This window comes from Paraburkholderia sp. GAS33 (genome assembly GCF_050436645.1).
In the GTDB taxonomy this organism is placed as follows: domain Bacteria; phylum Pseudomonadota; class Gammaproteobacteria; order Burkholderiales; family Burkholderiaceae; genus Paraburkholderia; species Paraburkholderia phenazinium_B.
Window position 1 is genome coordinate 56,566 of record NZ_JBNDMP010000005.1, and the last position, 57,671, is coordinate 114,236.

The 57,671-nt window shown below is 61.2% G+C and carries 44 protein-coding genes, 1 tRNA gene and 2 riboswitches (2 of these 47 only partly in view); of the genes, 22 read left to right on the top strand and 23 right to left on the bottom strand.

Features of this window, described 5'->3' with window-relative positions; all coding sequences use genetic code 11:
* The 4 genes from P3T24_RS16790 to P3T24_RS16805 form a co-directional block, all read left to right on the top strand.
* Window positions 1-1,973: the 3' portion of a tetratricopeptide repeat protein gene (locus tag P3T24_RS16790; RefSeq protein WP_429436225.1), read on the top strand. The gene continues 928 nt to the left of window position 1, outside the view; the window shows 1,973 of its 2,901 coding nt (coding positions 929-2,901); the start codon falls outside the window, past its left edge; it ends in the stop codon at window positions 1,971-1,973.
* An 87-nt stretch (window positions 1,974-2,060) separates the two neighbouring features.
* Window positions 2,061-2,909 carry a hypothetical protein gene (locus P3T24_RS16795; protein ID WP_429436228.1) on the top strand — a complete coding sequence of 283 codons (849 nt, stop codon included), beginning with the start codon at window positions 2,061-2,063 and terminating at the stop codon, window positions 2,907-2,909.
* A gap of 23 nt (window positions 2,910-2,932) precedes the next feature.
* Window positions 2,933-3,688: a class I SAM-dependent methyltransferase gene (locus tag P3T24_RS16800; RefSeq protein WP_429436230.1), complete on the top strand. Its 756-nt coding sequence runs from the start codon at window positions 2,933-2,935 to the stop codon at window positions 3,686-3,688.
* Window positions 3,689-3,701: 13 nt separating this feature from the next.
* Entirely contained in the window at window positions 3,702-4,511 is an 810-nt protein-coding gene (locus tag P3T24_RS16805; RefSeq protein WP_429436233.1) for a hypothetical protein, read from the top strand.
* Between the two features lie 10 nt (window positions 4,512-4,521).
* On the opposite strand, the gene P3T24_RS16810 is transcribed toward P3T24_RS16805, so the two are convergent.
* The 5 genes from P3T24_RS16810 to P3T24_RS16830 form a co-directional block, all read right to left on the bottom strand.
* On the bottom strand, window positions 4,522-5,499 hold the full coding sequence (locus P3T24_RS16810; protein ID WP_429436235.1) for a SphA family protein: 978 nt from the start codon (window positions 5,497-5,499) through the stop codon (window positions 4,522-4,524).
* Between the two features lie 108 nt (window positions 5,500-5,607).
* Window positions 5,608-7,083, bottom strand: a complete 1,476-nt coding sequence (locus tag P3T24_RS16815; RefSeq protein ID WP_429436238.1) for a DUF1254 domain-containing protein — start codon at window positions 7,081-7,083, stop codon at window positions 5,608-5,610.
* Between the two features lie 27 nt (window positions 7,084-7,110).
* Window positions 7,111-8,472 carry a DUF1254 domain-containing protein gene (locus P3T24_RS16820; protein WP_429436239.1) on the bottom strand — a complete coding sequence of 454 codons (1,362 nt, stop codon included), beginning with the start codon at window positions 8,470-8,472 and terminating at the stop codon, window positions 7,111-7,113.
* A gap of 81 nt (window positions 8,473-8,553) precedes the next feature.
* Entirely contained in the window at window positions 8,554-9,348 is a 795-nt protein-coding gene (locus P3T24_RS16825) for a hypothetical protein (RefSeq protein WP_429436242.1), read from the bottom strand.
* 576 nt (window positions 9,349-9,924) lie between these two features.
* Window positions 9,925-10,068, bottom strand: coding sequence for a hypothetical protein (locus P3T24_RS16830; RefSeq protein WP_429287738.1), 144 nt, complete (start codon window positions 10,066-10,068; stop codon window positions 9,925-9,927).
* Here P3T24_RS16830 and P3T24_RS16835 point away from each other — a divergent pair.
* On the top strand, window positions 10,067-10,999 hold the full coding sequence (locus P3T24_RS16835) for an HAD family hydrolase (protein WP_429436244.1): 933 nt from the start codon (window positions 10,067-10,069) through the stop codon (window positions 10,997-10,999). The genes P3T24_RS16830 and P3T24_RS16835 overlap by 2 nt on opposite strands.
* Window positions 11,000-11,123: 124 nt before the next feature.
* Here the strand turns inward: P3T24_RS16835 and P3T24_RS16840 are convergent, their stop codons facing one another.
* From P3T24_RS16840 to P3T24_RS16855, 4 genes are all read right to left on the bottom strand, one after another.
* Window positions 11,124-11,795, bottom strand: coding sequence for an RraA family protein (locus tag P3T24_RS16840; protein WP_429436247.1), 672 nt, complete (start codon window positions 11,793-11,795; stop codon window positions 11,124-11,126).
* Between the two features lie 12 nt (window positions 11,796-11,807).
* Window positions 11,808-12,830 (bottom strand): amidohydrolase family protein, encoded by a 1,023-nt coding sequence (locus P3T24_RS16845; protein ID WP_429436249.1) that lies wholly within the window; start codon window positions 12,828-12,830, stop codon window positions 11,808-11,810.
* Window positions 12,831-12,837: 7 nt separating this feature from the next.
* Window positions 12,838-14,181 carry an MFS transporter gene (locus P3T24_RS16850; protein WP_429287820.1) on the bottom strand — a complete coding sequence of 448 codons (1,344 nt, stop codon included), beginning with the start codon at window positions 14,179-14,181 and terminating at the stop codon, window positions 12,838-12,840.
* Window positions 14,182-14,327: 146 nt separating this feature from the next.
* Complete coding sequence (locus P3T24_RS16855; protein ID WP_074262903.1) at window positions 14,328-15,233, bottom strand: LysR family transcriptional regulator; 906 nt, start codon at window positions 15,231-15,233, stop codon at window positions 14,328-14,330.
* A gap of 233 nt (window positions 15,234-15,466) precedes the next feature.
* Here P3T24_RS16855 and P3T24_RS16860 point away from each other — a divergent pair, with 233 nt between their 5' ends.
* The 5 genes from P3T24_RS16860 to P3T24_RS16880 all read left to right on the top strand — a co-directional run bounded on the left by P3T24_RS16860 (window position 15,467) and on the right by P3T24_RS16880 (window position 21,073).
* Complete coding sequence (locus P3T24_RS16860) at window positions 15,467-16,357, top strand: LysR family transcriptional regulator (protein ID WP_429436252.1); 891 nt, start codon at window positions 15,467-15,469, stop codon at window positions 16,355-16,357.
* 268 nt (window positions 16,358-16,625) lie between these two features.
* Entirely contained in the window at window positions 16,626-17,792 is a 1,167-nt protein-coding gene (locus P3T24_RS16865; protein WP_429406539.1) for a CaiB/BaiF CoA transferase family protein, read from the top strand.
* Window positions 17,789-18,550, top strand: a complete 762-nt coding sequence (locus P3T24_RS16870) for an enoyl-CoA hydratase (protein WP_429436255.1) — start codon at window positions 17,789-17,791, stop codon at window positions 18,548-18,550. Before P3T24_RS16865 ends, P3T24_RS16870 begins: the two co-directional genes overlap by 4 nt.
* Window positions 18,551-18,576: 26 nt before the next feature.
* The gene (locus P3T24_RS16875) at window positions 18,577-19,881 is read left to right on the top strand and encodes an MFS transporter (protein ID WP_429436257.1); all 1,305 of its coding nucleotides are present in this window, start codon (window positions 18,577-18,579) and stop codon (window positions 19,879-19,881) included.
* Window positions 19,882-20,332: 451 nt separating this feature from the next.
* The gene (locus tag P3T24_RS16880) at window positions 20,333-21,073 is read left to right on the top strand and encodes an SDR family NAD(P)-dependent oxidoreductase (RefSeq protein ID WP_429436259.1); all 741 of its coding nucleotides are present in this window, start codon (window positions 20,333-20,335) and stop codon (window positions 21,071-21,073) included.
* Between the two features lie 303 nt (window positions 21,074-21,376).
* Here P3T24_RS16880 and P3T24_RS16885 read toward each other — a convergent pair whose 3' ends face one another.
* The 3 genes from P3T24_RS16885 to P3T24_RS16895 all read right to left on the bottom strand — a co-directional run bounded on the left by P3T24_RS16885 (window position 21,377) and on the right by P3T24_RS16895 (window position 23,818).
* Complete coding sequence (locus P3T24_RS16885; protein ID WP_429436262.1) at window positions 21,377-21,901, bottom strand: response regulator; 525 nt, start codon at window positions 21,899-21,901, stop codon at window positions 21,377-21,379.
* Window positions 21,902-21,985: 84 nt separating this feature from the next.
* On the bottom strand, window positions 21,986-22,336 hold the full coding sequence (locus P3T24_RS16890) for a response regulator (protein ID WP_074262914.1): 351 nt from the start codon (window positions 22,334-22,336) through the stop codon (window positions 21,986-21,988).
* 6 nt (window positions 22,337-22,342) lie between these two features.
* Complete coding sequence (locus tag P3T24_RS16895; protein WP_429436264.1) at window positions 22,343-23,818, bottom strand: RAD55 family ATPase; 1,476 nt, start codon at window positions 23,816-23,818, stop codon at window positions 22,343-22,345.
* 329 nt (window positions 23,819-24,147) lie between these two features.
* Here P3T24_RS16895 and P3T24_RS16900 point away from each other — a divergent pair, with 329 nt between their 5' ends.
* Window positions 24,148-24,429: a BrnA antitoxin family protein gene (locus tag P3T24_RS16900; protein ID WP_429436935.1), complete on the top strand. Its 282-nt coding sequence runs from the start codon at window positions 24,148-24,150 to the stop codon at window positions 24,427-24,429.
* 95 nt (window positions 24,430-24,524) lie between these two features.
* Here the strand turns inward: P3T24_RS16900 and P3T24_RS16905 are convergent.
* Window positions 24,525-24,600: transfer RNA gene (locus P3T24_RS16905), tRNA-Arg, on the bottom strand.
* Between the two features lie 285 nt (window positions 24,601-24,885).
* On the opposite strand from P3T24_RS16905, the gene P3T24_RS16910 reads away from it, so the two are divergent.
* Window positions 24,886-25,797 carry a c-type cytochrome gene (locus P3T24_RS16910; protein ID WP_429436265.1) on the top strand — a complete coding sequence of 304 codons (912 nt, stop codon included), beginning with the start codon at window positions 24,886-24,888 and terminating at the stop codon, window positions 25,795-25,797.
* 148 nt (window positions 25,798-25,945) lie between these two features.
* On the opposite strand, the gene P3T24_RS16915 is transcribed toward P3T24_RS16910, so the two are convergent.
* The gene (locus P3T24_RS16915) at window positions 25,946-28,030 is read right to left on the bottom strand and encodes a UvrD-helicase domain-containing protein (protein ID WP_074262917.1); all 2,085 of its coding nucleotides are present in this window, start codon (window positions 28,028-28,030) and stop codon (window positions 25,946-25,948) included.
* Window positions 28,031-28,175: 145 nt separating this feature from the next.
* On the opposite strand from P3T24_RS16915, the gene P3T24_RS16920 reads away from it, so the two are divergent.
* The 8 genes from P3T24_RS16920 to P3T24_RS16955 all read left to right on the top strand — a co-directional run bounded on the left by P3T24_RS16920 (window position 28,176) and on the right by P3T24_RS16955 (window position 39,592).
* On the top strand, window positions 28,176-29,228 hold the full coding sequence (locus P3T24_RS16920) for an oxidoreductase (protein ID WP_429436268.1): 1,053 nt from the start codon (window positions 28,176-28,178) through the stop codon (window positions 29,226-29,228).
* A gap of 229 nt (window positions 29,229-29,457) precedes the next feature.
* On the top strand, window positions 29,458-29,805 hold the full coding sequence (locus P3T24_RS16925) for a hypothetical protein (protein WP_074262919.1): 348 nt from the start codon (window positions 29,458-29,460) through the stop codon (window positions 29,803-29,805).
* Between the two features lie 155 nt (window positions 29,806-29,960).
* Window positions 29,961-30,064: riboswitch (glycine riboswitch) on the top strand.
* Between the two features lie 46 nt (window positions 30,065-30,110).
* Window positions 30,111-30,272, top strand: a riboswitch (glycine riboswitch).
* 85 nt (window positions 30,273-30,357) lie between these two features.
* The gene (gene gcvT / locus P3T24_RS16930; protein WP_429436270.1) at window positions 30,358-31,476 is read left to right on the top strand and encodes a glycine cleavage system aminomethyltransferase GcvT; all 1,119 of its coding nucleotides are present in this window, start codon (window positions 30,358-30,360) and stop codon (window positions 31,474-31,476) included.
* Between the two features lie 64 nt (window positions 31,477-31,540).
* The gene (gcvH, locus tag P3T24_RS16935) at window positions 31,541-31,921 is read left to right on the top strand and encodes a glycine cleavage system protein GcvH (RefSeq protein ID WP_429436273.1); all 381 of its coding nucleotides are present in this window, start codon (window positions 31,541-31,543) and stop codon (window positions 31,919-31,921) included.
* Window positions 31,922-31,996: 75 nt separating this feature from the next.
* On the top strand, window positions 31,997-34,927 hold the full coding sequence (gcvP, locus tag P3T24_RS16940; RefSeq protein ID WP_429436275.1) for an aminomethyl-transferring glycine dehydrogenase: 2,931 nt from the start codon (window positions 31,997-31,999) through the stop codon (window positions 34,925-34,927).
* Between the two features lie 165 nt (window positions 34,928-35,092).
* Window positions 35,093-36,187: an alginate lyase family protein gene (locus P3T24_RS16945; RefSeq protein WP_429407184.1), complete on the top strand. Its 1,095-nt coding sequence runs from the start codon at window positions 35,093-35,095 to the stop codon at window positions 36,185-36,187.
* Window positions 36,188-36,214: 27 nt separating this feature from the next.
* Entirely contained in the window at window positions 36,215-37,603 is a 1,389-nt protein-coding gene (locus P3T24_RS16950; protein WP_429436278.1) for an L-serine ammonia-lyase, read from the top strand.
* Window positions 37,604-37,879: 276 nt separating this feature from the next.
* The gene (locus P3T24_RS16955; protein WP_429436280.1) at window positions 37,880-39,592 is read left to right on the top strand and encodes a thiamine pyrophosphate-binding protein; all 1,713 of its coding nucleotides are present in this window, start codon (window positions 37,880-37,882) and stop codon (window positions 39,590-39,592) included.
* A gap of 57 nt (window positions 39,593-39,649) precedes the next feature.
* Here P3T24_RS16955 and P3T24_RS16960 read toward each other — a convergent pair whose 3' ends face one another.
* The 3 genes from P3T24_RS16960 to putA form a co-directional block, all read right to left on the bottom strand.
* Window positions 39,650-40,270, bottom strand: coding sequence for a hypothetical protein (locus P3T24_RS16960; protein WP_429436283.1), 621 nt, complete (start codon window positions 40,268-40,270; stop codon window positions 39,650-39,652).
* A 931-nt stretch (window positions 40,271-41,201) separates the two neighbouring features.
* A complete protein-coding gene (locus P3T24_RS16965) occupies window positions 41,202-42,350 on the bottom strand; it encodes a branched-chain amino acid ABC transporter substrate-binding protein (RefSeq protein ID WP_074262928.1) in 1,149 nt (382 codons plus the stop codon).
* Between the two features lie 88 nt (window positions 42,351-42,438).
* Window positions 42,439-46,368, bottom strand: a complete 3,930-nt coding sequence (gene putA / locus P3T24_RS16970) for a trifunctional transcriptional regulator/proline dehydrogenase/L-glutamate gamma-semialdehyde dehydrogenase (RefSeq protein WP_429436285.1) — start codon at window positions 46,366-46,368, stop codon at window positions 42,439-42,441.
* Window positions 46,369-46,661: 293 nt separating this feature from the next.
* Between putA and P3T24_RS16975 the strand changes: the two genes are divergently transcribed.
* Window positions 46,662-46,811, top strand: coding sequence for a hypothetical protein (locus tag P3T24_RS16975; protein WP_166660776.1), 150 nt, complete (start codon window positions 46,662-46,664; stop codon window positions 46,809-46,811).
* 248 nt (window positions 46,812-47,059) lie between these two features.
* On the opposite strand, the gene P3T24_RS16980 is transcribed toward P3T24_RS16975, so the two are convergent.
* The 3 genes from P3T24_RS16980 to hemE all read right to left on the bottom strand — a co-directional run bounded on the left by P3T24_RS16980 (window position 47,060) and on the right by hemE (window position 52,521).
* Complete coding sequence (locus tag P3T24_RS16980; RefSeq protein ID WP_429436288.1) at window positions 47,060-48,505, bottom strand: YeiH family protein; 1,446 nt, start codon at window positions 48,503-48,505, stop codon at window positions 47,060-47,062.
* A 183-nt stretch (window positions 48,506-48,688) separates the two neighbouring features.
* Window positions 48,689-50,953 (bottom strand): primosomal protein N', encoded by a 2,265-nt coding sequence (locus P3T24_RS16985; RefSeq protein ID WP_429436290.1) that lies wholly within the window; start codon window positions 50,951-50,953, stop codon window positions 48,689-48,691.
* 455 nt (window positions 50,954-51,408) lie between these two features.
* Window positions 51,409-52,521, bottom strand: a complete 1,113-nt coding sequence (gene hemE / locus P3T24_RS16990; protein ID WP_429287709.1) for a uroporphyrinogen decarboxylase — start codon at window positions 52,519-52,521, stop codon at window positions 51,409-51,411.
* 193 nt (window positions 52,522-52,714) lie between these two features.
* Here hemE and P3T24_RS16995 point away from each other — a divergent pair, with 193 nt between their 5' ends.
* Window positions 52,715-53,536 (top strand): transporter substrate-binding domain-containing protein, encoded by an 822-nt coding sequence (locus tag P3T24_RS16995; RefSeq protein WP_429436293.1) that lies wholly within the window; start codon window positions 52,715-52,717, stop codon window positions 53,534-53,536.
* An 800-nt stretch (window positions 53,537-54,336) separates the two neighbouring features.
* Here P3T24_RS16995 and P3T24_RS17000 read toward each other — a convergent pair.
* The 3 genes from P3T24_RS17000 to atpD all read right to left on the bottom strand — a co-directional run.
* Window positions 54,337-56,067 carry an AMP-binding protein gene (locus P3T24_RS17000; RefSeq protein ID WP_429406590.1) on the bottom strand — a complete coding sequence of 577 codons (1,731 nt, stop codon included), beginning with the start codon at window positions 56,065-56,067 and terminating at the stop codon, window positions 54,337-54,339.
* A gap of 296 nt (window positions 56,068-56,363) precedes the next feature.
* A complete protein-coding gene (locus P3T24_RS17005; protein WP_074262935.1) occupies window positions 56,364-56,789 on the bottom strand; it encodes a F0F1 ATP synthase subunit epsilon in 426 nt (141 codons plus the stop codon).
* A 200-nt stretch (window positions 56,790-56,989) separates the two neighbouring features.
* Window positions 56,990-57,671, bottom strand: partial view of a F0F1 ATP synthase subunit beta gene (gene atpD, locus P3T24_RS17010; protein ID WP_074262936.1) — the 3' end only. Its footprint extends 713 nt past the window's final position; the window shows 682 of its 1,395 coding nt (coding positions 714-1,395); the start codon falls outside the window, past its right edge; its stop codon occupies window positions 56,990-56,992.

Consider the following 57,671-nt stretch of genomic DNA (forward strand, 5'->3'; position numbering starts at 1 on the left):
ACCTCATCGCAATTATGACAGCGATGTCCAGCGCAGGTACCTACAAGATCCTGCAGAATCAATCCTCGCCCAATGCCGCCAACAAGGAAGCCGCCCTAGTCGCGGACGCAGCGATCGCATCCGAATCCACGCATGAAGCCATGCATCCGTCCAAAATCGAGATCGAAGCAGCACCGGATGACCGGGAACTCGAACGCTATCGGAACCTCTACAATGCCGGCCGCACCGCGGAAGCGATCGTCGCGGCACGCGGACTCGTCAAGCGCTATCCGGGCCACGGATTTGGCTGGAAATTGCTGACCCTCCTGCTATATCGCAGCGGGCGATACGACGAATCGTCCGAACACATGATCACGGCTCTCAAGCGTTGGCCAGATGACATCGACCTGCTGCAGGCAGCGGCCGCCATGCATGAGTCGAATGGCCGTCACCTGGAAGCCGAAGCGGCGTGCCGTAGCCTGTTGAAGCTCGACCCCAATCATGTGGAGGGACTCCGAATCCTTGGTATCACGCTCATGTCCATGCAACGTATGCGGGAAGCGGAAGAAGTCTGCCTCAAGGCGACGCAAGTCACACCTGACTCCGCCATCACCCACTGCACGCTTGGCGTTCTTTATATCAAGCAGGGGCGGCTCGTTGAAGCATCGAACTGCTTTACTCGAGCAATCGAACTCGATCCCGACCACGACCTCTCGTACAATAATCTAGCTTTTTGCTACACCGCTCGCGAGGACGTCACGCCAGCCGAAGTATTTGCAAAACACGCCAGTTTCGGCGAACACTTCGAACAACCCCTTAAGCCGCTTTGGCCTAAACACACTAATTCGAAAGACCCGAATCGACAGATCCGAGTCGGCATTATCTCCGGCGACTTCTGTCACCACGCAGTCGCCAATTTCATCGAACCTCTCTTACCATACCTTTCCACCGACAGCAGTCTGTCGTTGTATGCCTATTCGAATACGCCAATGCGAGACCATGTTACCGAACGCATTCGCAAACAGTTCAGTACCTGGCACCATATCTTTGGCCAGAAGGACGATGAGGTGGCGGAGCTTATCCGCAGCGATCGCATTGACATCCTGATCGAACTGTCTGGACACACAGCTCATAACCGCCTGCTCACGTTGGCACGCAAACCCGCTCCCATCCAGGCGAGCTGGATCGGCTATCCGGGCACGTCTGGTTTGAGCGCGATGGACTACTTCATCGCTGATCGCTTCTGGGTGCCATCCGAGCAGTTCAGAAGCCAGTTCACTGAGAAAATCGTCTACCTGCCCGCCGTCGCGCCTTTCGTGGCGGACCAGATGAGCCCACCGGTCAATCTGCTGCCGGCGCTACACAAAGGTTACGTCACGTTCGGCAGTTTCAACCGTGTAGACAAACTGCGTCGCGACGTTATCGCCTTGTGGTCCAAATTGCTTCATGCGATGCCCGACTCGAAACTGCTGATCGGCGGGATGCCGAGCGACGGTAGTCGCGGCCAATTCACTGAATGGTTCGCCGAGGACGGGATAACGCCCGAGCGTATCGAGTTCCGGGCGCGCGCCAGTGTACCCGTCTATCTGCAGCAGCATCATCACGTCGACATCTGTCTCGACAGCTTCCCGTACTCGGGCCTTACCACGGGACTCCACTCGCTATGGATGGGCGTGCCGACCATTACGCTGCCCGGCGACACTGTGCCGGGGCGTAGCGGACTAACAGCCATGTCTCACGTCGGACTTGAGAGCTTCATTGCGACCGACAGGCAGGATTATGTGCGCCGCGCCGCTGCGTTAGCGTCGGATCTGCCGAGGCTCGCCGCGCTGCGAGCCGGCATGCGCGCCCGCTGTAAGCAATCGTCGATGTTCCAGCCTCAAGTAATTGCCGAAGCTGCTACGTCTGCGCTCCGTGTCATGTGGCGACGGTGGTGTGAGGGTCTTACGCCCGAGTCATTCGATGTATTGGACACTGTTCCGCTACAAAAATAGCGGGCGTCGCGCAGCATCGTTTCAGTGATCTTGCTGCGATCAGGTTAGTGGGCTTTTAGAACGTCGGTCAGATTACCGGATCCGGACATGATAATAGAGATAAAGCATTCAGGCGAACTCGGGGATATCATTTATTCGATCCCCACAATGTTGTTCCTCATGAGACGGCAAAACGCCGAGAGGATCCGTCTGTACGTCACGAAGAACAAACTTGCGAGCCGGCCGCCTGGACTGAAACATGTTGGCGGTAGATTTATGGTCAGCGCCGCGATGTTCGATTACGTGAAGCCGTTGCTGGAACATCAGTCATGCTTTGACGAGATCCATTTTGTCGAAGAGGACAAAATCCCCGCCTCCGCGGTCGATTTCGACCTCATCCGCACTGGTGGACTGAACGTGGCCGCCGGCAATATTAAGGACTATTATTCGAAGGCATTTGGCTCTCTTTCCGACGGACCCGCACGGTGGATAGAGCCACGCCTCTCGCGGAAGAAACCGGATCACGACATTGTCTTCGGCCGGTCAACTCGGTATCTGAACAACGCGATCGACTACAGAATAGTGGACCAACTCTCACTCAAGGTCGGATTCCTAGGACTTGAACACGAATTTTTCGAATTTTGCCTACGCAATATAGGCATTAAGGTTGAGCATATCGCAACGTCCAGCGCGCTGGATGCTTGCGACGTCATTGCGAACGCGCCGCTGTACATCGGCAATCAGTCGTTCTTCTTTGCGGTTGCCGAAGCGCTTCAGACCAGTCGCTTCCTTGAAGTGTTCGAGCCGGTTCCGAACGTTGTGCCCACAGGCGGAAAGACCGGGCAGTTCATTACAACCCGCGGACTTGCCACGCTGCTGGAGTCGTTCTTTAACAAGAGTTTGATCTTGAGCAACGATGCGTCGGTCTTTAACAGAAGCTTTGTGTTAAGCGCCTGACGGCACGGAATATGGCAGACACTATGAAAACGCTCGACGAGCAAGCACGTCAACAGACCATCAGCTGCAAGATCTGCGACTCCGTCAGCCACTTATATGGCGTAGTAGATTTCAACAAGAGCTGCGAGGAAAGCAAAGGGAAGTTTTTACCGCTCACCGGCATACCGGTTTACTACCATCAATGCAGCGACTGTGGACTGATCTTCACCGCCGCATTCGATCAATGGTCGAAGCAGGATTTCCTGGATTATATCTACAACGATAGCTACACAAGTATCGATCCAGACTATATCTCCGTTCGCCCCGAGGAAAACCGTCTGGTTATCGGGCAGTTCTGCCGAAGCAACAAGGCCGTCAAGATCCTCGACTACGGCGGCGGCAATGGGCATCTTTCCGAGATTTTTTCCCGTGACGGCTACGAAGCGCGCACATGGGACCCCATGGAAACAAATGCGGAAAGCTCAAAGCCACACGGTATGAAATTCGATCTGGTGACGGCGTTCGAGGTCATGGAGCACTCGCCGACGCCCTTCGAGACACTCTCAGAGTCAACCTCATTCCTGAAAGACGACGGTGTAATGTTTTTCTCGACGTTCGTGGTCGACACCTTGCCGCCGCGTTCGGCGCACTTCTGGTATATCGCGCCGCGCAATGGCCACGTGACCATTTACACGCAACGATCCCTCGACATCCTTGCAGAGAGATGCCGGATGAGGATGCACCACATCAACGCATCGCACCATCTTGCCTATCGCTCGATACCGACTTGGTTGAGATAGTCCAAGCGCCATCATGAAGAACAACGTCTACCAGATTTACTACTCGGATGAGACATGCGAAGCCCTCGATTCGGGTTTTCTACCGCTCGACAACACTGGGCAAAGACCCGATTGGCGTGAATATTGGGCAATCCGCGAGTTTTTCATTGGTAATACTGCGAACCCAGTAGAGAGATACGGCTTCCTGTCTCCGAAATTCGGTCAGAAGGCGCAACTGACCTCTGCGCAGGTCATGGAGTTTATGGACAGTACGCCGGACGACATAGACGTCGTTACATTCTCGCCGTTTTACGATATGGCCGCGTTCTGTACGAACGTTTTCGAGCATGCCGCATGGGCTCATCCGGGGATTTTGCCCGCGATCGAAGGCGCTATGGAGTTGATCGCCCCAGGAGTCGATGTCAACCGGCTGATCATGACTTCTCGACAAACCGTCTTCTGCAATTACCTGATTGCCAAGCCAACGTTCTGGAAGCAATGGCTTGAGATGTGCGACCTAATTTTCAAGGTCGCCGAGTCGGGGACTGGAAGACTGGCCGGTTTACTCAATGCCAATGTGCAATACGCGGGGCAGCTCGCGCCGGCCAAGGTGTTTATTATCGAACGCATCGCCTCGCTCATACTTAGCACGCAACCGGCGTGGAGTATCCGCAATTTCAATTCGATGACGCTTCCCGCGTCTGCCAGTCCGCTAAGCCGGTTCGGGGCGGACCTTCTCGCACTCGACGGCTTGAAGTACGCCGCGGCGCAAACCGGCATTAGCGAATATATGACGGTGTTCCATCAACTCCGGGAGGGTCTAAAAGACCGCGCGTTCAAGTAGCAACGCCCCCCTACTGGAACGTCGCATTCAACGACAATTCCACGGAATTCCCCTTCGGCCGGTTGCTCACATTGAATTCATTCACCCAGCGCAGCGTCGCGCCGACCGGGGTTTTGCTGATCTTGCCGTTCCACGTGACCATCGGCCCGATGCCCACCGAATGCCCTTCGGCCCCGCCCACGAAGTCCGCGATCCCGCCGCTGTCGTGACCGAACTGCTGGATATAGCCGCCCACCACGCCGACACCCCAGCCCGAACCGAAGCGCTTGAGCGCCAGCAGATCGAGCACGCTGATCGGCGCGTTGTGATATTGCGTCTGGTCATTGACGGTGTAGAACTCGACCCCGTAATTCAACGACAGTTCGATGTTCTCTTTCGGCAGCAACTTGGTGTACGCGAAGGTCGGCGTGAACGTCCAAGTATTCTGCCCGGCGTTGGCGAGCCGGCTGGTGTTGTACGCCCCGGTGGGCGCATAGATCTGCACGCTCAGTGCGATGTGGTCGGTCTTGGTCAGGTGATAACCAGCCACCACCGGAGTAAAGAAGATATCGGCAAACTGCGTGGCGTGGTCATCGGGCAAGCGGCCGTGAAAGGAAGAAACATCGGTGTACTGCAGCGGCACGCCAAACGACGACGCAAAATTCCACCCCCCTGCGGTGATCCCCCAGGTCTTGATCGCGTTCACGATGTTGTACGAGATGTGGTAGTCGAGGCCGGCCGTGACCTTCCCGGCGATCGGCAACGTCTTGCTCGCGCCAAGCGAGCCCTCGTAGTAGATCGAGGTGACCGAGATGATCCAGTCGTCCGTGGGCGGCACGATACCGGCATACGGCGCGATCTGCATGCCGGTGATGGGGCGCCCGATACCGCCTTCAGTCGCCAGCGCCCGCGGTGAAAACGCCAGGCCGGCGGCGGCAACAGCAAACGCGCCAGCAGAAAACCGCGCGACAAGATAACCACCGCGAAACACGAGACGACGCTTATTCATGGCGATCCTCACAAATTTCGCCTGACCTCTCGTGGCCAGGACAGTTGCCCGCATCGTTGTTATTTACTTCGTATCCCTTATGTCATTCCCAACTTAAAACCCGATCTACTACTGTGCTTCGTGCACAACGCCGGGTGGCGTCCACGTGCCATCCAGCGCCGCCGGTTCCGGCCAATAGGCCCGCACGTAAAGCGAAAAATCTTCGTTGGCTGGCGCTGGCAGCCAGTTGCCTTCCTTGCCGGCGCCCGGCGTCGAACTCTGCACGTAGATCGTCAGCGAGCCGTCGTCGTTGTATTGCAGGGTCTTGTTCTTGGTGCCCAGTGAATAGCGCTTCTGATCGTTCGGCGAGAAGAAGTGATGCGCGTTGTACAGCGTCAAGGACCAGAAGCCCTTGACCGGCGGCAGTTGCCCCTTCGGGAAAGTGACCGTATAGCGCTGCGCGCCGTTGAGGCGCGCGCCGGATGCGTCGGAGTCGGCATAGAAGTATTTCGTCTCGTTGGGCTTGTTGACGAAAATGTTCGACTTCGCCACCGCCGTGCGCGTGAAATAGTCCGTACCGAATTCCGCGCCGTTGCTGATGGTGTTCCAGTGCGCAGGCAAAGGCTTGCCGAACGTGTTGAAGTTGAAGAGCGGCGCGACCAGCCTGGCGTCCGTCTGCGCAGCCTCATCCACGATCGCGGACTTGATGGCAGGATCTTTCTGCGCGGCAGCCAGCAGCGCTTTCGCCTGGGCGTACAACGCCTCCTCGCCAGGTTGTGGCGGGGTCTGCTCGAGCACCGTCGGCAGTTCGTCCCAGAACTTTGCAGGGTCGACCCATTTGATCTCTTCGGCACTCGCGTCACCCGAGCCGAAGCTCGGCAGCTTCGACCAGTCGGTCACCTTCATCTTGCCGTCGTACTCGCTCAGCGGGTACAGACCCACCTTGCTGATGACCGCCTGAACGGCCACCCGGTCTTCCGGTGTGTCGTCCATGAATACGCGCGGAATGAAGCTGCCCACCGCCGTGCCGGAGCGGAACACCTGGCGGATGCCCTTGGGCACCTGTCCATGCCAGTCAGGTCCGACGAACAGATAGAAGCCTGGCTTCGTACCGTACAGCTTGCCGAGACTGGCGAAGCCATCGGTACGCAAGTCAACGGCCTGATATACCCAGAAGCGCTCGCCGAAATCCGGCACCTGCACCACCACGGGCGTCTGGTTCAGATCGAAGATGGCCGAGCCGTACACCACATCCTGATTCGGACACGCGACGAAGCGTTCCTGCGGCTCGATATAGTCGTGCAGCATCGACAGGTGGTTAGGCGGCGCAACCGGCACGATTCCGCCATTCAGGCCCGACTGCGGCACCTTCTGCATGGCCAGCAGGCGGTTGTAGACGTTGACCATCGGCCACGCCCAGAAATAGGTCTGGCGCGCCACCAGCCGGGCGTAGGCCTCCGAGATGGCATAGCCTGGAACCGGGCCCGGAACTGAGAGCGCGGTTGCAGCCTGCGCCTGCGAACCGCTCGGCGCTCGCGCCAGGATCGGGCTGGCGAGCGACGCCAGCACCGCCGCGGTGACCCACGTTGCAGCTTTCTTATTCATGTCGGGCTCCGACTCGTCCATTTGAGTTCATCGCTTTTGCGGTGCCGGGAATTTCCAGGTACCGTCGAATACCGACGCGTCCGGTCCATAGATGCGCGCAATCACGTTGTAGGCACCCTCGGGAGCGGGCAACCAGTTGGACTCCTTATCAGCACCGGGCGTGGTGTGCTGGACGTAGATATCGAGCGAGCCGTCGGGGTTGTATCTGATGCCCTTGGTACGGTCGCCGATCGAATAGCGGTTGATCGGGTTCGCCACCAGATGGCGCCCCGGCAGGTCGTACATCGTCATCGACCAGAAGAACTTCGCCGGCGGCAGGTCTTTCTTGTCGAAGTGGATAAGGTAAGGTCGCGAGCCCAGCAATTGCTCGTGATCGGCATTAACACGCGTACCGACGTACACCGCTTCTTCTTTCGTGTTGCCGTAAATGCCCATCCCGGCGGCTACCGCGCGTTTCATGTAATCGCCGTTCAGATCCTGCCGGCTGCCGAAGAGATCGTAAGAGCTGGTCGTGTGTTTCTCGGCGTCGGCCAGCGCCGCTTTGCCGTCGGCGACGCCCTGTTCGATGGCCTCGCGCGTCGCGGCAGGCAGCGCGGCCGGATCGAACGGCTGACCCGGTGCGATGCCGATCTTCGCGAAGCGCTGCATCAGATCCACTTCAGATGGTGCCGTCGGCTGCGTGAACTGCAGCATGAAATTCAGGTACGAGATGAAATCGATCGAGGTCGCTTTCGCCTCATCCCACTTCGGGAACGTGACCTTCGGCGCGGGCGGCGGTGCGCTCGTATGTTCGAACGCGGAAAGCGGCGTGAGCTGGTATTGCTTCTGGATCGCCTGGACGTTCTTCACATCGGCCGGGCCATTCAAGGCAGTGCGGCCCAGGGTGAGGATGATGTCTGTCTCCGAGCGGAACACCTTGTCGATGCCCTTCGGGGTATCGCCGTGCCAGTCAGGACCGGCAAACAGGTAATGACCAGCGCCGTTGCCCGTAGCCCGCGAGCCGACATAGGCAAAGTTATACGTGAACAGGTCGATCCACTGGAACACGTAGTAGCGGTCGTCCTTCACCGCCGGCACCGTCAACACCCAGGGCTCGCGACGCAGATCGAGCCACGCCCACGAGTACGGCGTGTCGTTGTTCGGCGTGACGATCTCCTTGTTCTCGGGACCGTACGGACGCGAATAATTGCGAAATTTGCCGAAGCCACCTACGTAGGACTTCGAGCCGGCATCGAGTACCTGCTCGTACAGCGTCTTGTAGTTGAACAGCATCGGGTAGGCGTAGATGTACGCATCTTTGGCGATGCCGCGCGCCTCCTCGGGTGATGCGGTTATCGTCGCTGCAGCGGTGCTCGCCTGAGCACCGGCGTACTGGTGCGGGAGCGTCATGAGCGTCATCCCTGCCGATATCGCGCCAAGGCGCAGGAGCCTGGATATTTTCATGGATAGGCATCTCCCGGAGGGGGTTGGCTACTTGCCGAACGTCAGGTTGATTCCGGCAAAAATCGTCACTTGCGGCAGGCCCGCACCGGAATGGGCGACGGAATACTGCGGTTCGATGAACGCGTTGTAGATGGTCGAACCGCTCTTCCATGCCTTGCCCGCGCCAAGGCCGACGGGGATGTAGTACGTGCCGTGCTGCAGGTCGAAGCTCCAGATACCGGTGGAACGGATGTACCAGCCGCCGGGCAGGTTGAAGATGGCGAACGGCTGCGTGGTAAGCGACTGGGTAGTCGGCCGGCCGCTTTGACCGGCAAACGAGTGTTGCCACTGAACCAGTGCGCCGAGCAGATGCGCGGGGGTCGCATTGACGGCGACGGCTGCCAGACCGCCCTGCCATTTGCCGGTGCCGAGACTTGGGTCGGTGGCCGTGGGCGCGGTGATCAGTGGACCGACGCCGATCTGCACGTCCGATTGCGACAGCAGAAAGATGTCGAACAGGTTAATGTCGCCGAGGCCGGTGTTGTAGCCGCCGGTCGGGTCCGGGCGCGTGCTGATCGGCACCGTCGCGCGGAAAATCTCTGGCACTCCGATCGGTCCGAGCGGCCCCACCGGAACGGTCGGCCGCAGCAGCAGGTCGTTGGTGTGACCGCCGACGCCGAACAGGCTCGGGGTGTAGTAGTCCTGGATGTTGAATGAGGGCGCCAGATTCAGCGGGTTATTGCTCTTGTTGGCGTCGTCTGCCGAAGCCTGCGCATAAGCGCCTGACGAGAATGCCGCCGCCCACAACATCGTACTCGCTGCAAGACATCGCTTCGTGGTCATTGGATTTTCCGGCTTTACGGCAATGGACAAACGAGCGTATCCATTTGCATGACGCAAATAGAAGTCTGACTATTAAATCGGGTATTCGGTTAATACTGGATCAAGCGCTAATGGCCCCTTCTCACTTGCGCGTGGGGGAATGGCCTGAAAGCCAAAGCACGCCCCGGACGAGTCTCGCGGGGGCCCAAAATAGATGCCAGGAGTTTTAGTCGATCACTGTCATCGCCTGAAAATACTAGCAAACGTTTTCAAAAAATATGGAAATAAATTTGTAACACGAACGAAAGCCTGTCTTTCCAGTTTTTATTATGCTTAAAAACGGCCAAAACAAATCTCCTTTTGAAATAGCGACATCAATTTCAAGGAATTGATTCGAATATAAAAACAATTTGTCCCGGCGCGTGTGGCAACCCGGCCAGGGCAGGCGAACCAGGGTCTGAACTCGACGTGCAGGTGTCCACCGCCACCCGGCGTCGGCAAAATACGTGGCAAACCGTTAAATAAACGCGCCGGATGTGCTATCTAGTAGGCGCGAAAAGACTAGCGGCGCACCGAGCGCCGCACGACATCACATACTCACGAGGCTTTCATGATTGGCTTGATGCGCAGATCCTGGATCGGCTTGACCGTCGTCGTTCTCTGCGCGTGCACGACCACGCCCCACCCGAGCGGGACGCAAGGGTCGCGTCCCGCCCGCGCGCCTTCCAGCAATTCGACCATGGCATCGTGGAACGACACCCCGGCGGAGCGTTCGATCATCGATTTCGTCACGCGCGTGACGACGCCCGAATCGAAGGACTTCGTGCCGCGCGCCGAGCGGATTGCAGTGTTCAATCTGGACGGCACGCTCTGGGTCGAACAACCCGCCTCCGTGCAACTCGTCTTCACCTTGCAACAGGTGAAGACGCTTGCGCCGCATCATCCTGAGTGGAAACGCCAGGAGCCGTTCCGGTCGATCCTGCGCGGTAATCTGAAACCGGTAGCAAGCAGCGGCAACGCCGGAGCGATGAAGCTGCTGGCTGCTACCCACGCGGGTATGACGACGGACAGTTTCGCCTCGATGGTGCACGACTGGTTCGACACCGCGAGCGACCCGCGCTTCAACCGGCCCTATACGGCGCTCGCGTATCAGCCGATGGTCGAGTTGCTCGCTTACCTGCGAGCCAACGGCTTCCGAACGTACATCGTCTCGGCCGACAGTGTCGAATTCGTTCGCACGATCTCGCAGAGCATGTACGGCGTGCCGCCTGAAGACGTGATCGGCAGCACGGTTCGTTATCAGTACGGGCTGACGAACGGCACGGCGACACTGACCCGGCTCGCGCAGGTCGACACGCTCAACGACGGTGCGATGAAAGCGCAGACCATTCAGGCCGTGATCGGGCGCCGGCCGCTAATGGCGTTCGGCAATGCCGACGGCGACCTGCCGATGCTCGAATGGACCACCTCGGGCAACGGTCCGCGTTTTGCGGCCCTGCTGCATCACACAGACGCGCAGCGCGAATATGCCTACGATCAGACGGCACGCAGCGGGAAGCTGGATAAGGGACTGCGGGAAGCGAATGTGAAGGGCTGGCTGCTGATCGATATGAAGGACGACTGGCGGACCGTGTTCAAGGGCGATACGGACGCGGCGGCAACGGGTAAATGAAGGGACTGTGATGAGCGGCGCCGCGCGCCGTACCCTACGCGGTGCCGTACGCAGTGACGCACCGGCGCGCACGCGGCCTGACCTGCCCGCCGCCGCGCCGCGTGCCGGGCGGTTTTTCCAAGGCTCAGCCGCCCATCATCCGCGTTTCATGCGGAACGACCCACGCGCGGTCGAACTCACCTCTCGCGATAGATTGCAGGGCCACCGCCTCCTTCTCCCCCTGCTTCTTCGCCCCAGCAATCACCGCCTCGACTTCGGCGACCGGGATCGCCAGCACACCGTCTTCATCGCCGACGATGATGTCGCCGGGATGCACGACCATGCCCCCCACCGACACCGGCACATTGATCTCACCAGGCCCGTTCTTGTACGGACCGCGGTGTGTCACGCCACGCGCATACACGGGGAAATCGCCCTGCCGAAGCGCGCCCACGTCGCGAATGGCGCCGTCGATCACCAGACCTTGAACCCCCAGGCTCTCGGCAAAGCTAGACATGATCTCGCCCATCAGCGCCTGCGAGAGGTCACCGCCGCCGTCGATCACCAGCACATCGCCCGGCCGGCAAAAATCGAAAGCGCGATGGATCGCGAGGTTGTCGCCACCGCGCGTGCGGACCGTCACTGCGGTTCCAGCCATCGGCCTGGGCCGGTGATAGGGCTGCAGCCCGACCGTGCCGCTCGCGCGCGCCATGTTGTCGCTCAGCAGCGAAACGGCCAGGCCGCGCAACGTCTCGAGAATCTGCGGACTGGCTTGCGGCGCGGATTCGTTGTGGTGCCATCCAATGGGGTTCGTCACAGTAGTCTCCTTTCAGGAAAGCTGGCGTTCGAGTTGACTGGACAGGCGCCCATACACCGCGCGCGCGTTGTCCTCGAAGATACGTTGCCGGTCCGCGGACGTGAGCCACGGAATCGCGTCGATATAGCGCCGCGTGTCGTCGTAATAGTGACCGGTCTCGGGATCGATGCCCTGCACTGCCCCGATCGTCTCCGAGGCAAACAGGATGTTCCCGACCGGAATCACCTTGGCGAGAAGCTCGGCGCCTGGCTGGTGATAGACACACGTGTCGAAGAACACGTTTTTCATCAGGTATTCGGTGAGAAGCGGCCGCTTCATGTCCTGAGCAAGGCCGCGATAGCGTCCCCAGTGATACGGAACCGCGCCGCCGCCGTGCGGGATGATGAAGCGCAGCGTCGGGAAATCGGCGAACAGATCGGCGCTCAGCAACTGCATGAAGACGGAGGTATCGCCATTGATGTAGTGCGCGCCCGTAGCGTGAAAATTCGGGTTGCACGATGACGACACGTGAATCATCGCCGGCACGTCGAGCTCAACCATCGCTTCATACAGCGGGTACCACGAGCGGTCGGTCATCGGCAAGCCGTTCCAGTGACCACCGGATGGATCGGGGTTGAGATTGCAGCCGATAAAGCCCAGTTCCTCCACGCACCGACGCAACTCGGCGATGCAATTCGCCGGCGCTGCACCGACCGCTTGCGGCAACTGGCAGACACCGACAAAGTTGCGCGGAAACAATCCGCACACGCGATGGATCAGGTCGTTGCATTCCTGCGACCAGCGCGCATTCGCGTCTTCCGTGCCCAGATGGTGGCCCATCCCGGCTGCGCGCGGCGAGAAGATGGTGAGGTCCGTGCCGCGTTCGCGCTGAACGCGCAGCTGTCCGCGCTCGATGCTCTCGCGAATCTGTTCATCCGTGATGACCGGACGGGGCGGCACCGGCGTGCCGTCCTTCAAGGCTGCGATCTGTTTGGCGCGCCATGCTTCGTGCTCGGGCGGCGAGGTGGTGTAATGGCCGTGGCAATCGATGATCATTGCGGTTTTAAGTGTTGCGGCTGATGGGGAGATTTTCGGGGTGCGTGTCGCTGGGCGGCACCGAATCCAGATCGCTTTCACGCGGCGTCACGCGCATCACCAACGCGATGATCGTGGCGATCACGAGAAACGCGGCAATCGTCAGGAGTGCGAGATCGAATTTGCCCGTCGCGTTTCGCACGAGCCCAATGCTCCACGGACCGACCAGGCCGCCGACCTGCGCTACGGTGTTGATCAGCGCGATCGTCGCGGCGCCCGCAGCGCCGGAGCGGAACGACGAGGCGAGACTCCAGAACAGCGGATTACCCGCGTAAATGAAGAGTCCGGTTACGCAAAGCAGCACGTAGGCAATCACCGGATTCGGCGCATAGGCACTGCCGGCGATGGCGAGCGCGCTCATTCCATACACGAAAGCCAGATGCTTCTTCCGGTCGCCGGTGCGATCGGAGCTACGGCTAATGAGGAAGGTGCCCAGTACGCCAAGGAGCGGCGGGACGGCAGACAGAAAGCCGACTTCGATATTGCTCAGGTGTCCGAGGCTTTTGACGATCTGCGGCAACCACAGGAACAGGCCGTAAATTCCGACGAGCGCGCAGCCGAACAGGCATGCGAGACTCCAGACGCGGATATCCCCGGCCACGCGCAGAAAGGAAAAATGCGTCTGTCCGCCAAGCGCTTCGCGCTCCGCTTCCAGCGTGGATTCGAGCCACTGTTTCTGTTCAGGTCTGAGCCACGCCGCCTCCGCCGGGCGCTCGGTCATGATGCGCAGCGTCAGCAGACCGAGCAGCATGGCAGGCACGCCCTCGAGAATGAACATCCACTGCCAGCCGTTGAGCCCTAGGATGCCGTTGCCGTAGGTCATCAGCGTGGTGGAGATGGGACCGCCCAGCACGGCAGAGAACGAGCCGGCAATGATGTATCCGCCCACCGCCCGGGCCCGGTAGCGCACCGGAAACCACTTGGTCAGATACACCGCCACGCCGGGCAGAAAGCCCGCTTCCATCACGCCCAGCAGGAAGCGCAGGATGTAAAAGCTGGAGTCGTTGAAAACAAATGCGGTGGCGGCCGCTACGGCGCCCCAGGTCAGCAGAATGCGCGCTATCCAGCGACGGGCGCCGACGCGATGCAGCAGCAGGTTGCTCGGAACCTCGAGCAGCATGTAGCCGAAGAAAAAGATGCTTCCGGCGAAACCGAACACGGCCGGGCTAAAGCCCAACTGCTTGTTCATGTCGAGCGCGGCGAAGCCGATATTGATCCGGTCCAGGTAGTTGAAGAACATCATCGCAAACAATAGGGGCATCAGCCGCCTATAGACTTTGCGCATGGTCTCCGCTTCGATCGCATCGGTCATCATCGTCTCCATCATGTTTCTGCGCGCCTGTTTATTCAGGCGTCGGTCGAACAACAGTACTACCTTGACGCGAGTCCAATCCCATCATAAGGAACCGGGCCAACGGGCGTCCAAGACGTGTTCCTTATTCTTGTATAAGTTTTTTCTTATAGTGCGACGTTTTCCTTGCTGTCGCACTCGGGCAGGCAATCGAGGAAAGCGCGCAGATGCGGCGAGGTGTCGTCCGTGCGAAAGCGTGCGGTGAGCGTGGTGATCTGCGACGAGACCGGCCCGTCAAGGTGACGATAGACCACGTCGGAGCGGCCATGCCGCGCGACGGATTCACCGATAAAGGTCACGCCGAGTCCTGCGGCAACGAGCGCGATGGCCGTCTGAATCTCGTACGCCCGATAGCCAACAGGCGGCGTAATGCCGGCGTCGCGGTACAACGATTCGACGAATCGCGAGAACTGCGCGTGCGGGTACTTCGGATACAGGATCAGCGGGGTGTCGGCGAGATCGGCGATGCGCACGGTTTCTGACGCGGCCAGCGGATGCTCGGGCGCAAGCGCGACCACTACGCGCTCATGCAGTAGCGGCAACGTTGTACATCCGGGGAGCACGGTGGCCTGTCTGCCGATTCCGATGTGAATCCTCTGATCGCGCAGCGCGTCGCCTTGCTCCTCGGTCAGCATTTCGAAGAGCTTGAGCTCGACCTGGGGATAGGCCTGGTGAAACGCTTTCAGCGCAGGCGGAAGCACGCTGTACATCGTCGAACGCGTGAAGCCGATGCTGAGCCAGCCACGCGATCCAAGGCCAATTTCGCGAGTGCCAAGCGCGACCTGCTCACAGGATGCGAGGATCTGCCGCGCCTCGGTGCATAGATAGCTGCCGGCTTCGGTCAGACGTAACGGCCGGCTGCCCCGGTCGACGAGCTGCGCGCCCAGCCGCTCTTCGAGGCTGCGAATCTGCTGGCTCAGCGCGGGCTGTGCCACATGCAGTCGCTCCGCCGCCCGGCTGAAATTCAACTCCTCCGCGAGGACAACAAAGTATTGCAGGGCTCGGAGATTCATGGCGTAGGTATTCCTGTCCGGTTGGTCCGGCCCACGAACGCGGGTGAATGGTGCACCGCGCAACAGGCGGATGATTCTGGCCCAGTTTGGCATAGCGGCTCCTGAACGGTTTGGGCCGCACCGCCCAGAGCGGAGTTCAAATCACCGCCCTCTTGCAAAATGCTACTCTGCGACGTCCTATACCTGCGGCCACGGCTGAACAGGGCTGAACCGCTTCAGCAACTTTGACTACAGTGAAATTCGACACGACGACAGTCCGGCTGATCCTGGCCATCGCGGATGAAGGCAGCATTTCCCGGGCCGCCGACAAACTCAGCCTTGCGGTGGCTGCTGCGTCCCGGCGCGTGTCGGATCTCGAGGCGCAACTGGGGATCAAACTGTTCCAGCGCGTGCCGCATGGCGTTGAGATCACCGAGTCCGGTATCAAGCTGCTGGACTACATCCGGCAGATCGACAACCTCATCGACCGACTTGAAGGCGATGCAGGGGCGCTCAACGAAGGGCTCGACGGGCGCATTATCATCGGCGCGCCCAAGGCGGTCGTCATCCAGTTTCTTGCTCGTGAGATTGCTGCGATTCAGCGCAAATTCCCGCGCATCTCGCTGAAGGTTGTCGAAGAGAACAGCAAGATCGTGCAACAGCTGCTGCGCGACAAGGTGATCGACGTGGGGATCTACGAGAACAAAAGCGGGTTCCTGGATCTGCCGAAGTTTCCGTACCGGGAGGACCGGCTGGTTCTGGTCTATAGCCGCGCGCATTTCCGGTTTCCTGACGCGCCGGTTGGCATCGACGAGTTTCTCGATTTGCCCGTTGTAAGCCTCGGCAAGGGGTCCGCTGTGTTGTCCGCCGTGCAGCGCGCGTATCGCAGCCGCGGGCGCGAGTTTCCCAACAATTTCACCGTCACCGGCTTCGATACGATGCTGGCGCTTGTGCGCAACGGGCTCGGTGTGGGATTGATGCCGCCTGACGTATTGCGCGGTTTTCATCCTGAAGAGGCGCTGGCGTCGGTGGAACTTGTCGGCGACTGGCATCAGCGCAACTACGTTCTGTCGTGTCTCGAAGGGCATGCGCAACAGCAAACCCTGCACAACGTCGTGGACGAGCTTCTTCGCAAACCGGCGTAGTTCGACCTCCCCGGTTTCGCGAGGCGCGAAACCAGACATGATTCCCTCATCCTTGCGGCGGCTCCCCCGGTAGGCGACAGTGATCGCATAACGACTACCTGGAGACGAGATGCCATTGCGCGTCCTCATTGCGGCTATCGCCGCTGCCCAAACCTCTTTCTGATCCCTTATTGCAGCTGTGGCTGGCGCTATGCGTGCCGCCGGGTTGCTGCTTCGCGCGGCTTTAACGCCGTGCCTCCACTGAACATTTTTTCCGAGGAAACATGAGATGACGCAATCGACGCATCTACCGCTGCAGGGCATCCGCGTGCTGGACGTCAGCCAGGTCATGGCGGGACCGTTTTCCTGCATGCTGCTCGCGGACATGGGCGCTGACGTGATCAAGGTGGAACCCCTCGAAGGCGACCAGACGCGCGGCGCGATGGGCTTCAAGATGAAGGGGCCAGACAGCATGGGCTTCCTGAACATGAACCGCAACAAGCGTTCGCTGACACTGGACCTCAAGAGCGACGAAGGACGTGAGTTCTTCTACGAGCTTGCCAAGACTGCCGACGTGATCGTGGAAAACTACCGGCCAGGTGTCGTGCAGCGGCTGCGCATCGACTACGAGACGATCAGGGAGATCAATCCCAAGATCGTGTACGCCAGCATTTCGGGCTTCGGTCAGAGCGGACCGTGGGCGTCGCGACCAGGCTTCGATCTGATGGCGCAGGCCATGTCGGGCGTGATGAGCGTGACCGGCTACAAGGGTGAAAAGCCGGTTAAAGCCGGCGTGCCGGTGGCGGACATCGGCTGTGCTTTGTTTGCCGTGTACGGCGTGCTTTCGGCGTACATAGGCGCCCAGAAGACGGGCGTGGGGCAGCATATCGACGCCTCGCTGTTCGATTCGGTGATGGCGTTCTCGATCTGGGACATGTCGGAATACTGGGGCACCGGTGTGCCGCCGACCCCGCTCGGCACCAGCAACAAGATGAGCGCCCCCTATCAGGCGGTGAAGGCACGCGACGACTACTTCGTGATGGGCGCGACCAACCAGAAACTGTGGAAGAAGCTGTGCGAGTTACTGGAGCGCCCTGATCTTGTCAGTCATCCTGACTATGCGAGCGTGTCGTTACGGTTGAAGAATCGCGAGGCGTTGATCGAAGCGCTGGAGCAGGAATTCGGCAAGCGCGACAGCGCGGAGTGGGTCGACGTCATGCTTGCCGCCGGCATTCCGGCCGGCCCGATTCTGTCTTATCCAGAGGCGTTCGAGAGCGAGCACGCCGTGCATCGTCGCATGTGCATGGAGATCGATCATCCGAACGAAGGCAAGGTCAAGAACATCGGGTTTGCCGTCAAGATGCTCGGCACGCCACAGACGGTGCGTCGTCATCCGCCGCTGCTAGGCGAGCACAACGACGAGATCTATGCCGAAATCAACGGGACCAAGCCATGAACGAACCCGTCAGATTGACCGTCCATGAGTCGGGGGCGGCTGAGATTGTGATCGACCGGCCTGAACGGCATAACGCGATGACGATCGCGATGTATGAATCGCTGCTGGCTTCGGTCAGCGAGTGCGGAAGCGACGATGCCGTGCGCTGCATTCTGTTCCGTGGCGCGGGTGGCAAGTCGTTTATTTCGGGCACCGATATCTCGTACTTCAAGGACTTCCGCGATGGACGCGATGGCGTCGCTTATGAGGCGCTTGTCGAGCGGGTCATCGATGCGGTGGAGCGGATCCCGGTCCCTACGGTTGCTGTGATCGATGGATGGGCCGTGGGCGGCGGCCTCGCGCTGGCGACAGCTTGCGATTTTCGCGTGTGCAGCGGTGCCTCGCGGTTTGGCGCGCCTATCGCCAAGACGCTTTCCAACACGCTGTCGTCGCGCAATATTGCGCGGTTGCACGCGGCTTTTGGCGTGCCCAGGGTCAAGAAGATGTTGATGCTCGCCGAATATCTCTCGGCTGAGGAAGCCCTGGCGTGCGGGTATGTCTATGACGTTTGCGGACAGGATGAACTGGGCAACGCTGCGCATGCGTTAGCGGAGCGGCTTATTGCGTTGTCGCCGGTTACGCAGAAAGCGGTTAAGGAGAGCTTGCGGCGCATTGTCGTCGAACAACGGCTCGATGATGAAGACCTGATCGAAGAGGTTTACGGCAGCGCCCGCTTCAGGGACGCCGTGGTCGCTTTCACCTCGGGCTCAAAGAAATAACGACACGGAAACGTGAGGAGACCGACATGAAACGATTCCAGCTCAAGGCGACCACCACCGTCCTTGTGATGCTGTGCCTGATGTACTTCATCACCTACGTCGACCGCGTCAACATAAGTACCGCTGCCGGGCAGTTCAAGTCTGAACTGGGGCTGAGCAATACGCAGTTGGGTTTTGTCTTTTCGGCGTTTGCGTATCCGTATGTGGTGTTTCAGTTTATCGGCGGATGGGTTAGCGATCGGTTTGGGGCCAAACGGACGTTGATCGCCTGTGCCTTGATCTGGGCTGTGGCGACAACGTTGACTGGATTGGCGGGTGGGTTCGGGACGCTTGTTGCGGCGCGGTTGCTGTTGGGGCTCGGCGAAGGGGCTACGTTTCCGGCGTCTACGAGTGCGATGGCTTCGTGGGTGACGCGCGACAGACGCGGGTTGGCTCAAGGGATTACTCACTCGTCGGCGCGGTTAGGGAACGCGGTGGCGCCGATGCTCGTGCTCGCGTTGATGACCGCGTTTAACTGGAGGTTTTCGTTTTATCTGCTCGGTGCGCTTAGCGCTGGGTGGTTGGTGCTTTGGTATGTGACTTATACCGAGAAGCCTGGGGATCATCCGCGGATTACTGCTGCGGAAATCAGTAGCTTGCCGCCGCCGACGGTTCGGCCCGCGGAAGTACCGGGGACATGGTTGCGGTTGTATCGGCGTTTGTTGCCGGTGTCTGGGGTTTACTTTTGCTACAACTGGATTCTCTGGTTGATGCTCGACTGGATGCCGCTTTACTTCATGCATAGCTTCCATCTCAACATCAAGAAGGCGGTGCTGTTTACTTCCGGGGTGTTCGTTGCGGGGGTATTTGGGGATCTGGTGGGTGGGTTGGTCAGCGACCGGTTGCTAAGGCGTACTGGGAATTTGAAGCTGGCGCGCAGTTATATGGTTGCGGTTTGTATGTCGTTGACGGGGTTGTCGTTGCTGCCCGTGCTGCTCATACACGATCCGATGTATTCGCTGGTTTTCCTCGCTGCGGCGATGTTCTTCAATGAGATGAATATCGGGCCTATGTGGGCTGTGCCGATGGATATCGCTTATGACCGGTCTGGGACAGCGAGCGGGATTATGAGTGGGACGGGGTTCACGGCGGCGATTGTTAGTCCGGTCGTGGCGGGGTATCTGGTTGACCGGTTGGGGAGCTGGGATGTGACTTTTTTGCTTTCTATCGGGGTGATGGTTTGTGGGGTGGGGATGACGTTTTTTATGCGGCCGGGGGTGGTGTTTGGGGCGCAGCGCAGGAACGCGGAGCGAGTGGGGAGACGTGCTGCGCTGCCGCTTGTGGATGAGTAATGAGAAGGGGCGATGTGAGTCGCCGCCTTGTTTGGCTGGACCCTGCATACGCTGAAAGGACTTAAAAAAACACCGTCGGGTTCTGAGCGCTTGCGCCTGTCTCGCGGCTACCTATCACGGATATCGCCCGCTCCTGCTATGCCTGAAAGGCATGTCCCCCTACCCACAAGGTCTTTGTTGCGCCTTCTGCGGAAACCTATAGTCCTTGCACGGCCACCGGTTAAAGGTGGCGCTACAAAGCTCTTTGCCTGATTGCTGGAACCCTCGCAGACGAATGCCGTACTGCCGTCGACGTTCAAAGCGTACGAAGGTGGTTTTCGTCGATCTCTGCGATGGTGCGGAGCCAGGAAGGTACCCGTTCTAAAAGTGCTCCGGGCAATGATAGCGGGCAATGAATCGTCAACCGAATCAGTGACGCGATGAGTCGCGTACGGACTCCTTAGGAAATGACATGTCTAACTTAGCTCACAAAGTGGCCCTCGTTACCGGCGGTTCACGCGGTATTGGTGCGGCAATTGCGAAACGCCTCGCCGCGGATGGGGCGAGCGTGGCCCTCACATACGCGAAGGACGCGAACGCGGCTTCGGCCGTGGTCAAAGAGATTGAACTCAGCGGCGGGAAGGCTATTGCGATTCAGGCCGACGCTGCTGATGTTAACGCTGTCGAGGCTGCGGTTGAAAAGACCTTTGCGACCTTCGGCCAGCTTGATGTGCTGGTGAACAATGCCGGCACGGCCATTCCGAAACCGTTCGAAGACACGACGCTGGAGGAGATGGACAAGGTGATCGACATCAACATCCGCGGCGTATTCGCTACGACCAAGGCTGCGCTGAAGCGTTTGAGTGATGGTGGCCGCATCATCATGATCGGTTCGGCGGTGGGCGAGCGGGCTATTACGCCGGGGCTGGTGCCGTACGCCGCTACCAAAGCGGCTGTCAGGATGTTCACTCAGGCGCTTTCTAGAGAGGTTGGGGGCCGGGGTATTACGGTCAACAACGTTCAACCGGGGCCGATCGATACGGACCTGAATCCCGCTTCGGGCGATTGGGCGGTGCCGCAGAAGGCTGCCACGGCGCTTGATCGATATGGGCGCGCTGAGGAGATTGCTGCGATGGTGGCGTTCGTTGCTGGGCCGGAGGGGTCGTACGTTACCGGGACGAATCTTACGGTTGATGGTGGGATGAATGCTTGAGGTGGGGTGCGTGTGCGATGTGCGGGTTTGAAGACGCGGAACTGCCTCGCAACCCCGATCACCTTAGCCGTCCGAACGCCAGCCGACCTGTTTGAGGCAAAGGCCGCAGCGCCTCAAAAATCTCCCCTCCGCTCCCGGCAAGCCGATGGGCCGAAATAGTTAGGCTACGGCGCTTCACATTCCGCAGCAGCTGGCGCTTTTTTGGAGAGTTGCAATCCGCGAATGCCGCGACTATTGTGGCCTTGTCTCCTCTCCATATCGCCTGCTGATATGGAATTGCCCGTCCTTGAGGCGGGCATTTTTTTACAGGCTTTCGTCTGCACCGTCGGGATCCGCTAGAGGGCGCGTGCACAAGTCGCTAACGGTTGTAAGAAAGAGCGCCACTTCCACTGGCTTCTTTAAGCAGAGATTCCAGCCGGGCTGGAGAAAGCCCGGTGGCGGCGTGGCTGACTGTCCGAGAATCGGGATATGTGCGAGATCGGGTCGAGCCCGAATCTCGTGGCTTAGGGTCAGCCCGTCCATCAATGGCATTATCCAGTCGGTGACAATGAGGTCGGGCACGTCGTGTTTCAGGCATTCGAGCGCCTCGATGCCATTGCTCGCGCAAGTCACCTTGTATCCTTCGTTGACAAGGATCAGGGACCAGACGGTGAGAAGTTGCGGCTCATCATCCACGAGCAAGATAGAGTACATCTGTGGCCACCGATTGGTCAGTTTTCGTTTTTCGCTGCCGCCACATTTCGCAAGAAACGGTCCCAAGGAGCGCTCGCCGCCACAGCGTTTGTTTGTCTTCTCGCGAGTATCTTTATGCGAGACGCGTGCAAACATAGGTGCTTACTTTGGGATGCTCGGCATGTGGTGGAGTCGCGAGCGATCAAACGACCAATTCATGCCCTCGCCAGGGGCCTTGGCTCAAGGCAACATTTTCTCGATGATCGGAAGCAGCATGTCGAGTGAGAGAGGCTTGCGGCAATAGGCGATCACCGGATTGGGCTGTCGCGGTATGTCAACGGCTGCGCTGCAAAGGATTATCGGGATTGACCGCAGGTCCGGATCTGCGAAGAGGGCGGCGCATAGCTCTGGGCCGGACATGACTGGCATCATGCAGTCACTGAGGATGAGGTCCGGCCTGGCCTTGCGGATCAGCTCAAGCGCGACCGCACCGTCGGGCGCTGTCATGACGGCATAGCCGACCTGTTCGAGCAGCAGGCTCCAGATAGTCAGAAGATCGAACTCATCATCCACGACCATGATCGTTTTCATGGCGCGTCAACTGTCGAGCCGGCCAACAATCCCTGCGGCGGCCCCGCGGCCACCGAGCAAACCCGCCGCACCCGGAAAAGCGTCGACAACATCGAGTCCCTTCTCGGTAATGACGAGCTCCCGAAGCGAAGAATCGTGCGCGCTTTCGCGCTGTTTGACCACGGAGATCATTCGATGCAGACCCGTGTCGGTTTCCGCATAGCGCAGCAAAATGAGATTTTCAGTCATGGCCGAGAGACGCATTCCGCGCATAACGGAGGGATCGGAATTGAACGGCACTTCTTCTGTGAGAAGCGTTGTCACCCCTGCGGCGCGTAACTGATGAGTCAATGCGTTGAGGAACAGACCAAACCGGCCAGTGCGCATTGCTGAATCACGAAACCCGTCGATACCGTCAAGCACAAGTCGCGTCGCGCCGGTCTGCTTCACCGTAGCGAGAGCGGTGGCTGCCAGTTCGTCTATTGCCAGTTCAATGGCCGGTTGCCACTGGACGGTCAGCCGCCCGTCGTCGCACGCCGCCTGCAACGGAATTGAAACGGATTCAGCCTTGCCGATGAGCCGTTGCGGCGACTCGTAAAAGCCAAGATAGACGGACTTTTCGCCGCGTTGCGCACCGGCCGATAGAAACTGCAGCCCAAGCAGCGTCTTGCCGATTCCCGATGCGCCCATCAGCGTGGTCGTGGAGCCCTTTATAAACCCTCCGCCGAGCAACTCATCAAGACGTGGAATACCCGATCCGAGGCGCGCCTTGAGGTCGGCCGGTCCAGGCTGCTCCGCACATCGTGCTTCCAGCCGTGGAAACATGACATGGCCGCTGTCCGTTATACGAAAGAAATGCTTGCCCAGCATGTGATCGCGAGCACGCATCTTGTGGACTTCAATTTCGCGTGTGCGGCGCATGCCATCGCTGTAACGGTTGAGCTCAATCAGGCCGTCGACGAGCGTATGTTCGGGATGCGGCTCATTACCCGACAAAGGAGCCAGCAGCAACGTCGTACAGTTCATGGCAGCAACCAGCGCGTTCAACTCATGGATGAACTTGGACAGCGAGAGGTCCGTTTCACTGAACTCGCGTGCGCTGCGAAAGCCATCGACGATGAGCAGGCCCGGGCGGTACTGGTGGAGGCTCAAGGCAACCTGCTTGAGGAAGCCATCAAGTCCGCCCTGCATAAGCGCGTGATAGCCCGAGACGAAAAACATTTTCTCCGCGACCGCTTTCTCGTCAAAGAAGCTGAGTGCGCTCAAATGCCCGAGGAGTTTGTCGTGCGATTCAGCGATCAAGGTCATATACAGCACCTTCTCGCCCTGGAGGACACGATGGAAGCCGATCTGGCTCGACAGAATCGTCTTGCCCGCGCCAGCCATGCCTTCTATCAGGTACAAAGCGCCGCCGACCAGACCTCCGCCGAGAATGGTATCGAGGCCCGGTACACCCGTTTCGACGTTCGAATGGCGCGACGCTGGAGATGTGTGAGTTGTCATTTTTTGAATCGTCTGCGAAGGTTCAAACAAGGGGCCGCCGCGGAATCAGCAAATCCCCCAATAGAAAGCAAACCGTGTACCTGACTCGCCGCGCTGACAGAAAAGCGCACCCGACAAGGTGCAACGAAATTTTACCTTCTCGGTATCGTTTGTGATGGTCGAAGCATGGAGAGATGGAGCCCGAATCGTTGGCCCAGTGGTGCGTTTTGCGCGCACAGGTCCAGCGTCACGAACCTTTACATCACAGCGTGACGGTCGCCTGGACCGACTCAGGGATGGGAAGGGTCGACCAGCTTCATTCAGCGCAAGGCCAACAACCGGGAGAATTGATCACTACGAAAAAGCAATCCAAATTGATTCGTAACACACCAGAAGAAGAAACCGCGATTGCACGCGGCATCGCGGACGATCCTGACACATTCGAGCCGACGGATGAACAGTTCGCGCAAATGAAGCCGCGCGGTGGCCGGCCAAAGCTTGCCCACCCCAAAGTCGCGGTAACGGTTCGATACGACGCCGAGATAATCGATCGCTTCAGGGCAAGCGGCGACGGCTGGCAAACGCGCATGAATGACGCGCTGCGCGACTGGCTCAAGACGCACCGCGTATGACGCACACTCCGCGCCATACGCGGGCGAGCGGGTGTAATTTAGGTGTCATTCGGGAAAGCAGAAACAGGCAGATTCGCGAGAATCCCTGTCAAGATTGGTGCGCCCGGCTGGGATCGAACCAGCAACCCCTGCCTTCGGAGGGCAGTACTCTATCCATTGAGCTACGGGCGCATTGACACGAAAAGCGCCGTAAAACCGTGAAACCGGCACCAAATCGAGACCGAGAGGATACCCGGTTTCAGCCGACCCGTCCACCGACCGCCCGGCACACGCCACGGGCGATCCAGCCCATATCCCCCAGCCCAAACCGCCGATAGGGGTAAACGCCCGCTGAATACCCCCGCCAGCCCTCGCCGCCGCTGAAACGTTCCGTCTATAATCGCCAGTGGCTATAAAGAATAAGGTCGTTGGCGTCACGCTGTACCGCTCACAATACCCACGGGAGACGAGACAAGCATGAGCGAAGCACCAAATCACGAAGCCCCGATCAAGACCCCCGGGCAGCTCATTGCCGCCATCATTGCCGGTTTTGCTATTCCAGTTGTCATCATCGTCCTGCTCGCGATCTACGCGGACAACTGGACGCGCACCGGCGCCGGTACCGACAGTCTCTCCGACGCCGAGGTCAGCGCCCGCATCGCGCCGCTAGCCCAGGTCGACATTCGCGACGCCAACGCGCCGCGCGTCTACAAGACCGGCGAGGAAGTCTACAAGGCGGTCTGCTCGGCCTGTCACGCCACCGGAGCGGCAGGCGCACCGAAGTTCACCAACACCACGGACTGGGCACCGCGCATCGCGCAAGGCTACGACACGCTCGTGCACACCGCCTTGACCGGCACGGGCGCCATGCCCCCGCGCGGCGGCACCAGCCCGGACGACTACAGCGACTTCGAGATTGCCCGCGCCGTCGTCTATATGGCGAACAATTCCGGCGGCAATTTTGCCCAACCGGCGGCCCCGACAGCAGCGCAAGCGGCCTCAGGCGCTGCCGCGGCGGCAGCACCCGCTTCCGGCGCCCCGGCTGACGCTGGCGTGGCAGCAGCGTCCCAGGCAGCGGCCGCGCTTGCCTCGATCGCCAGCGCACCGGCAGCCGCGCCTGGCGGAGACGCAGCGCAAAGCGCGGACGCCTCGCAGGCCGGCAAGGCGCTCTACACGCAGGTTTGCCAGGCGTGTCACGCCGCTGGCGTGCTGAATGCCCCGAAGTTCGGCGACAAAGCGGCATGGGCACCGCGTCTCAAGGACCCGATGGACACGATTTACAACTATGCGCTGCACGGCAAGGGTGCGATGCCGCCTAAGGGCGGATCGAACGCGTCCGATGCCGACGTGAAGGCCGCCGTCGACTACATGGTCAGCGCAGCGAAGTAAGCGTTAAGTTGCGCCCCGCCTGGGCACCAGCTAAACAGCAAGACCCAAAGAAAAATCCCTGCACCGTGGCAACACGAGCAGGGATTTTTTACGTTCAGGCGCTGACTAGCGCTAAGGCACCGGACGCCATAGGGGCAAAAGCCACACCTCAAGGCTTCTGCAACAACGCCTTCAAACTCGCCAACCTGTCCTTCGGCGTCATCGGCGCTTCCTCCGCCGTCGGCGGCGGTGCCTCGTCCAGTCCCATCTCAGGAATAAACCGCGACGGCTCGCACACAACCGTCTCCCGCGCGCGCTTTCTCTTCTTGCACCAGTTCAGATGCAAACTGCGCTGCGCCCGCGTAATCGCCACGTACATCAGCCGGCGCTCTTCCTCGATGCGCGCGTCGTCGATCGGCGCGTCGTCCGAGCCGCCGCGGTGCGGCATGATGCCTTCCTCGACGCCCACCAGAAACACGTGCGGATACTCGAGCCCCTTCGACGCGTGCACCGTCGAAAGCCGCACCGCGTCCGGATCTTCCTCTTTACCTTCGAGCATCGACATCAGCGCCACCGTCTGGATCAAGCCCAGCAGGTTCTTGCCGGTATCTGCGAGACCGTCCGCGTTGTCGTAGCCCGTAGCTTCGGAGCCCGCTTCCGGCTCCGGCTTGGTGCCCTTGCGCTTCAACCACTCCACGAACTCCAGCACGTTCTGCCATTTCGACTGCGCCTGGCGCTCGTCGAACGCGTCGTAAAGGTAGGCCTCGTAGTGGATCGCATCCATCAGGTCGTTGAGCACCTCGGTGGCCGGATCTTTTTCCGCGCGGTCGGTGAGGCGCTGCATGAAATCGCAGAAGGTGCGCAACGGCTCAACCTGGCGCACCGACAGCCGCGCCTCGATCCCGCCCATATACACCGCCTCAAACAGCGACACCTTCGCCTGACCCGCGAACGACCCGAGCGCCTCGAGCGTCGTGTTGCCCACGCCGCGCCGCGGCGTAGTGATGGCGCGGATGAAAGCAGGATCGTCGTCCGCGTTGGCAATCAGGCGCAGATACGCGCAGATATCCTTGATCTCGGCCTTGTCGAAAAACGACTGGCCGCCCGACAGTACATAAGGAATCCGCTCGCGCCGCAGCACCTGCTCGAAGATCCGCGCCTGGAAATTGCCGCGATACAGGATCGCGTAGTCGCGGAACTGCGCACGCCGCTCGAACTTGTGCGCCGACAAGCGGAACACCACGGATTCCGCTTCGTGCTCCTCGTCATTGCAGCCCGTCACGGTGATCGTGTCGCCCATGCCGTGTTCGGACCACAGCTTCTTCTCGAACAGCTTCGGGTTGTTCGCGATCACGTTGTTGGCGGCCGTCAGAATCCGCACCGTCGACCGGTAGTTCTGCTCCAGCTTCACCAGATGCAGTTTCGGAAAATCCTTGCCGAGCTGCGCCAGATTCTCCAGGGTCGCACCGCGCCAGCCGTAGATGGCCTGATCGTCGTCGCCCACCGCCGTGAATGCAGCACGCGGGCCGGCCAGCTGCTTCAGCAGCTCGTACTGGCAAGCATTGGTGTCCTGGTACTCGTCGATCAGCAGATAGCGCAGCTTGTTCTGCCACCGGTCGCGCACCGCTTCGTTCTTCGCGAAGAGCTCGGCGGGCAGGCGGATCAGATCGTCGAAATCCACCGCCTGGTAAGCGTGCAGCGTGGCGACGTAGTTGCGGTAGACAATCGCCGCCTGGTGCTCGTCCTCGTTCGCCGCAATCGCCACCGCCTCTTCCGGCATGATCAGGCCGTTTTTCCACAGCGAGATGATCGACTGGATCTTGCGGATGAAACCCTTATCCGTCGAGCCGACCTGTTCCTGGATCATGCCGAAGCAGTCGTCCGAATCCATGATGGAGAACTGCGGCTTCAGGCCCACGTGCTCGGCCTCCTGACGCAGAATCTGCACGCCGAGCGAGTGGAAGGTACACACCGTCAACTGATTGACGGGCACCTTGCGGCCTTCCTTACCGGGCGTGGTCAGCGTCTTGCCTTCGAGCAGCTTGCCGACGCGTTCGCGCATTTCCGCCGCCGCCTTGTTCGTGAAGGTGACGGCCGCGATATGGCGCGGCTCGAAGCCTTTGACTTCGATCAGGTGCGCAATTTTCTGCGTAATCACGCGCGTCTTGCCACTGCCTGCGCCGGCAAGCACAAGACAGGGACCATCGAGGTAGCGCACCGCTTCGTTTTGAGCGGGATTCAGGCCAGCGGACATCGTGTTTGGGCGGGGGGTGTTGCGGGTTGAGGGTGCGGGCAGGGATGCTAACACGAAGCCGGTGACGGCTCGGACATGCCACAATTACAGGCCGCGCGTCGTCGCCGCGGTGGCAAAGCGGCGCGCATTCTTGCAGGAAACTCACATGTCTGCACCGCTGAAAACAGGATTGATGGGTTACGGTTTTGCTGGCGCCACCTTCCACGCGCCGGTGATCGAGCACTGCGGCCGGGCCACGGTCGCTGCGATCGCGACAAGCAAACCCGAGCCGGCTCGGGCTGACTATCCGCGCGCCAAAGTCGTGCCCGATCTCGATGCGCTGCTCGCGCTCGACGACATCCAATGCGTGGTGATTGCCACGCCAAACGACACCCACTTCGACCTCGCCAAACGCACGCTCGAAGCCGGCAAGCACGTGGTGGTCGACAAACCGGTCACGCTGACGGCCACGGAGGCGCTCACGCTCGCCAACCTGGCGCTGGCGCGGGGCCTCACCTTCGCGCCGTTCCACAACCGTCGCTGGGACGGCGATTTCCTCACCGTTCGCGACCTGCTCGCCAGCGGTGAGCTGGGCCGTATCACCCACTACGAGTCGCATTTCGACCGCTTCCGTCCGGATGTGCGGCCGCGTTGGCGCGAGGAAGCGTCGCGTGGCGGCGGCCTGCTGTTCGATCTCGGGCCGCATCTGATCGACCAGGCGCTGGCGCTCTTCGGCACGCCCGCCACGGTGTCGGCCACCGTCAAAACGCATCGCGATGGCGGGGGCGCCACCGACTACGTTCATCTGCAGCTGGGCTACGCGGATCTCGAAGTCGTGCTGCACGCAACCACCCTCACCGCGCTCGCGCCGCCGCGCTTTGCAATCGACGGCACGCGCGGCAGCTACGTCAAGCGTGAACTCGACACCCAGGAAGATCAGTTGCGAGCGGGTTTGCGCCCGGGTGACGCCGGTTTTGCTGGTGGCAACCCGGCGGGTCTGCTGCGCGTACTGGACGCGAGCAATCAGGAAACTGAACGCGCTTTGCCGACCCGCGACGGCGACTATATCGGCTTCTATCGCTCGCTGGCGGCAGCCATCCTCGATGGCGAGCGTTTCCCGGTCAGCCCTCAGGACGCCGTCGACGTCATGACGATCATCGAACTGGCCGCGCGCAGCGAAGAGGAAGGCCGGCGCCTGCCCTTCGAGCGAATCCGCTGAGATCGCCGCGCAAGTCGCGGCTTACATGCGGACAACCGCTGCTAACAGTTCCGAAAGGGACGGTCCGTTACAATATGTTTCTGAATTCAGGTCATCGTGTGGCTGCGGCTAGCCGTTGCTTCACGATATCGAACTACCCGTCGATCAAGACCACGACGACCGCAGGCAACTGCATGGGACCGGAGTAAGCGCTCAAGCGCTAACTCCGACCAACAAAAGGAGAGTACGCATGCAACGTTTCACCCGTGCGCTGGCAAGTCTGGCACTGGTTTCTTCGCTGGCCGCCTGTGTGGTCCCGCAACAGGCACCGCCCCCGGGACCTAACCCGCACGAAATCGCAGTTCAGCGCCTGAATCAGGTTTACGGCCGTGCCGACAACCTGAGCCGCCGCATCGACAATCACGTCAATCAAGGCTATTACCCGCCCCCGCAAGGTGGCGCGCTGCATCACCGCCTCGACGTGATCCGTCAGGAAGCGCGTGACATGTCTGCCCAGCATGGTGGTGGCCTGTCGGGTGAAGAGCAGCGCGTGCTGAACCAGGAACTCGACGGCGCAGCACACGCAATCGGCGAGTAAGCCGCTCAGTCAATCTGTTCAGCAATTCGCCGTGAAAGCACAGGCGCGGGGGTCATTCCCCCGCGCTTTTTTTTGGCGCTCGCGCCGCCCGCTGCACCGCCGCATAGCTCTCCAGAGCCTTCATTTGACAAGCCTCGGGGCCTCGCGTACATTCGCCGCACGCGTCGGGAGAGAGCGTTGGCCGCCATGTTTTTTGCGGGCCGCGCCGCCGAAGGGGCACACCCACAAACTCTCAGGCAAAAGGACCGGCTGCGTCGAAGAACCCGTCTGATTCCGGCATCGTCCGGGCTGCATCAGGCACCGGTTTTTCGCACTCTGGAGAGCGGCAGTAGCCACCGGCATCGACCATCATCGAGCCAGGCAGGCTGCCCACCGAAGGGGCGCGCGTTTCACCGTGATGGCTCGCAGGCACTTGCAAACCCGCACGGCAGCGCAATCTCTCAGGTATCGAGGACAGAGGGGTCATGCATGGCATCGCTCGCAGGCTTTTTGGCCGCGAGGAATGAAGCCGCATGGCCTTTTTGTTATCCGTCGAGATTGCCTGAGGCCCTGATGACCGAACTCAAACACACCCCGCTTAACGCCACCCATCGCGCGCTGAAGGCCCGCATGGTCGATTTCGGCGGCTGGGACATGCCCGTCAACTACGGCTCGCAAATCGACGAACACCACGCGGTGCGCACCGACGCCGGCATGTTCGACGTGTCGCACATGTGTGTGGTCGATTTCGCCGGTGAGCGCGTCCGCGCGTTTTTCGAACACGCAATCGCTAACAACGTGGGCAAGCTGCAAGCGCCGGGCAAGGCGCTCTACACCTGCCTGCTGAACCCGAACGGCGGCGTGATCGACGATCTGATCGTCTATTTCTTCTCCGAAACCCACTTCCGCCTGGTGGTCAATGCTGCCACCGCAGAAAAGGACATCGCCTGGTTCGGCAAGCTCAACGGCGAAGGCAGCTATGGCCTGACCATCACGCCGCGCCGCGATCTGTCGATCGTCGCCGTGCAAGGTCCGAACGCCCGCGAAAAGGTCTGGCAAGTCGCGCCGTCCACCCGCACCTCCACCGAACTCCTCAAGCCGTTTAACGCCGCCATCGTCGAGAACACGCCGTTCGGCGAGTTGATGGTTGCCCGCACCGGCTACACCGGCGAAGACGGTTTCGAAATCGTGCTGCCTTCCACGTCCGTCTGCGAGTTCTGGGACGCATTGGTGCGCCAGGGCGTGCGCCCGGCAGGTCTGGGCGCGCGCGACACGCTGCGCCTCGAAGCCGGCATGAACCTGTACGGCCAGGACATGGACGACAATGTCTCGCCGCTTGACGCCGGTCTCGCCTGGACCGTAGATCTGAATTCGCCGCGCGACTTCGTCGGCAAGGCGAAGCTCGAAGCGGACGGTTGCCAGTGCGCTTTTGTCGGACTGATCCTGCAAAAGGAAAACGGCAAGGCTGCCGGCGTGCTGCGCGCCCATCAGAAGGTCGTCACGCCGCACGGCGAAGGCGAAATCACCAGCGGCACATTCTCGCCCACCATGCAGGAATCCATCGCCTTTGCACGCGTGCCGAAGGACGTGAAGCCCGGCGATGTCGTCCACGTGCAAATCCGTGACAAAGCCCTTCCCGCAAGCGTGGTAAAACTGCCGTTCGTGCGCAACGGCAAAGTTCTTGCTGCTTAAGCTTTCGTTGCGCGCGCTTCCTCCTTTTTAAGTTTTTACCGTACACACCGCACAGGAGCATCCGATGAGCATCCCGGCCGATCTGAAATACACCGAATCGCACGAATGGGTCCGCACCGAAGCAGACGGCACGCTGACGGTCGGCATTACCGACCACGCGCAAGAAGCGCTCGGCGACATCGTCTTCTTCGAAGTCCAGGAACTGGGCAGGACCGTTAGCGCCGGCGACACCGTCGCCGTCATCGAATCCGTGAAAGCCGCCTCCGATATCTACGCGCCGGTCTCGGGCGAAATCATCGAAGCCAACACGGCTGTCGCCGACACGCCCGACTCCGTCAACAGCACGCCGTATGACAGCTGGCTGTTCAAGATCAAGCCGGCAGCCGATGCGACGCATGACCGCCTGATCGACGCCGACGCGTACAGCAAGTCGATCGGCGAGTAAGTTATTTCAAACCCGCTTTAAACGTCAGGTGCGGCGTCCGACGAACGCGGACGGCCGCACCGCCAGGAACACCCCATGAAGCTCGAACACCCGGATCGTCTGATGAACCGCACTCCTCTCTCGCTCGCCGCGCTCGAAGTGCATGACGCCTTCGCTGAACGGCATATCGGCCCGGATTCGGCCGACAGCCAGGCGATGCTCGAAGCCCTCGGCTTCGCCTCGCGCGCCGCGCTGATCGACGCCGTGATTCCGAAGACGATCCGCCGCACCGAAACGCTGCCGCTCGGCCCCTTCGCGCAACCGAAGAGCGAAGCCGAAGCGCTCGCCGCGCTGCGTGAGCTGGCCGACAAGAACCAGGTGTTCCGCTCGTATATCGGGCAGGGCTATTACAACGCGCACACCCCGACGGTGATCCTGCGCAACGTCCTCGAGAATCCGGCGTGGTACACGGCTTACACGCCGTATCAGCCGGAAATCTCGCAAGGCCGTCTCGAGGCGCTGCTGAACTTCCAGCAGATGATCATCGACCTGACGGGCCTCGCCATCTCCAACGCATCGCTGCTCGACGAGGCCACCGCCGCCGCCGAAGCGATGACGCTGCTGCAACGCGTGGGCAAGCCGAAGTCGAACGTGTTCTACGTCGCCGACGACGTGCTGCCGCAAACCATCGAAGTGGTGAAGACGCGCGCTACACCGGTGGGCATCGAAGTGAAGGTTGGCCCGGCTGCGGATGCCGCGAGCGCCAACGCCTTCGGCGTGCTGCTGCAATACCCGGGCGTGAACGGCGATGTGCGCGACTACCGTGCCCTGGCTGAAGCTGTCCATGCTGCAGGCGGCTATGTGGTGGTTGCCGCCGATCTGCTCGCGCTCACGCTGCTCACGCCGCCGGGCGAATGGGGCGCGGACGTGGCTGTCGGCAACACGCAGCGCTTTGGCGTGCCGGTCGGCTTCGGCGGTCCGCACGCGGCGTATCTCGCCGTACGCGACGAATTCAAGCGGCAAATGCCGGGCCGTCTCGTTGGCGTCACTGTCGACGCACAGGGCAAGCCCGCGCTGCGTCTCGCGCTGCAAACGCGCGAACAGCACATCCGCCGCGAAAAGGCGACCTCGAACGTGTGTACCGCACAGGCGCTACTCGCGATCATGGCCAGCATGTACGCGGTCTATCACGGCCCGCAAGGTCTGAAGACGATTGCCCAGCGTGTGAACCGCGTCGCCGCGCTGCTCGCGGCCGGTGCGAAAAAGCTCGGCTATACGCTCGTCAACGAAACGTTCTTCGACACGCTCACGTTCGAAACCGGCGCCCGCACCCAGGCGCTGCACGACGCGGCGGTCGCCAAACGCATCAACCTGCGCCGCGTGAGCGACACGCGCGTCGGCATCTCGATAGACGAAACCACCAAGCGCAGCGACCTCGCCGATCTGCTGGCCGTGTTCGCGCAAGCGGCGTTCGTGAGCGAAGTGCCGCAAATCGACGCGCTCGACGCCGAACTGCCCGCGGAAAGCTCCGTGCCGGCCGCGCTCGAACGCACCAGCGCGTATCTCACGCACCATGTATTCAACCGTCATCATTCGGAAACGGAAATGCTGCGCTACCTGCGCAGCCTCTCCGACAAGGACCTCGCGCTCGACCGCTCGATGATCCCGCTCGGCTCCTGCACGATGAAGCTGAACGCGACCTCGGAAATGCTGCCGGTCACGTGGCCTGAGTTCGGTCAGATTCACCCGTTCGCGCCGGCTGAGCAAACCGTCGGCTACCGCGAAATGATCGATCAGCTCGAGCAGATGCTCGTCGCGGCAACCGGTTACGCAGCGGTTTCACTGCAACCGAACGCCGGCTCGCAAGGTGAGTACGCGGGTCTGTTGATCATCCACGCTTATCACGCATCGCGCGGCGAAGGTCATCGCAACGTCTGCCTGATTCCCGCTTCGGCGCACGGCACGAACCCGGCGTCGGCGCAGATGGCCGGCATGCAGGTCGTGGTGGTCGCCTGCGATGCGCAAGGCAACGTCGATATTGAAGACCTGAAGGCGAAAGCCGCGCAACACGCGGACAAGCTGGCTGCGATCATGATCACGTACCCGTCGACGCACGGCGTGTTCGAAGCCAACGTACGCGAAATCTGCGAGATCGTGCATGCACACGGCGGCCAGGTATATGTGGACGGCGCCAACATGAACGCAATGGTCGGCCTCACGGCACCGGGCCAGTTCGGCGGCGACGTTTCGCACCTGAACCTGCACAAGACGTTCTGTATTCCGCACGGCGGTGGCGGCCCAGGCGTCGGCCCGGTGGCAGTGGGCGCGCACCTCGCGAAGTTCCTGCCGAACCAGACGTCGTCGGGTTACGAGCGTGCGCCGCAAGGCATCGGCGCCGTGTCGGGCGCGCCGTACGGCTCCGCTTCGATCCTGCCGATCTCGTGGATGTACATCGCGATGATGGGCGCGAAGAACCTCACCGCTGCGACCGAAACCGCGATCCTCAACGCCAACTACGTCGCCAACAAGCTGGCGCCGCATTATCCGGTGCTGTACTCGGGCCCGGGCGGACTGGTCGCGCACGAATGCATTCTCGACCTGCGCCCGATCAAGGAAACCAGCGGCATCACCGTTGACGACGTCGCCAAGCGCCTCGCCGACTACGGCTTCCACGCGCCGACCATGAGCTTCCCGGTGCCGGGCACGCTGATGGTCGAACCGACCGAATCGGAATCGAAGGAAGAGCTCGACCGTTTCATCGAAGCGATGATTGCGATCCGCGAGGAAATCCGCGCCGTCGAAGATGGCCGCTCGGACCGTGAAGACAATCCGCTCAAGCACGCACCGCACACCGCGGCCGTGGTGATTGCGGACGACTGGAAGCATGCGTATGCGCGTGAAACCGCTGCGTATCCGCTGCCGTCGCTGATTGCGAGGAAGTACTGGCCGCCGGTTGGCCGTGCAGACAACGTGTATGGCGACCGCAACCTGTTCTGCTCCTGCGTACCCATCGCGGATTACGAGTAACCGCGTCGCATCCGCTGGCTTGAACCGCGCGCCACCTGACGGTGACGCGCGGTCCTGTCGTTCGTGCCCGGGAACGGCTAACATCACACACCAATCAGCCCAACGAAGGAGTGTCGCATGGTGCGAAAGGTGCTAATGATGGAAAGCCCGAGCTATTCACGGCGCATGCCGTCCTGGCAGGCCGCGGGCACGCCGCTCGCGACGCTGCTGCTGGTGTGCGGCGCCGTCATGCTGCCGGTGCGGCATGCCCGCGCAGCGATGAATTTCTGTGCAGCGCCAGCGCTGCAAACCAGCGAACGCACGAATGCCGATCCGGGCGTCAAGGCACTGGTCGCCAACGTGGAAGCGCATCTGAACGATCAGGCGCACGCGGTGGCGACCTTGCATACCGAAGGCACCTTACCGCACGAAGGGATCTACGATCAGAGCGTCGAAGCGGAGAAAGATCTGGACCTCCTGCGTGACGCGGCGCTCGCCTGGCGCGCCACCAGTGACGACCGCTATCTGAAACTGGTCGACCGCCTGCTGTACGCCTGGGTCACGACCTATCAACCGAGCTTCAACCCGATCGACGAAACCCGTTTCGAAGGCTTGATCCTCGCCTACGACATGACCGCAAGCGCGTTACCAGTGAAAACGCGTAACGCAGCGATGGCGTTTCTGACGAAGCTTGGAAACGGTTACATCGCGCAGATCGACGCGCAACCGCGTCCGCTAACCGGCTCGTTTCGCAATAACTGGCAGAGCCACCGGGTCAAACTGATTGCGATGGCCGCCTTCACGCTCGATAACCGCAAGATGATCAACGCGGCGCAGCGCCTGTTTGTCGAACATATTGGCGACAACATCGAGCCGGACGGTTCGACGATCGACTTTAAGGAACGCGATGCGCTGCATTACGTGACTTACGATCTGCAGCCGCTCGTGACCGCCGCGCTGGCCGCGCGCCGTCACAACCGCAACTGGTTGCCGGAGAAGGCCACCAACGACGCGACGCTGGGCACCGCGCTGAACTGGTTGACGCCCTACGCGTTGGGCACCAAAACGCATGACGAATTTGTGCATTCGGACGTCCCGTTCGATGCGAAGCGTCGCGAAGCCGGCTTGCCCGGCTATTCGGGTGACTGGGATCCGAAGAATGCGGCTGAACTGTTTCACCTCGCGGCGCGTCTCGATGGCCGCTATGCGCCGATCGCGCTGCGGCTCGCGCCGACCCCGCCCGCGTGGCTGGCCGTGTGCCTGCCGCTGCCGGCACGTTAACCCCGTTTTTTATATGCAGGAGCAGTAATGGCAGTCAGTGTGTTCGACCTTTTCAAAATCGGCATTGGTCCGTCCAGCTCGCATACGGTCGGGCCGATGCGCGCGGCGCTGATGTTCGTCCAGGGGCTCGAACGCGACGGACTGCTTGCGGGTACGGCTTCGGTGAAGGTGGATCTGTACGGCTCGCTCGGCGCGACCGGCAAGGGCCACGGCACCGATCGCGGTGTGATGCTCGGCTTGATGGGCGACGCGCCGGATACCGTCAATCCCGATACGATCGCGCAGCGTCTCGAAGCCGTGCGCACTTCGCGCTCTTTGCCGCTGCTTGGCACACACCCGGTGCCGTTCGTGCAGAAGGATCACATTTCTTTCTACCGGCAAGCGCTCGCCGAGCATCCGAACGGATTGAAGCTGCACGCGTTCGATGCTCAAGGTCAGACGCTGCGTGAGGCGACTTACCTGTCCGTCGGCGGTGGCTTTGTGGTCACTGCGGGGGCGCCGAATACCAAGGTGCTGAGTGCGGTCGATCAATTGCCGCATTCATTCCGCAGCGGCAATGAGTTGCTCGCGCTGTGCAAGGCGACCGGCAAAAGCATCGCGCAACTGATGTGGGAAAACGAGCGCGTTTGGCATACCGAAGAGGAAACGCGCGCCGGCTTGATGAAGATCTGGGACGTGATGCAGTCGTGCGTGGCGCGCGGTTGCGGCATCGGCAATCAGGATGCGGATGGCAATCTGCCAGGTCCGTTCCAGGTGAAGCGGCGTGCGCCGCAGTTGTATCGCTCCCTGTCGGGAAATCCTGAACTGGCGTTACGTGATCCGCTGTCGATGGTGGACTGGATCAATCTGTACGCAATTGCCGTCAATGAAGAAAATGCCGCCGGCGGTCGTGTCGTGACTGCGCCGACGAACGGTGCCGCCGGCATCATCCCCGCCGTGCTGCATTACTACACGCGGTTCATGTCCGGCTCGAACCAGCAAGGCGTGATCGACTTTCTGATGACGGCCGCAGCGATCGGCATTCTGTACAAGCTGAATGCGTCGATTTCCGGTGCCGAAGTGGGTTGCCAGGGTGAAGTGGGTGTCGCCTGCTCGATGGCCGCCGGCGCACTCGCGGCGGTGATGGGCGGCACGCCCGAGCAGGTCGAGAACGCCGCGGAAATCGGCATGGAACATAACCTCGGGCTGACCTGCGATCCGGTTGGCGGCATGGTGCAGATTCCGTGTATCGAACGTAATGCGATGGCGTCGGTGAAGGCGGTCAACGCGGCACGGATGGCATTGCGCGGCGATGGCAGCCACTATGTCTCGCTGGACTCAGTCATCAAGACGATGCGCGAAACCGGCGCGGATATGAAGACCAAGTACAAGGAAACTTCACGCGGCGGGTTGGCGGTGAATATTGTCGAATGCTGATTTGTGGCCGCGTCGCTTCGTTCGGCCATACGGCCATACGACCAGCAGCGGCTGGGTGACTTCATGCAAGTCGTAGCCAACGCATCCCTTACAACGCGCCGCCGCTGCCACGCTGCGAGGCTTTACCTTGGCAGCTTGTGCCAATAGCCCGATTGGCGGGCCAACATTGCCCTTTCCGGTGACACCGGCCGCCGAGTCGGCGTAAGCTGTCGAAGCCCGTCGGCCCCACGTGGCCGACCAGCCGACCGACGAGATCCGACTGGAGGCTTCACCGCAATGCCGCTGACGAATGTTCCCGCTTCCGCCACCACTACCGGTGCGCGCCTTGTAGTCGATGCCCTGCTGACGCACGGTGTCGAACGTGTTTTCTGTGTGCCAGGCGAGAGCTTTCTCGCCGTGCTCGACTCGCTGCACGACGAGACTGAACGGATCCAGACCGTTGTCTGCCGGCACGAAGCGGCCGCCGCCAATATGGCCGAAGCGGTCGGCAAACTGACCGGTCGTCCCGGCGTGGCAATCGTCACGCGCGGACCCGGCGCGACGCATGCGTCGATTGGCGTGCACACCGCGTTCCAGGACTCGACGCCGATGATCCTGCTGATCGGCCAATGCGCGCGCGAACATCTCGACCGCGAGGCGTTCCAGGAAATCGACTATCGACGCATGTTCGGCCAGATGGCGAAGTGGGTCGCACAGATCGATGATCCGCGTCGCATTCCGGAGTATCTGAGTCACGCGTTCCATACTGCGACGTCAGGACGGCCAGGGCCTGTCGTGCTGTCGTTGCCGGAAGATGTCTTGAGCGACGCGTGTGCGGTGGTGCCAGGCGCGCCGGCTTATCACCGTGTGGCGGCGTCACCGTCTGCAGCGCAGATGGATGAGCTAAGGCAGTTGCTCGAAGGCGCACAGCGGCCGATGGTCATCGCCGGTGGTAGCGGCTGGACATCTGAGGCGAGCGCGGACCTGCAGCGCTTCGTCGAGAACTGGCAGTTGCCGATCGGTCTCGCGTTCCGCTTTCAGGACACGCTCGATAACGAGCATGCGAACTACGCAGGCGATGTGGGACTTGGCATCAATCCCGCGCTGGCCAAGCGCATCGCGGATGCGGATCTGCTGCTCGTGTTTGGCCCGCGAATGGGTGAAGCCACAACCGGCGGCTATACGCTGCTGGACATTCCGAAGACCAGGCAGACTTTGGTTCACGTGCATCAGGGCGCGGAGGAATTGGGCCGCGTGTATTCGGCAGATTTGCCGATCGTCTCCGGAATGCCTGAACTCGCGTCACTTCTCGCGGCCCTGCCGCCTCCTTCTTCAAAACCGGCATGGGCGGGAGCTGCGGAAGAGGCGCATCGCTCCTACCTCGAGTGGCGAGTGCCGCGGCAGATTCCCGGCGACGTGCAAATGGGCGAGGTGATTCAGCAGCTGCGCGCGCACCTGCCCGCGGACGCCATCGTGACCAACGGCGCAGGCAACTACGCGACGTGGCTGCATCGACACTTCTCGTACCGGCATTTCCGTTCGCAGCTCGCACCGACCAGCGGCGCGATGGGCTACGGCGTGCCGGCGGCGATTGCGGCGAAGTCGCTCTACCCCCAGCGCACGGTGGTAGCGCTGGCCGGCGACGGCTGCTTCATGATGTCAGCTCAGGAACTGGCGACGGCGATGCAATACGACCTGCACGTTCTGTTCATCGTCGTGAACAACAGCCACTTCGGCACGATCCGCATGCACCAGGAGCGGCACTATCCGAACCGCGTGCATGGCACCGGCCTCACCAATCCGGATTTCGCGGCGTTCGCGCGATCTTTCGGCGCACACGGCGAGACGGTGGAACGTACCGAGGATTTCCTGCCGGCGCTCGAGCGTTCGCTCGCGGCGAAACGCGCAGCGGTAATCGAGATTCGCATCCCGCAGGAAGCGAGCACGCCTGGCGCGACTCTGGAGCAGATTCGGGAGCAGGGGCGCAAGTTAAGGGGTGAAGGGAAATAGCTGACGTACGAATGACTCTGTCGGCGCGGCCGCTCGACGCTCTCGCGACGACGGCTGCTAGGCCGAGATCACAGCCAACGCGCCGAGCTCCTTCATCAAAGCCGGCTTGCGCCCCTCGATCACATCTATCTGAATCTGATAGATCACGGATTTGATCACTTCTGTCTGATTCATCTCCGTATCTTCAGTCAGCGTCTTGATGTCTTCGGCGATGCGCGGCGTGACCTTCATGGAGAGACGTCTGCGCGCGGCTCCACGCTGCTCCTTGAAGCGCGCCACGGCTGAGCGATGCGCCCTCATCAACCGCTCCCGAGGATACTCGCCGGAGGCAAACCGATGCAGATACAAGATCATTAAAACCTTGCGAAACTCGGTTGAACTCGCGCTATCGATTGTGTACGCAGCAAGATCAAGCATATCCAGATAAATAGCGGGCAACTGCGCCTCGATGGCCTTCACTTCCTTCTGACGGGTTTCGCGAATAGCCGGCGTGGACTGCGCGGGGATGGCGACTACTTCATCGCACACGTCGCAAACTGAGACGAGGATGTCCTTGACCTCACCCTTGCCGTCACTGAACGGCACATTGCGGCGCGCAAAAGTCGAACTCACGAGCTGCTGACAGCTGTGACAGATCGCCTTGCTCTTCTCGCCTTCTTCATACAGTTTTGTGTTCATGGTCCTGCTCACTGGTGAACGCTTATAAACATGGTGTCTGGATCGCCGACGAAGTAAAACTTCACGTACCAGCCACCTGACGCGATGACATGCACATCGATCGACGCGAACCTGTGATGCGGCGACGATACGTATTCAGTGTCATCACTCTTGACGATGACGCGTTCCACTAACTGCGGCGTCACCTCCCCCATGGTAAGAAGGTTTTTGACATCGACGTTACGACGCGACTCATGCTGAAACCTGCCGGACCTAAGCGCGGCGACGACCGCCTGCTTAACCTCGCAATATTTAACTGGTATCGTCAAAAGCACCCCCGAATTATACGACGTTTATCGTATGAAATGTCGATGTGACCGATTTCATACACCATCGCAATTGTTGAGGACTTTTGATCGACCGGCGAGTCATCCGGATGGCCAACCGCGGAGAGACGAACCGGCGACGCCCGTCCGATGGACTCCAGAGTCGCGGCATCCGAACAGACGAGAGGACAGCAATGCTGGCATTGCGGATATTTTTGCGGACACCGTCTGTATGCGCGGCCAGGTTTGTTCGCCGGCCGAATTGTGCCTCGACTATCAACGATCAATTTGCAGACTTTTCTGCATTGAATTGGGATGGCATGCGGGGTAAAAATCTTCAGGAGCTAAATAGGCTCGGAGTGCGATCCGCAACAATCAGCGTTATAGCGCATGTCTACAAGCCCATGATGCCAGACGATAAATACGAGCCGACGGGTACAAGAGCGGAAGTAACACTAATTCCCGCGTGCGTAGACAAGTAGCGCATTTGTAGCCATATAGAGCCCCGCAAAAAATAAAGCCCCACGAGCCATGAGAGACCCGTAGGGCATAAACACCAAACCAGCCATTCAACGCTTGAAAATCAACTAAACCGAACCATCCTCAAGCGCCGCGAGGCAAAAAACTCACTTCCCACCAACACTCTGCAAAGTCGTCCACTTCCCATCAACAACCTTGTAAAGCGTAATCCCGCCATTCTTAAGATCACCCTTCCCGTCATACTCAAGATGAGCCGCAGTGACAGCCGGCATATCCGTCTTGGCAAGGAACGGCAAATACTTAGCCGGATCGGTCGAATTAGCCTTCTTCATGGCAGCGAACATCGCCATAGCACCATCGTATGCATACGGCGAGTACGTCTGCACATCCTCATTAAAACGCTTCTTATACTTGCTGACATAGTCAGCACCACCAGGCATCTGATCAAGCGGCAGCCCAGCCAGCGAAGCAACAGTCCCATTAGCCGCATCGCCAGCGAGCGACAGGAACGTCGGCGTATGAACCATCTCACCGCCCATGAGCGGAGCCTTGATACCAAGCTCCCGCATCTGCTTGACCATCGGCGCAGCTTGCGAATCCGCACCACCGTAATAGATGAGATCCGGATTAACCGACTTCAACTTCGTCAGAATCGACTTGAAATCAACAGCCTTGTCATTGGTGAACTCACGATCAACGATCGCCCCACCTGAAGCCTTGGCCGCCTTCTCGAACTGGTCAGCCAACCCCTGCCCATAAGCCGTGCGGTCGTCGACAATAGCAATCTTCTTCATGCCAAGATTCTTCACCGCAAACGTGCCGGCAACCGAACCTTGTTGCGTATCGGACGTCATCATGCGGAAAGTCGTCTTGAAGCCTTGTTGCGTGTACTCAGGCGCCGTCGCCATGGCGATTTCGGGGATGCCCGCGTTCGCGTAGATGCGCGAAGCCGGGATCGTCGTGCCCGAGTTGAAATGGCCGAGCATGCCCTTGATGTTGTCGTCCACCAGCTTCTGCGCGACGGTCGTGCCGGTGCGCGGATCCGCCTGGTCGTCCGCCGAATCGAGAACGAAGCGAACCTGCTTGCCGCCGATCATCGGCTTGCTTGCGTTTTCTTCTTCCACAGCCAGCGTGATGCCGTTCTGGAAGTCCTTGCCGTAGTGGGCCTGTGCGCCCGTCATCGGGCCGGCAAAACCGACCTTCACGTCTTCGACCTGCTGTGCGTGTGCCGTCCCCGCCAGCGACATGGCTGCGACGAGCGCGGCGCCTGCCAGCTGTTTCATCTTGTGTTGCATAGCTTCTCCTTGGTACCAGGTGTGAGTGGAGCGGTTTCGGGGTCGCCGTACCGCTTCCGTTTAATTGAATCGACCGTTAAAGGTTCGCTCAACCGATCGTCATCAAATTCGCATTGCCGCCTGCAGCTGCGGTGTTTACGCTGACCGAACGCTCCGTCAGCAGACGTTCGAGCGCATAGTCCTCTTCGCCGCTTTCCAGCGCGCGAGCCGCCACGCCCTGTACGGAGACGATCGGACCCACCCGCTTGGCCACTTCCTTCACCAGCGAAAGCAGTTCATCGCTGTCGCCTTCGAACAGCACGGCGTCGAACGGCGTGTCGGCGCTCTTCTTCACGCTTGCATACGGCTTGAGTGCCGCAGGCAGTGCCGACACCAATTGCTCGCCTGCAGCGCCGTCGAACAGCGCGCGGTTGCCGGTGGCAAGCGCCGCAGCAAACTGCACGCGTGCACCGCTCGCCGTCGACGCCACACACAACACCGTGCCGCGTGCGCCGAGCGTGTAGGTATTGCGCTCGCCGGTCGGGCCAGGCAGCACCGCCGTGGCGCCCGCCAGGCCTTGCGACAGGTAACCGTCGCAACGCGCCGCCAGCGACGCCTGACGCTCGTTGATCAGCCAGTCACGCAGCGCCGTCAGCGCCGAGGACGGATTGTCGCCGTTTTCCGTCGCCTGCGGGGCGTCGGCGATCAGCGCTTGCGCCAGCGTCTTCGGCAGACCGGCCGGACGCGTCGCCAGAAGACGCTGCAAATAAAGCGCGCCGCCTGCCTTCGGACCCGTGCCCGACAGCCCTTCACCGCCGAACGGCTGCACGCCGACCACCGCGCCCACCACGTTGCGGTTCACGTAGATGTTGCCCACATGCGCGCGGCTGATCACATGTGCGATTGTTTCGTCGATGCGCGTATGGATGCCGAGCGTCAGGCCGTAACCGGTCGCGCGGATCTGTTCGAGCAGCTTGTCGAGCGCGTTGCGGCGATAACGCACCACATGCAGCACCGGACCAAACACTTCGCGCTTCAGTTCGTCGATGCTGTCGAGTTCAATCAGCGTCGGCGGCACGAAGGTGCCTTGCGCGCCACCTTCCGGCATCGGCAGTTGCACGACCTTGCGGCCCTTCTCGCGCATCGCTGCGACGTGCGTGTCGATACCGCGCTTCGCATCGACGTCGATCACCGGACCGACATCGATCGACAAACGATCCGGGTTGCCCACCGCGAGCTCGCGCATCGCGCCGGTCAGCATTTCCAGCGTGCGATCGGCCACATCGTCCTGTAGACAAAGAACGCGCAGCGCGGAACAACGTTGACCGGCCGAGTCGAACGCCGAGTTCAGCACATCCGCCACTACCTGCTCGGCGAGCGCCGACGAGTCGACGATCATCGCGTTCTGGCCACCGGTCTCAGCGATCAGCGGAATCGGCTTGCCTTCTGCATCCAGACGGCTCGAAAGCGTCCTGTTGATCAGGCGTGCCACTTCGGTCGAACCGGTGAACATCACCGCTCGCGTGCGGGCATCGGCTACCAGCGCCGCACCGACGGTTTCGCCGTCACCTGGCAGCAGTTGCACCGCGCCTGCCGGTACACCCGCTTCGCGCAGGATACGCACCGCTTGCGCCGCGATCAGCGGAGTCTGTTCGGCCGGTTTCGCCAGCACCGTGTTGCCGGCGGCTAATGCGGCCGCGACCTGACCCATGAAAATCGCCAGCGGGAAGTTCCACGGGCTAATACAGACCACCGGCCCGAGCGGACGATGCGTGTCGTTCGAGAACTCGGTGCGGATCTGCGCCGAGTAGTAGCGCAGGAAGTCAATCGCTTCGCGAATCTCGGCGACGGCATTCGGCAGCGACTTGCCCGCTTCGCGCACCACGAGGCCCATCAACGTATGCATCTGCGCTTCAAGCAGATCGGCCGCACGCGCGAGGCAATCGGCGCGCGCTTCGACCGGTGTCGCTTGCCAGATCGGCGCGGCGGCTACGGCATTCGACAGCGCCGCGCTCACATGTTCCGACGTGGCTTCGACAACCGTGCCGACGAGATCGCGATGGTCAGCCGGATTGCGTACATCGCGTGCGGTACCCACAGCGATTTCGTTGTCTTCGAGCATGGGGGTCGCGCGCCACGGATGATGCGCACTCGCCAGCAGTGCCGAAGATAAGGACGCCAGACGATGTTCATTCGACAGATCCAGTCCCATCGAATTTACGCGTTCCGCACCATAGAGATTGCGCGGCAGCGGGATCTTCGCATGCGGCGCGCCGAGCGGCACGACCTTTGACGCTTCTTCAACCGGATCGGCCACCAGATCCTTGATCGCCACGTTTTCATCAGCGATGCGGTTCACGAACGACGTATTCGCGCCGTTTTCCAGCAGGCGTCGCACCAGATACGCGAGCAGCGTTTCGTGTGTACCGACCGGTGCATACACGCGGCACGGACGATTCAGCTTGTCGCGGCCCGTGACTTCTTCGTACAGCGGCTCGCCCATACCGTGCAAGCACTGGAACTCATACTGGCCAGGATAGTAGTTCTGCCCCGCGAGGTGATAGATCGCCGAGAGCGTATGCGCGTTGTGCGTGGCAAATTGCGGATACACCGCGTCCGGCGCGCCGAGCAGCTTCTTCGCGCAGGCGACATACGACACGTCCGTATAGATCTTGCGCGTGTAGACCGGATAGCCTTCGAGGCCGTCCACTTGAGCCCGCTTGATTTCGCTATCCCAGTACGCGCCCTTCACGAGCCGCACCATGATGCGATGACGGCTGCGGCGCGCCAGATCAATGATGTAATCGATCACGAACGGGCAGCGCTTCTGATATGCCTGCACCACGAAGCCAATGCCGTTCCAGCCCGCCAGTTCCGGATCGAAGCAAAGCGCTTCGAGCAGATCCAGCGAGATTTCGAGGCGATCGGCTTCTTCCGCGTCGATGTTCAGGCCAATGTCGTAGCGGCGCGCGAGGATCGCGAGCGAGCGCACGCGCGGCAGCAGTTCGTTCATCGTGCGTTCGTACTGCGAGCGCGCATAGCGCGGGTGCAGCGCCGAGAGCTTGATAGAGATGCCCGGGCCTTCGTAGATGCCGCGGCCGCCGGCCGCCTTGCCGATTGCGTGGATCGCCTGCTCGTACGACGCGTAGTAGCGCTGCGCATCGGCTTCGGTAGTGGCCGCTTCGCCAAGCATGTCGTACGAGTAGCGGAAACCGCGCGCTTCGAATTTGCGGCTGTTGGCGAGCGCCTCGGAGATGTTCTCACCGGTGACGAACTGCTCGCCCATCAGGCGCATCGCCATATCGACGCCCTTGCGGATCAGCGGCTCACCGCCCTTGCCGATCAGCCGCGTGAGCGCCGACGACAGGCCCGTTTCGCTATTGGTCGTCACCAGCTTGCCGGTGATCATCAGCCCCCAGGTCGCGGCGTTGACAAACAGCGACGGCGCCTGGCCGACGTGCGATTTCCAGTCGCCCTTGCTGATCTTGTCGCGAATCAGCGCGTCGCGGGTGGCGCGATCGGGAATCCGCAGCAGTGCTTCGGCGAGGCACATCAGCGCCACGCCTTCCTGGCTCGACAGCGAAAACTCGTGAATCAGCCCTTCGACGCCGCCGCCCTTGCTCTTGCCGCGCAGCGTTTCGACGAGCTTGCTCGCCATCGCCTGCACATCATTGGCGAGGTTTGTCGGCAGACGCGCCTGACCGAGCAGGAACGGCACGCATTCCGGCTCAGGACGACGGTAGGCCGCTGTAATCGCCGCGCGCAACACCGATTGCGGTTGCACGTTCTGCGCAAAATCCAGGAACGGGTGCGACGCCCCATCCTCTTCGGATTCGACGCTCGCGCCATCGGCCAGATCGGCCGAGCCGTGCGCGCCGGACAGCTCAGCGGGCAATTGACCGTGCTCGATCCGTTCGAGGTACGCAAAGATCGCCTGCTTGATCAGCCAGTGCGGAGTGCGTTCGAGACGGGTGGCGGCATCTTTCAGCCGGGTACGCAGGAGGTCGTCGACCTTGACGCCAAGGGTGGTGCTAGCCATGTTTCCTTCGTATGCCAGCCAAGCCGCGCCGGCCAAAGACTAAAAAGTTGGCCGAATCGTACGCCTCCCAATAAAAAGGTGCAACCACGCGGATGGCATGGTTGCACCATTGTCAAAACCTTGTGCGACCGGGGTTTGCGGGAGTTGGCGCACCTGCGAGCGATCCCGGAGCCGGATCGGTACTTTCCCCTACGAAATTCTTTTTTGGCGACCCTTATCGAAACGCAGAATCAGGCCGTTATACAGAACATGATGCGCACAAGCGCACGTAACGGGGTTACGGGGTGTTCGAAATGGAAAAGTGGCTGGTACTGGCAGCAATCTGGAGCATGTGCGCAACGTGCGCATATCTGTTCGTCCGCGGCGCGACGTACTCCGACACGCGCGAAGCAGAGGATGAGCTTGCAGTGATCGACAGCGCGCGCCGCGCGATCGGGAAATAAGCCTTCCCCTTACGCGTTTGGCGCGAACTGGCTGCAGGAGTCGTCGGGCGAGACCAGCTGGTCGTGCAGACGGCAGAGCCGGCTCGTCGCTACGCTCGCCCCAAACCCCGAACTGAATACCACGAGGCCCGGGATGCTCTGCTCAAGCGTGTGTCGATCGTCGGCGCGGTACCGGCAACCAGCACAACTCGGCCGGCGCGCACGCAGTGCGCGCGCCGCAGTCTCGGTCCGCTTCTCCGCAGGACTCGTCACGAGCCCTGCCCCAAGCTATTCCAATACGATGCGAACACGTGCGCGGACAGCGCGTAGCCGATGGCGACATTGACGACGACGCCGGCCGTGAACGCGAGGAACGGCTTGATGCCGGTGGCGGTCAGCAGGCGCAACCGCGTGGTCAACCCGATGCTCAGGAAGCAGAAGATGAAGGCCCAGGTGCGCAGCGCGGTAATCGGCGCAACGAACTCCGGAGTCACCACCTTGCGGTAGTCCGCCAGCGAATAGTGGCTCGCGATCCACGTCACGAGCGCCGACGCAATCACAAAGCCAATCACGAATTTCGGAAAGCGCGCCCAGATCTCGCCCGGGTTTGCCTTCGACTTGACGCCACTTTCCTGGCTCTCCCAACGGGTCGAGGCGACGAACGCCAGCACGAACGCCCAGATGCCGATCCAGATGTCGCGCCCCACCACCTTCATCAGCGTGAACGCCTGCACGGATGCTTCGGGCGCGCCGGCGATAGCGCCGCCAGCTTGCCTGGCCAGGTCGCCATAAGCCTGGGCGGCGGCGATGCCGGCCGCGTCCGCGAATTCAGAGGTGCCGATCCACGCGCCGCCGACCGCCGTCGAAAGTCCAAGCGAGCGCGAGGCGAACGGCAACACGAAGATCATCACGATGGCCCACAGGATCACCAGCGTGATCGCCACCGAAGCCTGTTCGCGTTTGGCGCGCACGGCGCCCGCAATGGCGATGGCCGCCGAAACGCCGCAGACCGCGCCGCCCACGCCCAGCACCGCGGCAAAGCGGCGGTCGAGCCCGAAAGCCCTGGCGACGAAGAAGATCACGAAGAACGTCACCAGCGAAACGATGCTGGCCTGTCCGACCGCAACCGGACCGGCCCACACCAGCAACGTCAACGGCAGCGTCGCGCCGAGCAGCACGATACCCACCTTGATGTAAAACTCGACGCGCAACCCGGCCGAGAACCACTCGGGCAACCCGAACACATTCGAGACCACCAGACCGAGCACTAGCGCAACCAGCGGCGGTTCGAGGTTGTACCTGGAAGCGCTGGCCCATGCGCCAAGCGTGAAAATCAGTATCGAGGCGACGAACAGGACCAGGAACGACGGCAGAAAATACGCGAGCCGTTGCTTTAAAGCCGCAAGGCTGACGCCAAACAGCACCGCGAACACGACGAACAGCGCGGCATAGTTCGGCAGGTGTTTGAGCAGGTCTTGAGCCGCCAGGGCCGGATCCGTCCATTTGACCGGCGCAACCGCGAGCCACTTGATGCTGCTACCCGAGGCAAAGAACCCCCACGCGACGACGATCACCAGCAGGCCGATCCACACGGCCCACCAGTCTTCGGTCGCGAACAGGCCGCCGCCATGTTTGACGTCGTTGTCACGGTTGGAATCGGATCTGGCCGGTGCTGCTGCTGCGCCCGCCGGCAGGCTGTGATTGGTATCGCTCATCGCAAAGCCCCGAGAGTTGAGGTGCGTCGGCGCGGGAGAGGTTGGGATTGTTGTTAAAACTGCGCCGATTCTGGCGAAATATAGTTGAGCGGCTTTCGGAAATGAAACGACCTTTCGCTCTATGAATATGACTGAAAGGGATTTGCACGTCAGCCGGGTCCGGTAGGCCCGACGACGGCGGCCTCAGATATCGAGCGGGTCGACCTCGAGATTCCAGCGCAACACGCCCTTCAAGCTGCGCAAGACCGGCTGCCAGGCGCGCAGCGTGGCCTGTAGCGCGCCGCGCGAAGCGCTCTCGATCAGCAGTTGCGCGCGGTGCACGTGCATGACTTTGACGATGGTCAGCGGCACGGCGTCGTAGACCGTCACCCGTTCGGCGGAGGGCATTTCCGCCAGCGCCGCGGCGGCTTGCTGGAGGAATGCGAGCGCCGCTTCGAGCGTGCGGCCTTCGGCGCGCAACAGTGCCTGATAGACAAACGGCGGCAAATGGGCGTCGCGGCGTTCGGCCAGCGTCGAATTGGCGAAGCCGACGTAGTCGTGCCGCCCCAGCGCGTGATACAGCGCGTGCCGCGGATAGCGCGTCTGCACCAGCACCTCGCCGGGTAGTCCTGCACGGCCGGCGCGGCCGCTCACCTGCATCAGCTGGGCGAACAGGCGCTCGCCGGCGCGGAAGTCGTGCGAGAACAGCGCCGTATCGGCGTTAAGCACGCCCACCAGCGAAACGCGTTGAAAGTCGTGCCCCTTGGCGATCATCTGCGTGCCCACCAGGATGTCGACCTCGCCCGCGTGCACGTCGGAGAACAGCGCCTGCGCGCTGCCTTTGCGGCGCGTGCTGTCGGCGTCGATGCGCAGCACGCGCGCCCCGGGCACGGCGCTCGCCAGGGTCTCTTCGACGCGCTGCGTGCCACGTCCGAGCGGCGCAATGTCCACGTTGCCGCAGTCAGGGCACGAACGTGGAATGCGTGCTTCCCAGCCGCAGTGGTGGCAACGCAGCGCACGCTCCGGCTTGTGCAACACGACGTAGGCGCTACAGCGTGGACAACCCGCCACCCAGCCGCAGGCGTCGCAGGCCAGTTGTGGCGCGTAGCCGCGGCGGTTGAGAAATACGAGGCTCTGTTCGCCGCGTTCGAGGCGGGTCTTCAGCGCCGCGACCAGCGGCCCGGACAGGCCTTCCACTGACGCCCGGCCACGTCGCCGTTCTTCTTCGAGATCGATCAGCTTGACCGTGGGCAACACCGCCTCGGCGACCGCCCGCCGCGACAGCGTGAGTCGCGTGTAGCGTCCCTGGTCGGCCTGCCACCAGCTTTCCAGCGAGGGCGTCGCGGAGCCGAGTACCACCGGCAAATCCAGCTGCTTGGCACGCCAGATGGCCAGATCGCGCGCCGAGTAACGCAAGCCTTCCTGCTGCTTGTAGGCGGGGTCATGCTCTTCGTCGACGACGATGATCGCCAGCTTCGGCAGCGAGGCGAGTACGGCGAGCCGCGTACCGAGCACGATCCGGGCACGGCCGCTATGTGCCGCGAACCAGTTGCGCGCCCGTTCGCCCTCGGCGAGGCCGCTGTGCAACGTGACGATCGAGGTGCCTTCGAGCGCCGCAAAGCGGGCGCGGAACGCGGCTTCGAATTGCGGCGTGAGATTGATTTCGGGCACGAGAACGAGCGCCTGGGCGTCGGGCCGCGCCGCCAGAATCGCGGCAAGCGCGCGCAGATACACCTCAGTCTTGCCGCTGCCGGTCACGCCGTGCAACAGGAACGGTGCGAAGCCGTTGGCGTCGCGAACTGCTTCGACGGCTGCGGCTTGCTCATCGGTCAGGGTGGGCAGCGGCGGTGCGGCCCGCTGCGCCGCGCTGCCCGGCGACGGCGCGAGCAAAGCCAGTGCCGCCGCTTCGGTCACCTCCCGTTCTAGCCAGCCTTCGGCTCGCCACGCCTCGAGGGTCGCTACGGCTTTTGGATGGACGGCGCGGGCGTCGGCGACAAGTAGCGCACCGGCCTCGGCGTCGATGAGCGCCTGCGCCAGTTTTCGTAATGCAGTCGCCCGCGCGGGTAACGCGTCGGGCAGCGCTGCCCGGCCGGCCGGCAACAAACGGTACAGCTCCTGGGGCGCGAGCAGGCGCGCCCAGCGCGACGGATCGCGCAACGCCTGCGGCAAAGCCGGCAATGCGACTTCGCCAAGGCCCCGCTGGTAGTAGTCCGCGGCAAAGGCGGCAAGCGCCAGCCATTCGGCGGACAAGGGCGGACAGGCATCGCATAAGCTGTCCACGGCGCGCAGTTTGTCGGCCGGCACATCACTGTGAGTGGTCACTTCACAGACTAGCCCGACCACCTGGCGCCTGCCGAACGGCACGCTGACGAGCGTGCCCGGCAGCGGCGGCTCGGCGGCGTCGCAGCGATAGTCGAACAAGGTCGGCAACGGATGATCGAGCGCGACGCGGACAAAAACGGGGCTCACGTAGGATTCAGGATCGCAATTGGGTCGGCGCAGGCACTTCGGTCAACGGACCGATGCCCGACGACGAGTCAGTGAACCGGGAGAAGTTAAAGTAAAACATCACTTCCGGCGCTAAGTTTTGGAATCTACTGAACAATTGGTGTTGGCCCGGATGTCCTGTGGATAACTTTGTTGAGAACTCGCTCTGGAAGGCCCGAAAACCGCGCCGTTGCTACGTTGTGTGGGGTACCGCACACTTCTCCCTGATCCGACGAAACCCTTGCCAGTCAAGGCCCTGATCGGATGCGCACGCAACTTGCAAGCAGATTGCCGCGACTAAACCCTCTACCGCGCCGCAGCGTGATGAATGTGTATAAGTCAAGTCTTGACAACTGCGGAAGCGCCGCCTGACGGCCCAGTTGACACTATTTTTCCCTTAGTCCGAGAGCCCACGTCGCCGCACCGCAACAAATCTGTCACGTGTTTGGCGCGGCTCCCGCTGCTCCGGCAGCGCGAATCGCGCGGCTGTGGCGATGGACTTCATCGACCAGTTCGGCGACGTTTTCCGGCGGCGTGAACTGCGAAATGCCATGACCAAGGTTGAAGACGTGGCCGGGATGATTGCCGAAGCTGTCGAGTACCGCGCGCGCTTCGATACGAATCGCCGAGGGCGGCGCGAACAGCACCGACGGATCGATATTGCCTTGCAGGGCCACCCTACCGCCGACCCGCTCGCGGGCGCGGGCGAGATTCACCGTCCAGTCGAGGCCAACCGCGTCGACGCCGGTGGCCGCAATCTCGTCGAGCCACAAGCCGCCGCCCTTCGTGAAGGTGATGACCGGGACTTTCTCGCCGTCGTGATCGCGTTTGAGCTGGCTCACGACCTGCGCGATGTAGTGCAGTGAGAAACGTTGGTAGATGCCGTCGGCCAATGCTCCGCCCCAGGTGTCGAAAATCATCACCGCTTGCGCGCCGGCTTCGATCTGCGCGTTCAGGTAAGCGGCCACGGACCTGGCGTTCACCTCCAGAATCCGGTGCATCAGATCTGGACGGGCGTACAGCATGGATTTCACTGTGCGAAAGTCGGCCGAGCCGCTGCCTTCCACCATGTAGCAGGCGAGCGTCCACGGGCTGCCGGAAAAGCCGATCAGCGGCACGCGCTGACGGCCTTGCGCATCCGTCAGCGCCTTGCGGATTTCGCTCACCGCGTCGGTCACGTAGCGCAGCGTGGCGCCGATATCCGGCACGGCGAGGCGCGCGACGTCGGCCTCAGTGCGCACAGGATGCGCAAAGCTGGGACCTTCGCCGGCCACGAACTCCAGCCCCAGGCCCATGGCGTCAGGCACCGTGAGAATGTCGGAGAACAGGATGGCCGCGTCGAGCGGATAGCGCTCGAGTGGCTGCAGCGTCACCTCAGTCGCGTACGCCGGGCTCTTCGCGAGGCCAAGAAAACTACCTGCACGAGCGCGCGTCGCGTTGTATTCCGGCAGGTACCGGCCGGCCTGACGCATCAGCCAGATCGGCGTGTAGTCGGTCGGCTGACGCAGCAGCGCGCGCAGGAAGGTGTCGTTGAGAAGGTTATGGGCCACGTTGCGTACGACTGAAGGCAAAGGGGCATTTTACCGGACGCAGCGGGACCGATCCCGCATCTTCGTTGATCGGGGCAATAACGGTCCGCTATGGCGTTGTCCCGCGGCCGGCCGTCCGGCTAATGTTCAAGGGCGGACTGGCGGGCTATGATCAGCGGCCTTATGTGGCAATGACGGGATTCGAGGAGATCCGATGAGAAAGGCAGCATGGATTCTGGCTTTGGCGTTGCTCGCTGGTGCGGCCGGGACGGCGAACGCGCAGAGCGCGGCGGGCTCGGCCGCGACGGCTGGCGGCAACGGTGCGTCCACAGCACCCTCGCGCCTCGACGAGATTCTCGCGCGCGGTACGCTGCGCGCCTGCACGACCGGCGACTACCGGCCGTACTCCTTCTACAAGGGCGACGGGCAGTTCGAAGGAATCGACATCGACATGACCGAATCGCTCGCGAAATCGCTGGGTGTGAAGGCTGAGTACATCAAAACGTCGTGGTCCAACCTGATGAACGACTTTGTGGCGAAGTGCGATATCGCTGTCGGTGGCGTCTCGCCATCGCTCGAACGGCAAAAGCGCGCGTTTTTCACCCGGCCGTATATGGTCGACGGCAAGACGCCGATCGTGCGCTGCGATGACGTGAACAAATATCAGACCGTCGCCGAGATCGATCAACCCACGACCCGCGTCATCGTCAACCCCGGTGGTACAAACGAGCGCTTCGCGAGGCAGTTTTTCCCGCACGCGAACCTTACCGTGTATCCAGACAACGTGACGATCTTCAAACAGATCCTCGCCGGCAAGGCGGATGTGATGGTGACTGACGCGTCGGAAACGTTGCTGCAACAGAAACTCAACCCTGGCCTGTGCTCTGTTCACCCTGACAAGCCGTTCCAGTACGGAGAAAAGGCTTGGTTGCTGCCGCGCGGCGACGTGGTGTTCCAGCAATATGTCGACCAATGGTTGCATCTGGCGCAAGCTAGCGGCGAATACCAGGCAATCTCCGATAAGTGGTTGAAGTAGCGCGGTCCAATAAGCGGCGCGCATCGACACAATCCTGTAACCGCGTATCTGCACGTAAGTCGATAGGGAATTGCGCGATTGACACCCTCGGCTGCGCGGTCCGACCCGCGCAACGAGCCGGCCGGATTTGAGCGTGCGCCGCAGCGTTACAGGTGCTTTCATCACGCGGGCGCCAAGGTTAATGGCGCCGAATCGGCCATCTGGCCGCTATCCGGCGGGCGTGGCGCGACCCCGGCGGTGGTTTCATGCGGTGAAGTCTGAATCAGTTGCGCTGCACGGAGCGCCGCGGAAGCATCAATTGAACCCGAGTAATGATGGTCAAAGGCATCGGTAGAAATTACGTTTTAAACAGCTTTCAATGGCAATAAGACCCGCGAAGCCTTATCTGGCGGGCGTTACAACCTGAAACACTTTGTTACCGTCATACCGGACTTATTCGCCCACAATGCTTTTCAACGGTTTCAACACGGATGTGGCTGGGTGCGTGGTGTGAGCGGATACGATGCACTTGCCGGTCGGCGTCACGCCGAAGCCCTGGAAAGGGGCATCCCTGCTGGGGCCGTGGTCGATGCGTAGAGCGTCCACCCAGTCGGTTCCTCCAATGGTCTCCTCGCGCTAACCCCGTAGCGTGTGGTTTTTAGCGGGCTCCAGGCCCGCTTTTTTTTTGTTTAGCCAAACGTTTGCGCGCTGCTCTGGTGAGCTCTGCCCGGGCTGCTGCTAGTCAGGTTTCGCGAACGGTTGCGCCTCCCCCCCTCAAACACGGCGGCCCCACGACAACGCGTGGCGCCGCCGTTGTCGTTTCAGGCGGTCTTGTCTTCCCGGATCTTCAACTCCTCGATCATCCGTTCGCGCATCACGAATTTCTGTATCTTGCCGGTGACCGTCATCGGCAGCTCATCGACGAAGCGGATGTATTTCGGCACCTTGTAGTGGGCTATCTGGCCACGGCAAAACTCCTGCACTTCCTCGGCGCTCGCCTGTTCTCCGGCGCGCAGCACGATCCACGCGCACACTTCTTCCCCGTACTTCGCGTCCGGGACGCCAAACACCTGAACGCTCTGGATCTTCGGATGGCGGAACAGAAACTCTTCGATCTCGCGTGGGTAGATGTTCTCGCCGCCGCGAATCAGCATGTCCTTGAGGCGGCCGACGATATTGCAGTAACCGTCGGCGTCGAGCGTCGCCAGATCGCCGGTGTGCATCCAGCCGTCGACGATGCTTTCGTGCGTCTTCGCCTCCTCGCCCCAGTAGCCCTGCATCACCGAGTAGCCCTTTGTACATAGCTCGCCGGTTTCGCCGACCGGAACGACGTTACCCAGCGCGTCGATGATCTTGACTTCGAGATGCGGCTGGATACGCCCCACCGTCGAGGTCCGCTTGTCCAGCGGATCAATCGTCGAACTCTGGAAAGAAACCGGGCTGGTTTCCGTCATGCCGTAGGCGATCGTGATTTCGGCCAGATGCATCTTCGACACGACCTTCTTCATGGTCTCGATCGGGCATGGCGAGCCGGCCATGATGCCGGTACGCAAACGCGTAAGATCAAAACGCGCGAACTCTGGATGATCCAGTTCTGCGATGAACATGGTGGGAACGCCATGCAACGCCGTGCATCTTTCTTCGGCGACGGCTGCGAGTGTCGCAGCCGGATCGAAGGCTTCGCCGGGAAAGACCATGTTCGCGCCGACCGACACGCAGGCCAGCACCGCCAGCACCATGCCGAAGCAGTGATAGAGCGGCACGGGAATGCAAAGGCCGTCCTCTTCCGAGAGCTCCATCGCCATTGCAATATAGCGTGCGTTGTTGACGACGTTGCGGTGCGTGAGCGTAGCGCCCTTCGGGTTGCCGGTCGTGCCGCTGGTGAACTGGATGTTGATTGGATCGTCCGCGGACAACGTGGCATCGATCGCATCCAGTTTTACGGAGTCGAGCGTGGCGCGGCCCTGCTCGATCACGTCGGAGAAACTCAGCATGCCCGGCGTCCCCTGGTCGCACATGCGGATCACGACACGCAACTCCGGCAAACGCACCGCACGCAGATTGCCGGGAGCGTGCGTGGCAAGTTCGGGCGCCAGTTCCTGCAGCATCTGCAGATACATCGACGACTTGAAACGTTCTGCGGCGATGATGGCCTTGCATCCGACCTTGTTTAGCGCGTACTCGAGTTCGGCCAGCCGGTATGCGGGATTGATATTGACCAGTACGGCCCCGATGCGCGCCGTCGCGAATTGCGTGAGTAACCACTCGACCCGGTTCGGCGACCAGATGCCGACACGGTCGCCTTTGCCGATGCCCAATGCGAGCAAACCGGCCGCGAGCACGTCGACCTCTTGCGCGAAAACCGCCCACGTCCAGCGGATGCCCTGCTCGCGGAACACCACGGCAGGTCGGCCGCCGAAGCGGCGCGCCGTGTCGCGCAGGAATCGTCCGACCGTCGCGTCGCTCAGCGGGATATCGGTCGAACCACGGACGTAGGAGAGCCCGTTCATTGGCTTGATGAGTGCGGCTCGACCTGACGCTTGCGTTGCCATGGCGTTGTCTCCGTGAACGGATGCTCGCTCTGTTATGCACCCCCATCAGGATTGCCGCTGCACGCGGGCCCGAGAGGGTCGGGAAATCTTCCGACGGCCTGGCGGTGTTTCTGCGATTTCTGCGAATTGTTGCTGCCGATTGTGCCACCGGGGTATGTCCGCGCGGCATCAAGTGTTACCCGCAGGCAAGCTCGTCGAGTCACGAGCCTGAGCTCGCTTCCCTTGCCGTAAACGTCAATCGCAGTCGAAAAAAAAGCAGCCTCTCGGCTGCTTTCCTTAATGCGCTTGCGACTCGCTTAATTCTGACCGCGCAACTTGCGCAGACGCTGGATCGCAGCGAGCTGCGCCGTCGCATACGCGAGCTCCGCCTGAGCGGTCGCGTATTCGAGGTTCGAGCCCGTGTTTTGCAGCGCTTCTTCTGCACGCTTGCGCGCGTCTTCGGCCTTGGCTTCGTCAAGATCCTTGCCGCGGATAGCGGTGTCGGCCAGAACCGTCACAGCACCCGGTTGAATCTCAAGAATGCCGCCGGCGACGAACACAAACTCTTCTTCGCCGTTTTCAGCTTCGATGCGCACCGCACCCGGACGAATCCGCGTGATAAGCGGCGTGTGGCCCGGCAGAATGCCGAGTTCGCCCGCTTCGCCAGGCAGCGCCACGAATTTCGCCTGGCCCGAGAAGATTTCCTCTTCCGCGCTGACGACGTCTACTTTAATGGTTGCCATATCGACTCCTGTGCCGACCAAAGTTAGCGCCTTAGCGCTTACTTCGGTCCCATGCAAAGCTCGACGAGGGTAGCGCCTTGGCGCTCGCTCTCGTCCCATGCAAGGCGGGTTGAGCGTATTACGAGGCGCCGGTTTCGCAAAAGCTACCCTGAAGGTAGTGCTTGCGGGCAAACCGGCGCCCGCTTCGTTACACCCGACCGTTACTGGATCTTCTTGGCCTTTTCGAAGGCTTCGTCGATCGTGCCGACCATGTAGAACGCCTGCTCCGGCAGATGATCGCACTCACCGCCCACGATCATCTTGAAGCCGCGGATCGTTTCCTTCAGCGGCACGTACTTGCCCGGCGAGCCCGTGAACACTTCAGCGACGTGGAACGGCTGCGACAGGAAACGCTGGATCTTACGAGCGCGCGCCACGGCGAGCTTGTCTTCCGGCGCCAGTTCGTCCATGCCCAGAATCGCGATAATGTCGCGCAGTTCCTTGTAGCGCTGCAGCGTTTGCTGCACGCCGCGCGTGATCGAGTAGTGCTCTTCGCCGATCACGTTCGGGTCGATCTGACGCGAGGTCGAATCGAGCGGGTCGACTGCCGGGTAGATACCCAGCGAAGCGATGTCACGCGACAACACGACGGTTGCGTCAAGGTGGCCGAAGGTCGTAGCCGGCGACGGGTCGGTCAAGTCATCCGCAGGGACGTACACGGCCTGCACCGACGTGATCGAGCCAGTCTTGGTCGACGTAATACGTTCTTGCAGCTTGCCCATTTCTTCAGCCAGCGTCGGCTGATAGCCCACTGCCGACGGCATACGGCCGAGCAGTGCCGACACTTCGGTACCGGCCAGCGTGAAACGGTAGATGTTGTCGACGAAGAACAGCACGTCCAGA

What these genes read in the sequence shown, in the direction of transcription:
- P3T24_RS16820 (WP_429436239.1), bottom strand. Translation starts at nt 8,472, where the DNA reads ATGACGCTCCCGCACCAGTACGCCGGTGCTCAGGCGAGCACCGCTGCA.
- P3T24_RS16995 (WP_429436293.1), top strand. Translation starts at nt 52,715, where the DNA reads ATGAGAAAGGCAGCATGGATTCTGGCTTTGGCGTTGCTCGCTGGTGCG.
- P3T24_RS16955 (WP_429436280.1), top strand. Translation starts at nt 37,880, where the DNA reads ATGCCGCTGACGAATGTTCCCGCTTCCGCCACCACTACCGGTGCGCGC.
- P3T24_RS16830 (WP_429287738.1), bottom strand. Translation starts at nt 10,068, where the DNA reads ATGGTCGAATTGCTGGAAGGCGCGCGGGCGGGACGCGACCCTTGCGTC.
- gcvP (WP_429436275.1), top strand. Translation starts at nt 31,997, where the DNA reads ATGAAGCTCGAACACCCGGATCGTCTGATGAACCGCACTCCTCTCTCG.
- P3T24_RS16870 (WP_429436255.1), top strand. Translation starts at nt 17,789, where the DNA reads ATGAACGAACCCGTCAGATTGACCGTCCATGAGTCGGGGGCGGCTGAG.
- putA (WP_429436285.1), bottom strand. Translation starts at nt 46,368, where the DNA reads ATGGCTAGCACCACCCTTGGCGTCAAGGTCGACGACCTCCTGCGTACC.
- gcvT (WP_429436270.1), top strand. Translation starts at nt 30,358, where the DNA reads ATGACCGAACTCAAACACACCCCGCTTAACGCCACCCATCGCGCGCTG.
- P3T24_RS16835 (WP_429436244.1), top strand. Translation starts at nt 10,067, where the DNA reads ATGGCATCGTGGAACGACACCCCGGCGGAGCGTTCGATCATCGATTTC.
- P3T24_RS16895 (WP_429436264.1), bottom strand. Translation starts at nt 23,818, where the DNA reads ATGACAACTCACACATCTCCAGCGTCGCGCCATTCGAACGTCGAAACG.
- P3T24_RS16850 (WP_429287820.1), bottom strand. Translation starts at nt 14,181, where the DNA reads ATGACCGATGCGATCGAAGCGGAGACCATGCGCAAAGTCTATAGGCGG.
- P3T24_RS16880 (WP_429436259.1), top strand. Translation starts at nt 20,333, where the DNA reads ATGTCTAACTTAGCTCACAAAGTGGCCCTCGTTACCGGCGGTTCACGC.
- P3T24_RS16845 (WP_429436249.1), bottom strand. Translation starts at nt 12,830, where the DNA reads ATGATCATCGATTGCCACGGCCATTACACCACCTCGCCGCCCGAGCAC.
- P3T24_RS16965 (WP_074262928.1), bottom strand. Translation starts at nt 42,350, where the DNA reads ATGCAACACAAGATGAAACAGCTGGCAGGCGCCGCGCTCGTCGCAGCC.
- P3T24_RS16925 (WP_074262919.1), top strand. Translation starts at nt 29,458, where the DNA reads ATGCAACGTTTCACCCGTGCGCTGGCAAGTCTGGCACTGGTTTCTTCG.
- P3T24_RS16980 (WP_429436288.1), bottom strand. Translation starts at nt 48,505, where the DNA reads ATGAGCGATACCAATCACAGCCTGCCGGCGGGCGCAGCAGCAGCACCG.
- P3T24_RS16910 (WP_429436265.1), top strand. Translation starts at nt 24,886, where the DNA reads ATGAGCGAAGCACCAAATCACGAAGCCCCGATCAAGACCCCCGGGCAG.
- P3T24_RS16915 (WP_074262917.1), bottom strand. Translation starts at nt 28,030, where the DNA reads ATGTCCGCTGGCCTGAATCCCGCTCAAAACGAAGCGGTGCGCTACCTC.
- P3T24_RS16855 (WP_074262903.1), bottom strand. Translation starts at nt 15,233, where the DNA reads ATGAATCTCCGAGCCCTGCAATACTTTGTTGTCCTCGCGGAGGAGTTG.
- P3T24_RS16960 (WP_429436283.1), bottom strand. Translation starts at nt 40,270, where the DNA reads ATGAACACAAAACTGTATGAAGAAGGCGAGAAGAGCAAGGCGATCTGT.
- gcvH (WP_429436273.1), top strand. Translation starts at nt 31,541, where the DNA reads ATGAGCATCCCGGCCGATCTGAAATACACCGAATCGCACGAATGGGTC.
- P3T24_RS16815 (WP_429436238.1), bottom strand. Translation starts at nt 7,083, where the DNA reads ATGAATAAGAAAGCTGCAACGTGGGTCACCGCGGCGGTGCTGGCGTCG.
- P3T24_RS16975 (WP_166660776.1), top strand. Translation starts at nt 46,662, where the DNA reads ATGGAAAAGTGGCTGGTACTGGCAGCAATCTGGAGCATGTGCGCAACG.
- P3T24_RS17000 (WP_429406590.1), bottom strand. Translation starts at nt 56,067, where the DNA reads ATGGCAACGCAAGCGTCAGGTCGAGCCGCACTCATCAAGCCAATGAAC.
- P3T24_RS16795 (WP_429436228.1), top strand. Translation starts at nt 2,061, where the DNA reads ATGATAATAGAGATAAAGCATTCAGGCGAACTCGGGGATATCATTTAT.
- P3T24_RS16805 (WP_429436233.1), top strand. Translation starts at nt 3,702, where the DNA reads ATGAAGAACAACGTCTACCAGATTTACTACTCGGATGAGACATGCGAA.
- P3T24_RS16945 (WP_429407184.1), top strand. Translation starts at nt 35,093, where the DNA reads ATGCCGTCCTGGCAGGCCGCGGGCACGCCGCTCGCGACGCTGCTGCTG.
- P3T24_RS16810 (WP_429436235.1), bottom strand. Translation starts at nt 5,499, where the DNA reads ATGAATAAGCGTCGTCTCGTGTTTCGCGGTGGTTATCTTGTCGCGCGG.
- P3T24_RS16865 (WP_429406539.1), top strand. Translation starts at nt 16,626, where the DNA reads ATGACGCAATCGACGCATCTACCGCTGCAGGGCATCCGCGTGCTGGAC.
- P3T24_RS16875 (WP_429436257.1), top strand. Translation starts at nt 18,577, where the DNA reads ATGAAACGATTCCAGCTCAAGGCGACCACCACCGTCCTTGTGATGCTG.
- P3T24_RS17005 (WP_074262935.1), bottom strand. Translation starts at nt 56,789, where the DNA reads ATGGCAACCATTAAAGTAGACGTCGTCAGCGCGGAAGAGGAAATCTTC.
- P3T24_RS16825 (WP_429436242.1), bottom strand. Translation starts at nt 9,348, where the DNA reads ATGACCACGAAGCGATGTCTTGCAGCGAGTACGATGTTGTGGGCGGCG.
- P3T24_RS16920 (WP_429436268.1), top strand. Translation starts at nt 28,176, where the DNA reads ATGTCTGCACCGCTGAAAACAGGATTGATGGGTTACGGTTTTGCTGGC.
- P3T24_RS16885 (WP_429436262.1), bottom strand. Translation starts at nt 21,901, where the DNA reads ATGTTTGCACGCGTCTCGCATAAAGATACTCGCGAGAAGACAAACAAA.
- P3T24_RS16800 (WP_429436230.1), top strand. Translation starts at nt 2,933, where the DNA reads ATGAAAACGCTCGACGAGCAAGCACGTCAACAGACCATCAGCTGCAAG.
- P3T24_RS16890 (WP_074262914.1), bottom strand. Translation starts at nt 22,336, where the DNA reads ATGAAAACGATCATGGTCGTGGATGATGAGTTCGATCTTCTGACTATC.
- P3T24_RS16950 (WP_429436278.1), top strand. Translation starts at nt 36,215, where the DNA reads ATGGCAGTCAGTGTGTTCGACCTTTTCAAAATCGGCATTGGTCCGTCC.